Origin of the sequence: Sphingomonas trueperi, assembly GCF_011927635.1 — a bacterium.
In the GTDB taxonomy this organism is placed as follows: domain Bacteria; phylum Pseudomonadota; class Alphaproteobacteria; order Sphingomonadales; family Sphingomonadaceae; genus Sphingomonas; species Sphingomonas trueperi.
This window is the reverse complement of the sequence record NZ_JAATJB010000007.1, coordinates 57,672-112,290: the sequence shown is the minus strand read 5'-3', so window position 1 is coordinate 112,290 and position 54,619 is coordinate 57,672. Positions and strand designations below refer to the sequence as shown.

General features: G+C 68.1%; 55 protein-coding genes, 1 tRNA gene and 1 pseudogene (2 of these 57 only partly in view). 31 read left to right on the top strand and 26 right to left on the bottom strand.

Translation table 11 applies throughout. The features are described from left to right. Positions 1–910, top strand: partial view of a LysR family transcriptional regulator gene (locus GGR89_RS12835; RefSeq protein WP_125977188.1) — the 3' portion only. 74 nt of this gene lie to the left of the window's left edge; only the last 910 of its 984 coding nucleotides appear in the window; its start codon lies beyond the left edge, outside the window; the stop codon is at positions 908–910. Between the two features lie 314 nt (positions 911–1,224). On the opposite strand, the gene GGR89_RS12830 is transcribed toward GGR89_RS12835, so the two are convergent. The 4 genes from GGR89_RS12830 to GGR89_RS12815 form a co-directional block, all read right to left on the bottom strand. Next, on the bottom strand, positions 1,225–1,452 hold the full coding sequence (locus GGR89_RS12830) for a hypothetical protein (RefSeq protein WP_125977187.1): 228 nt from the start codon (positions 1,450–1,452) through the stop codon (positions 1,225–1,227). Positions 1,453–1,512: 60 nt separating this feature from the next. Further along, a complete protein-coding gene (locus GGR89_RS12825) occupies positions 1,513–1,944 on the bottom strand; it encodes a globin domain-containing protein (protein WP_125977186.1) in 432 nt (143 codons plus the stop codon). A 91-nt stretch (positions 1,945–2,035) separates the two neighbouring features. Further along, positions 2,036–2,671: an outer membrane protein gene (locus GGR89_RS12820; RefSeq protein WP_125977185.1), complete on the bottom strand. Its 636-nt coding sequence runs from the start codon at positions 2,669–2,671 to the stop codon at positions 2,036–2,038. Between the two features lie 198 nt (positions 2,672–2,869). Continuing rightward, positions 2,870–3,520: a DUF4893 domain-containing protein gene (locus GGR89_RS12815; RefSeq protein WP_241213127.1), complete on the bottom strand. Its 651-nt coding sequence runs from the start codon at positions 3,518–3,520 to the stop codon at positions 2,870–2,872. A gap of 272 nt (positions 3,521–3,792) precedes the next feature. On the opposite strand from GGR89_RS12815, the gene GGR89_RS12810 reads away from it, so the two are divergent. Continuing rightward, positions 3,793–4,329 (top strand): superoxide dismutase family protein, encoded by a 537-nt coding sequence (locus GGR89_RS12810; protein WP_125977183.1) that lies wholly within the window; start codon positions 3,793–3,795, stop codon positions 4,327–4,329. Positions 4,330–4,333: 4 nt separating this feature from the next. On the opposite strand, the gene GGR89_RS12805 is transcribed toward GGR89_RS12810, so the two are convergent. Further along, complete coding sequence (locus GGR89_RS12805; RefSeq protein ID WP_125977182.1) at positions 4,334–5,902, bottom strand: MFS transporter; 1,569 nt, start codon at positions 5,900–5,902, stop codon at positions 4,334–4,336. An 81-nt stretch (positions 5,903–5,983) separates the two neighbouring features. On the opposite strand from GGR89_RS12805, the gene GGR89_RS12800 reads away from it, so the two are divergent. The 3 genes from GGR89_RS12800 to GGR89_RS12790 all read left to right on the top strand — a co-directional run bounded on the left by GGR89_RS12800 (position 5,984) and on the right by GGR89_RS12790 (position 9,133). Then, the gene (locus tag GGR89_RS12800) at positions 5,984–6,454 is read left to right on the top strand and encodes a low molecular weight protein-tyrosine-phosphatase (RefSeq protein WP_125977181.1); all 471 of its coding nucleotides are present in this window, start codon (positions 5,984–5,986) and stop codon (positions 6,452–6,454) included. Positions 6,455–6,476: 22 nt separating this feature from the next. Next, positions 6,477–7,592, top strand: coding sequence for a zinc-binding dehydrogenase (locus tag GGR89_RS12795; RefSeq protein WP_125977180.1), 1,116 nt, complete (start codon positions 6,477–6,479; stop codon positions 7,590–7,592). 161 nt (positions 7,593–7,753) lie between these two features. Continuing rightward, on the top strand, positions 7,754–9,133 hold the full coding sequence (locus GGR89_RS12790) for a methyl-accepting chemotaxis protein (RefSeq protein ID WP_125977179.1): 1,380 nt from the start codon (positions 7,754–7,756) through the stop codon (positions 9,131–9,133). Positions 9,134–9,148: 15 nt separating this feature from the next. Here GGR89_RS12790 and GGR89_RS12785 read toward each other — a convergent pair whose 3' ends face one another. Then, the gene (locus GGR89_RS12785) at positions 9,149–9,619 is read right to left on the bottom strand and encodes a monooxygenase family protein (protein WP_125977178.1); all 471 of its coding nucleotides are present in this window, start codon (positions 9,617–9,619) and stop codon (positions 9,149–9,151) included. Between the two features lie 56 nt (positions 9,620–9,675). On the opposite strand from GGR89_RS12785, the gene GGR89_RS12780 reads away from it, so the two are divergent. Continuing rightward, complete coding sequence (locus GGR89_RS12780; protein ID WP_245201655.1) at positions 9,676–10,233, top strand: TetR/AcrR family transcriptional regulator; 558 nt, start codon at positions 9,676–9,678, stop codon at positions 10,231–10,233. Here GGR89_RS12780 and thpR read toward each other — a convergent pair. Continuing rightward, on the bottom strand, positions 10,215–10,751 hold the full coding sequence (thpR, locus tag GGR89_RS12775; RefSeq protein ID WP_125977177.1) for an RNA 2',3'-cyclic phosphodiesterase: 537 nt from the start codon (positions 10,749–10,751) through the stop codon (positions 10,215–10,217). The two genes, GGR89_RS12780 and thpR, sit on opposite strands and share 19 nt — an antisense overlap. A 161-nt stretch (positions 10,752–10,912) precedes the next feature. Between thpR and GGR89_RS12770 the strand changes: the two genes are divergently transcribed. From GGR89_RS12770 to GGR89_RS12760, 3 genes are all read left to right on the top strand, one after another. Then, the gene (locus tag GGR89_RS12770; RefSeq protein WP_125977176.1) at positions 10,913–11,680 is read left to right on the top strand and encodes a Bax inhibitor-1/YccA family protein; all 768 of its coding nucleotides are present in this window, start codon (positions 10,913–10,915) and stop codon (positions 11,678–11,680) included. 134 nt (positions 11,681–11,814) lie between these two features. Next, positions 11,815–12,159: a hypothetical protein gene (locus GGR89_RS12765; protein ID WP_125977175.1), complete on the top strand. Its 345-nt coding sequence runs from the start codon at positions 11,815–11,817 to the stop codon at positions 12,157–12,159. 11 nt (positions 12,160–12,170) lie between these two features. Further along, positions 12,171–13,112, top strand: coding sequence for a cation diffusion facilitator family transporter (locus GGR89_RS12760; RefSeq protein ID WP_125977174.1), 942 nt, complete (start codon positions 12,171–12,173; stop codon positions 13,110–13,112). 39 nt (positions 13,113–13,151) lie between these two features. Here GGR89_RS12760 and GGR89_RS12755 read toward each other — a convergent pair whose 3' ends face one another. Next, positions 13,152–13,523 carry a response regulator gene (locus GGR89_RS12755; protein ID WP_164521671.1) on the bottom strand — a complete coding sequence of 124 codons (372 nt, stop codon included), beginning with the start codon at positions 13,521–13,523 and terminating at the stop codon, positions 13,152–13,154. A 146-nt stretch (positions 13,524–13,669) separates the two neighbouring features. On the opposite strand from GGR89_RS12755, the gene GGR89_RS12750 reads away from it, so the two are divergent. Continuing rightward, entirely contained in the window at positions 13,670–13,855 is a 186-nt protein-coding gene (locus GGR89_RS12750) for a hypothetical protein (protein ID WP_125977173.1), read from the top strand. A 142-nt stretch (positions 13,856–13,997) separates the two neighbouring features. Here GGR89_RS12750 and GGR89_RS12745 read toward each other — a convergent pair whose 3' ends face one another. Together GGR89_RS12745 and GGR89_RS12740 are read right to left on the bottom strand one after the other, a co-directional pair. Next, positions 13,998–14,708, bottom strand: a complete 711-nt coding sequence (locus tag GGR89_RS12745) for an HAD family hydrolase (protein ID WP_125977172.1) — start codon at positions 14,706–14,708, stop codon at positions 13,998–14,000. A 6-nt stretch (positions 14,709–14,714) separates the two neighbouring features. After that, a complete protein-coding gene (locus GGR89_RS12740) occupies positions 14,715–15,920 on the bottom strand; it encodes a toxic anion resistance protein (protein WP_125977171.1) in 1,206 nt (401 codons plus the stop codon). Positions 15,921–16,070: 150 nt separating this feature from the next. On the opposite strand from GGR89_RS12740, the gene GGR89_RS12735 reads away from it, so the two are divergent. From GGR89_RS12735 to GGR89_RS12715, 5 genes are all read left to right on the top strand, one after another. Beyond that, a complete protein-coding gene (locus tag GGR89_RS12735; protein WP_125977170.1) occupies positions 16,071–16,580 on the top strand; it encodes a DUF3237 domain-containing protein in 510 nt (169 codons plus the stop codon). 86 nt (positions 16,581–16,666) lie between these two features. Further along, positions 16,667–18,508: a translational GTPase TypA gene (gene typA / locus GGR89_RS12730; protein WP_125977169.1), complete on the top strand. Its 1,842-nt coding sequence runs from the start codon at positions 16,667–16,669 to the stop codon at positions 18,506–18,508. Positions 18,509–18,783: 275 nt separating this feature from the next. Next, positions 18,784–19,599 carry a hypothetical protein gene (locus GGR89_RS12725; RefSeq protein WP_241218042.1) on the top strand — a complete coding sequence of 272 codons (816 nt, stop codon included), beginning with the start codon at positions 18,784–18,786 and terminating at the stop codon, positions 19,597–19,599. A 233-nt stretch (positions 19,600–19,832) separates the two neighbouring features. Then, a complete protein-coding gene (locus GGR89_RS12720) occupies positions 19,833–20,069 on the top strand; it encodes a hypothetical protein (protein WP_125977167.1) in 237 nt (78 codons plus the stop codon). Between the two features lie 82 nt (positions 20,070–20,151). Further along, complete coding sequence (locus GGR89_RS12715) at positions 20,152–20,769, top strand: hypothetical protein (RefSeq protein ID WP_125977166.1); 618 nt, start codon at positions 20,152–20,154, stop codon at positions 20,767–20,769. Here the strand turns inward: GGR89_RS12715 and GGR89_RS12710 are convergent. Then, complete coding sequence (locus GGR89_RS12710; protein WP_121073583.1) at positions 20,663–21,076, bottom strand: EVE domain-containing protein; 414 nt, start codon at positions 21,074–21,076, stop codon at positions 20,663–20,665. The two genes, GGR89_RS12715 and GGR89_RS12710, sit on opposite strands and share 107 nt — an antisense overlap. 126 nt (positions 21,077–21,202) lie before the next feature. Here GGR89_RS12710 and GGR89_RS12705 point away from each other — a divergent pair, with 126 nt between their 5' ends. From GGR89_RS12705 to GGR89_RS12695, 3 genes are all read left to right on the top strand, one after another. Then, positions 21,203–21,568, top strand: a complete 366-nt coding sequence (locus GGR89_RS12705) for a hypothetical protein (protein WP_125977165.1) — start codon at positions 21,203–21,205, stop codon at positions 21,566–21,568. 67 nt (positions 21,569–21,635) lie between these two features. Next, complete coding sequence (locus GGR89_RS12700) at positions 21,636–23,276, top strand: FAD-dependent oxidoreductase (RefSeq protein WP_125977164.1); 1,641 nt, start codon at positions 21,636–21,638, stop codon at positions 23,274–23,276. A 15-nt stretch (positions 23,277–23,291) separates the two neighbouring features. Further along, on the top strand, positions 23,292–23,585 hold the full coding sequence (locus tag GGR89_RS12695) for a DUF3297 family protein (RefSeq protein ID WP_125977163.1): 294 nt from the start codon (positions 23,292–23,294) through the stop codon (positions 23,583–23,585). 312 nt (positions 23,586–23,897) lie between these two features. Here GGR89_RS12695 and GGR89_RS12690 read toward each other — a convergent pair whose 3' ends face one another. Then, positions 23,898–24,521 (bottom strand): DNA-3-methyladenine glycosylase family protein, encoded by a 624-nt coding sequence (locus tag GGR89_RS12690; protein WP_125977162.1) that lies wholly within the window; start codon positions 24,519–24,521, stop codon positions 23,898–23,900. 63 nt (positions 24,522–24,584) lie between these two features. Here GGR89_RS12690 and GGR89_RS12685 point away from each other — a divergent pair, with 63 nt between their 5' ends. Further along, complete coding sequence (locus tag GGR89_RS12685) at positions 24,585–24,902, top strand: 2Fe-2S iron-sulfur cluster-binding protein (protein WP_064311720.1); 318 nt, start codon at positions 24,585–24,587, stop codon at positions 24,900–24,902. A 154-nt stretch (positions 24,903–25,056) separates the two neighbouring features. Here GGR89_RS12685 and GGR89_RS12680 read toward each other — a convergent pair whose 3' ends face one another. Both GGR89_RS12680 and infC read right to left on the bottom strand, forming a co-directional pair. Continuing rightward, on the bottom strand, positions 25,057–25,935 hold the full coding sequence (locus GGR89_RS12680; RefSeq protein WP_125977161.1) for a glycoside hydrolase family 16 protein: 879 nt from the start codon (positions 25,933–25,935) through the stop codon (positions 25,057–25,059). Continuing rightward, positions 25,935–26,471: a translation initiation factor IF-3 gene (gene infC / locus GGR89_RS12675; RefSeq protein WP_125977160.1), complete on the bottom strand. Its 537-nt coding sequence runs from the start codon at positions 26,469–26,471 to the stop codon at positions 25,935–25,937. Before infC ends, GGR89_RS12680 begins: the two co-directional genes overlap by 1 nt. 214 nt (positions 26,472–26,685) lie before the next feature. Here infC and GGR89_RS12670 point away from each other — a divergent pair, with 214 nt between their 5' ends. Then, entirely contained in the window at positions 26,686–27,375 is a 690-nt protein-coding gene (locus tag GGR89_RS12670) for a hypothetical protein (RefSeq protein ID WP_125977159.1), read from the top strand. A gap of 35 nt (positions 27,376–27,410) precedes the next feature. On the opposite strand, the gene GGR89_RS12665 is transcribed toward GGR89_RS12670, so the two are convergent. Next, a complete protein-coding gene (locus tag GGR89_RS12665) occupies positions 27,411–27,980 on the bottom strand; it encodes a Uma2 family endonuclease (protein ID WP_125977158.1) in 570 nt (189 codons plus the stop codon). 99 nt (positions 27,981–28,079) lie between these two features. Continuing rightward, a complete protein-coding gene (thrS, locus tag GGR89_RS12660; protein ID WP_206434325.1) occupies positions 28,080–30,071 on the bottom strand; it encodes a threonine--tRNA ligase in 1,992 nt (663 codons plus the stop codon). A gap of 149 nt (positions 30,072–30,220) precedes the next feature. Here thrS and GGR89_RS12655 point away from each other — a divergent pair, with 149 nt between their 5' ends. The 3 genes from GGR89_RS12655 (at position 30,221) to GGR89_RS22790 (ending at position 32,841) form a co-directional block, all read left to right on the top strand. Continuing rightward, positions 30,221–30,577, top strand: coding sequence for a VOC family protein (locus GGR89_RS12655; RefSeq protein ID WP_125978300.1), 357 nt, complete (start codon positions 30,221–30,223; stop codon positions 30,575–30,577). 206 nt (positions 30,578–30,783) lie between these two features. Further along, a complete protein-coding gene (locus tag GGR89_RS12650) occupies positions 30,784–31,491 on the top strand; it encodes a response regulator transcription factor (protein ID WP_125978298.1) in 708 nt (235 codons plus the stop codon). 3 nt (positions 31,492–31,494) lie between these two features. Then, positions 31,495–32,841 (top strand): sensor histidine kinase, encoded by a 1,347-nt coding sequence (locus tag GGR89_RS22790; protein WP_125978296.1) that lies wholly within the window; start codon positions 31,495–31,497, stop codon positions 32,839–32,841. Positions 32,842–32,873: 32 nt separating this feature from the next. On the opposite strand, the gene GGR89_RS12640 is transcribed toward GGR89_RS22790, so the two are convergent. Next, positions 32,874–32,949, bottom strand: a tRNA-Ala gene (locus GGR89_RS12640). Between the two features lie 222 nt (positions 32,950–33,171). Here GGR89_RS12640 and GGR89_RS12635 point away from each other — a divergent pair. Further along, positions 33,172–34,326, top strand: coding sequence for a DUF2171 domain-containing protein (locus tag GGR89_RS12635; protein WP_125978294.1), 1,155 nt, complete (start codon positions 33,172–33,174; stop codon positions 34,324–34,326). Positions 34,327–34,386: 60 nt separating this feature from the next. Here the strand turns inward: GGR89_RS12635 and katG are convergent, their stop codons facing one another. Next, positions 34,387–36,594: a catalase/peroxidase HPI gene (gene katG / locus GGR89_RS12630; RefSeq protein ID WP_125978292.1), complete on the bottom strand. Its 2,208-nt coding sequence runs from the start codon at positions 36,592–36,594 to the stop codon at positions 34,387–34,389. 255 nt (positions 36,595–36,849) lie between these two features. Between katG and GGR89_RS12625 the strand changes: the two genes are divergently transcribed. After that, positions 36,850–38,166 carry a cystathionine gamma-synthase family protein gene (locus tag GGR89_RS12625; protein ID WP_125978290.1) on the top strand — a complete coding sequence of 439 codons (1,317 nt, stop codon included), beginning with the start codon at positions 36,850–36,852 and terminating at the stop codon, positions 38,164–38,166. 42 nt (positions 38,167–38,208) lie between these two features. Here the strand turns inward: GGR89_RS12625 and GGR89_RS12620 are convergent, their stop codons facing one another. The 4 genes from GGR89_RS12620 to GGR89_RS12605 form a co-directional block, all read right to left on the bottom strand. After that, positions 38,209–39,159 (bottom strand): alpha/beta fold hydrolase, encoded by a 951-nt coding sequence (locus GGR89_RS12620; protein WP_241218084.1) that lies wholly within the window; start codon positions 39,157–39,159, stop codon positions 38,209–38,211. Continuing rightward, a complete protein-coding gene (locus tag GGR89_RS12615; RefSeq protein ID WP_125978288.1) occupies positions 39,156–39,365 on the bottom strand; it encodes a helix-turn-helix transcriptional regulator in 210 nt (69 codons plus the stop codon). The genes GGR89_RS12620 and GGR89_RS12615 overlap by 4 nt, the downstream gene beginning before the upstream one ends. Continuing rightward, positions 39,362–39,775: a hypothetical protein gene (locus GGR89_RS12610; protein WP_125978286.1), complete on the bottom strand. Its 414-nt coding sequence runs from the start codon at positions 39,773–39,775 to the stop codon at positions 39,362–39,364. Before GGR89_RS12610 ends, GGR89_RS12615 begins: the two co-directional genes overlap by 4 nt. A gap of 100 nt (positions 39,776–39,875) precedes the next feature. Next, positions 39,876–41,270 carry a glutamate ligase domain-containing protein gene (locus GGR89_RS12605; protein ID WP_125978284.1) on the bottom strand — a complete coding sequence of 465 codons (1,395 nt, stop codon included), beginning with the start codon at positions 41,268–41,270 and terminating at the stop codon, positions 39,876–39,878. A gap of 39 nt (positions 41,271–41,309) precedes the next feature. On the opposite strand from GGR89_RS12605, the gene GGR89_RS12600 reads away from it, so the two are divergent. Further along, positions 41,310–42,128: an LD-carboxypeptidase gene (locus tag GGR89_RS12600; protein ID WP_125978282.1), complete on the top strand. Its 819-nt coding sequence runs from the start codon at positions 41,310–41,312 to the stop codon at positions 42,126–42,128. A gap of 251 nt (positions 42,129–42,379) precedes the next feature. Here GGR89_RS12600 and GGR89_RS12595 read toward each other — a convergent pair. The 3 genes and pseudogenes from GGR89_RS12595 to GGR89_RS12585 all read right to left on the bottom strand — a co-directional run. Next, positions 42,380–43,196, bottom strand: a pseudogene (locus GGR89_RS12595) (IS5 family transposase); the annotation flags it as partial. Positions 43,197–43,250: 54 nt separating this feature from the next. After that, entirely contained in the window at positions 43,251–44,696 is a 1,446-nt protein-coding gene (locus GGR89_RS12590; protein WP_167712966.1) for a S41 family peptidase, read from the bottom strand. A gap of 70 nt (positions 44,697–44,766) precedes the next feature. Beyond that, entirely contained in the window at positions 44,767–46,293 is a 1,527-nt protein-coding gene (locus GGR89_RS12585; RefSeq protein ID WP_206431214.1) for a DHA2 family efflux MFS transporter permease subunit, read from the bottom strand. 329 nt (positions 46,294–46,622) lie between these two features. On the opposite strand from GGR89_RS12585, the gene GGR89_RS12580 reads away from it, so the two are divergent. Genes GGR89_RS12580 through GGR89_RS12565 form a run of 4 tightly spaced genes read left to right on the top strand, consistent with a single transcriptional unit; the run spans position 46,623 to position 52,841 of the window. Next, positions 46,623–47,264, top strand: a complete 642-nt coding sequence (locus GGR89_RS12580) for an acyl-homoserine-lactone synthase (protein WP_167712962.1) — start codon at positions 46,623–46,625, stop codon at positions 47,262–47,264. A gap of 2 nt (positions 47,265–47,266) precedes the next feature. Continuing rightward, positions 47,267–47,461 carry a hypothetical protein gene (locus GGR89_RS12575; protein WP_125976722.1) on the top strand — a complete coding sequence of 65 codons (195 nt, stop codon included), beginning with the start codon at positions 47,267–47,269 and terminating at the stop codon, positions 47,459–47,461. Between the two features lie 43 nt (positions 47,462–47,504). Next, on the top strand, positions 47,505–51,512 hold the full coding sequence (locus tag GGR89_RS12570) for a non-ribosomal peptide synthetase (protein WP_164542676.1): 4,008 nt from the start codon (positions 47,505–47,507) through the stop codon (positions 51,510–51,512). A gap of 33 nt (positions 51,513–51,545) precedes the next feature. Then, positions 51,546–52,841: a glycosyltransferase gene (locus GGR89_RS12565; protein ID WP_125976724.1), complete on the top strand. Its 1,296-nt coding sequence runs from the start codon at positions 51,546–51,548 to the stop codon at positions 52,839–52,841. A 42-nt stretch (positions 52,842–52,883) separates the two neighbouring features. On the opposite strand, the gene GGR89_RS12560 is transcribed toward GGR89_RS12565, so the two are convergent. Next, the gene (locus GGR89_RS12560) at positions 52,884–53,594 is read right to left on the bottom strand and encodes a helix-turn-helix transcriptional regulator (protein ID WP_164542677.1); all 711 of its coding nucleotides are present in this window, start codon (positions 53,592–53,594) and stop codon (positions 52,884–52,886) included. 847 nt (positions 53,595–54,441) lie between these two features. On the opposite strand from GGR89_RS12560, the gene GGR89_RS12555 reads away from it, so the two are divergent. After that, positions 54,442–54,619, top strand: the start of a protein-coding gene (locus tag GGR89_RS12555) for a D-arabinono-1,4-lactone oxidase (protein WP_164542678.1). The gene runs 1,406 nt beyond the window's last position; the window shows 178 of its 1,584 coding nt (coding positions 1–178); its start codon is at positions 54,442–54,444; its stop codon lies off the right edge, out of view.

Below are 54,619 nucleotides of genomic sequence, written 5' to 3'. Positions count from 1 at the left end.
GCTCGGTCTTTCCGCCTCGATGGCGGGAAAGCATGTCGCGGCGATCGAAGCCGATCTCGGCGTGCGGCTCATGCAGCGAACGACGCGCAGCCTGGTGCTGACGGAGGCCGGACGCGCCTATTACCTCCGCAGCAAGCGGATATTGGAAGACTATGCGGATGCGCGGCGGGAAGCCGCGGATGCGCGCGAAACGGTCCGCGGCGTGCTGCGCGTCGCTGCGCCCTTCACCTTTGGCGAGATGCACCTGAGCGGCGCGATCGGCCGCTTCATGGCGCGCCATCCCGAGGTCTCGGTCGAGGTGCTGCTGGACGATCGCTATGTCGACCTGCCGGCGCAGGGGATCGACGTTGCAATCCGGATCGGCCAGCTCCGCGACTCCGATCTCGTCGCGCGGCGTCTCGCGTCCTGCAAGATGCTGTTCTGTGCTGCCCCGGACTTCATCGGGCGGCACGGCCTTCTCCAGACGATCGAGGCGTTGCGCGAGGCGCCGCGTTTGGTGTTCAGCGATGCAGTGTCGCCGGGCGACTGGAGCATCGGTATCGCGGACGGTGGGCGACAGGGGATCGACGGGCCCGTTCGGCTGCGGGCGAACAACATGAAGATGCTGCTCGCCGCCGCACGGGACGGCCTGGGGATCGCCTATGGCCCCAGCTTCGTGTTCGACGACGATCTTGCAGCCGGCAGGCTCGTCGCGCTGATGCCCGAAGGCGAGACCGCCGATCTCGCGATCCAGGCCGTGTATCCCGCGACGCGCTACCTTCCCCTGAAAGTGCGAAGCTTCGTCGATCACCTCGTCGAGACTTTCCGCGGTGGCTTTCGAAACACGCAGGCATCAGGCGCCGGCGGGCGTCCGATGCAGCAGCTCGAACCGCCCGGGGCAGATGGCGAGCAGCCGATCTCGGCCGATTGACCCCGTGCGGTGGCGGGCAGCGGTCGGATGCAGGGGCGCGCGCGCCCGGTGCCCAGCAGCGAGGCGCAAGCCTTACCGCAGCGCCGTGCGTTCGCCGCCAATGGGCCCGGCTGCTGCTGCTGCTGCGGGGCGGCGGCGGGGGCGGCGGTGTCGGTGCCGGGCAGCGCCCGGCGCAGGCCCGCCGCAGCGCCCGTTGTGCCGGTTGCCCCACCCCCGGAGTTGCGGGCCTGCCGGGGTTCAACGCCCGGCAGACCCGTCCCCCGCGCTTGCGCGCTGCGGGTAGCACGAGAGGGGGTTAACCCGCGCCGCCCGTTTCAAACCGCTCCCTTCGCCGCCGGGTCCGTGTCGCTGACCGGTCGTTCGACCGGCCGCGTCGGCCGATGGCAGTGGTGGCAGAAGGCGAAATCGAACAGGTGGCTGAGCACCCATGCCTGCTCGGCCACGCTCCATTCCGCCCACGCCTCGCGGGTCACCCCCAGGCGGCCGCAATGTTCACAGGCGACTTCCAGCGGCGTATCGACGGGGGTGATCCGCGCGTTCATCACGCGGCCCCTTGTAGCGCATCCGATGAGGGTGGCGGCGGAGACCTGCTCCGAAGCGGATCAACCCGCGGCGGCGGCAGTAGCGGCGGCCTCGGCGGCGGTGCGCGCCTGCACCGCCATGGCGCGGCACATGCGGTGGAGCGCCTCGCTCATCTGGCGGGCGGTTTCGGGTTCTATGCCCGGATCGGCGGCAATCGCACGGTCCATCGCGTGCGCCCATTGCGCCGCGGTCTGCGCGGTGACGGCAAGCTGGCGGTGGAAGCCCATGATGCACATGCCCGGCCGTGCTTCGAACCAGTCGCGCGGGCCGCCGAGCCAGGCGACCAGGAAGCGGGTGAGCGAGTGGCGGAGCGCGGTCAGGTCCGGCTGGTGCATCGCGTGGAGTGCCGCATAGGCGGGGTCCTGCTCGACCAGGTCGTAGAATCGGTCGACGATGGCGCGGACGGATTCCTCGCCGCCGACGCGGTCGAAGGGGAGGGACGATTCGTACATGGCAACGCGCCCTAGCCGAAAATGGCGGGTGCGGCTTGACGGGAATCAAGGGGATGCCGCCCTCCCCATGAAGGGAGGGCGGTGGACCCGATCAGAAGTGCGCGATCACACCCGCCATCGGGCGGAAGCTCTTCGCATCGCTGAACGTGTTCATCTCGAGGCGCAGGCGCAGGCCGCTGTTGCCGGTGATGCCGCCCAGGCCGATGTCCTTCGGGCCGACTTCGACGCCGACGCCGTAGGTCATCGCGTGATAGTCACGGTTGGTGTTGGCGTTCTTGTCGAAATTGACCCACTGATAGCCGACCTTGCCGTAGATCAGGCCGCTGTCGCCAGCACGCAGGCCGAAGCGGCCGGCGGCGCCATATTCCCAGTCGATATCGCCGCTGACGCCCTTGGCGACGTTACCTTCGGCGCCGACGAAGACCGGGCCGAGCGGCACGTTCACGCCGGCGACGCCCTGGACCATCGCGCCGTCGAGGCGATAGCGGTTCGGCTGGATCGGGATGCCGGCGTTCGGCTGACGGTCGAACTGCTCCCAGCCGCCGAGCACGCCGACATAGGGCTCGATGCCGAAGGCCTTGGAGCCGTCCGGCGAGGTCGGGGTGCCGCTGTCCTGCGCGGCGGTCGTCTCCATCGTGCCGGAACCGGTGGTGGTGTCCTGCGCGAAGGCGGGGACGGCGAAGGGGAGCGCGGCAGCTGCTGCCGCGACGGCAATGATCTTACGCATGGGGGGATAACCTCTACGCTGGTGAAACACACATCTTCCGGCCCGGGCCCGCCACAACAGGCGGAGCGGCCGGAGATGGGCGCACAATGCCCGGGCTGCGTCCAAGGTTGCATCGCCGCGCAGCATTTGCGGCAAAGGTGTTGCACTGCGGCAACGGTTTCTGTCGCCCCGATGAACAAACGTTTCGATCGGCCCCAGTCAGGATCGACCCTTGGGCTGGACGTCCGCCGGCACGGGCGTCAACTCATAGACGTCGACGCTGCCCGGCACCGCGCCGTGTACCGCGAGACGCCAGCGGAAGGTGCCGAACCGTTCGACCATGCCCACCACGTCGCGCGCGCCGGAATTGCCATAGCCGATGTCGTTGGCGCCGGGCTTGGCCTGGCGCGCGCCGAGGAACACGTAGCGCTTGCCGTCCGGAAACACATAGCCGGCGACGATGTCGGTGCCGGTCTGCTTGGCGAGGCCGAGCGGGGCATCGTCCTTCAGCTCATTCGTTGCGGAGATATAGCAGAAGCCGGCGGGGCTCGGCTGCACCAGCGCGCGGCCGGCGGGTCCGGGCTTCAGGTGCAGGGTGCGGCAGCGATAGGAGCCGGGGGGCAGCGCCGGGTGCGGCTGGCCGGCATCGGGATCCAGCACCGCGCCCTGCAGCTTGCGCACCGGCGCGCGCACATTCTCGTACAGCTGGCGCCAGCTGGCCGGCAGGTTTTCCAGCCGCGGCATGTCGGCCTCGGCGATGCGGGTGCGCCACAGGGGGGGCGGCGGCGGCATCTCGACGACCGCGATCGGGCGAAGATCCGTCTTGGTCGTGGCCGCCTGGCAAGCGGCGAGCATGGGCAGAGCGAGCATCGCAAAGGCGAGCCGGTGCATGATACTTCCCCTGTGAAACTTTTGGCCCTGTGAACCTGCGGGAGGCGCTTTGCCGCGACAGTCCCACGAAGCAAAGTCGTAAATGAAGGTTAACGAAAAGTAAAAGCTGCGGTGGGCGTGTGATCTGGTGCGGCGAACCGAAGCAATCGGTCGTACGCGACTGGCGGATGGACCGAACCACCCCGCGAGGCCCTTGGAACCGCGGGCAAGAAGGCCCATTACGCACCAAGGACATCGCCGGGAGATTGAAGATGAAGGCTTGGGGAATCGGCGCAGGCGCGGCAGCGATCGGGATGCTGCTGGGCGGCTGCGCGACGACGCAGCAGAACGAACGCTACATGGCCGGCCATTTCCGCGCCCAGGCGGAACTGCACGATGCGGGCGGCAAGGTGGTGGGCACCGCGGTGGCCGAGCAGGTCGAGGGATCGATTCGCGTGCTGGTCGACGTGAACGGCATCTCGCCCGGGCCGCACGGCGTGCATGTCCACACCACCGGCGTCTGCACGCCGCCCGATTTCGCCAGTGCCGGCGGGCACTGGAACCCGGGCGCCACCAAGCATGGCAAGGAGAATCCGATGGGTCCGCATGCCGGCGACCTGCCCAACATGAAGGTGGACGAGAAGGGCCAGGGCCATCTGCGCTTCACGCTCGCCGGCGGCAGCTTCGAGCAGCTGATGGACCAGGACGGCGCGGCGCTGGTCGTCCATGCCGGCGAGGATGACTACAAGAGCGATCCGGCCGGCAACAGCGGCGGCCGCATCGCCTGCGGCGTGTTCCAGACGGTCTGAGCGGTCACACGGCCTCCCCGGCGGCGCGGGCGCGGGCGAGCTTGCTCGCCTCCGCCGCCGGCAGCAGCCGATAGGCGGCTCCGATCGCAGCGAGCGCGAGGGGCACGCTGGCGAGCAGCGCCAGCACCCCCGTCGCAAGATCGCCGGTGAGCGTCGCGATCCGCCCGGCGCAATAGGGGCCCAGCGCAAGGCCAATCAGCGTCGTGCCGATGAAGAAGGCGGCGGTCGCGGTGCCGCGCATGCGGGGCAGCACCAGGTCCTGCGTCGTCGCTGCGGCGGCACCGAGCCCGCCACAGATCAGGAACTGCGCGAGCGGCAGCATCACATAGGCGGTGCTGAGGTCGCGCGCGGTGAACAGCAGCATGATCGGCAGGATCGGCGCCAGGCAGGCGAAGAGCAGTATGTGGATCCGCCCCACCGGGCTGCGCGCGCGCAGCGCATCGGCGAGGCGGCCGGCGATCGTCACGCCGAGGAACCCCGCCAGCGCCACCGGCGCACCGATCCAGAAGCCGAGCGACCCCAGCTGCTCGGGCGGGATATCGAAGGCGCGGCGGAGGAAGCTCGGCGCGAACCCGGCCATCGCATAGGCGAGGAAGGTGTTGAGGCCGTACGCCAGTACCACGCACAGAAAGGCGGGCGTGCCGACGATCAGCGCATAGGTCGGCGGGTCGCGCCGCTTGAGCGCGGTCGCCCAGCTGAACACCGCATAGACGCCGATCCCCACCGCGATCCATTGCGCGGGCGGCTCGCCGAGATGGACGAGCAGCGCGACCAGCCCGGCGACCAGTGCGAGCACGGCCAGGTTGCGCGCCAGTGCCGCCGGACCCAGCCGCGCGGCGCCGATCAGCGTGAAGGGCGGAATGATGGTCAGCAGCTCCTGGAAGAAGGCGCGAAACGGGGCCGGGTGGGGCGGGGTCTCCATGCCCTCGGAAAGCCCGCGCGGCGGCTCGCGCAGCGTGACGATCCACGCCGCGACGAGCAGCCCCGGCACGCCGACCGCGAGGAACGCCGCCTGCCAGCCGACCAACCCCAGCGGTCCGCCGCCCGGATAGGCCTGGTCCCAGCGCTGGACGATCAGCGCGCCGAGGAACAGCGACAGGCCGCCGCCGAGATAGACGCCCGAGGAATAGAGCGCGAGCGCGGTGGCGCGCAGCCGTTTCGGGAACCAGTCGGAGATCAGCGAATAGGCGGCGGGCCCGGCGGTCGCCTCGCCGATGCCGACCCCCATCCGCGCCAGCCCCAGCACCAATCCGGTGCGCGCGAAGCCGGACAGCGCGGTCATGCTCGACCAGAGCGCCAGGCCCGCCGTCATCAGCCGCACCCGGTGCCAATTGTCCGCTAGCCGCCCCAGCGGAATGCCGAACAGCGCGTAGAACACCCCGAATGCGGTGCCGTACAGAAAGCCGATATCCTGGTCGCGCAGCCCCAGGTCGCGCTTGATGTCGTCGGCGAGGATCGCAACAATCTGCCGATCGATGAAGTTGAGGATGTAGACGAGCAGCAGCAGCGACAGCACATACCACGCATAGGGGGTCGCCTTCGCCCCGTCGGGCGGTGGGGGCATGCTGACCATATCCTCTCCTTCGGCGTTGTGCGTGCCGTTGCCAGTCAGGCTAGCAGAGCGTACCCGTTTTACGAAAGGATGATTTTCACGATGGCCGAACCGGCGTTCCTGTTCGTCTGCTTGGGCAATATCTGCCGCTCGCCGCTGGCTGAGGCGGCGTTTCGCGCGGCGGCGGAAGATGCGGGTGTGGCGGTGATCGCCGACTCGGCGGGGACGGGCGGCTGGCATGCCGGCGAGCAGCCCGATCGCCGCTCGATCGCAGCCGCGGCCAAGCACGGCATCGACATCACCGGCCAGCGCGCACGCCAGGTGACGCGCGAGGATTTCGACCGGTTTGACCATATCCTCGCGCTCGATCCGCAGAACCTCGCCGACCTGCGCCGGATCGCGCCCGACGGCGCTCGCGCCCGGCTGCGGCTGCTGCTCGATGCGGTACCCGGCTGGGAAGGCCGCGCCGTCGACGATCCCTATTATGGCGGGCCGGAGGGCTTCGACCGCACCTGGGCCGAGGTGCGTACGGCGGCCGACCGGCTGGTAGAAGAACTCGTACAAACGCGTTGAACAAACCGAAGGAGAGGAATCCATGGCATTCACCGGACGCGAACTGCGCTCGACGCTGGGCGAGGACGGCACGCTGCGGCTGTCGTTGGAGCAGGTGACCTATGACGACCCGGCCGCGGACGAAGTGATCGTCCGCATCGAGGCGGCACCGATCAATCCGAGTGACCTCGGCCTGCTGCTCGGCCCCGCGCAGGTCGATACGCTGCGTACAGACGGCGATGCGCTCGTGTTCGAAGTGCCGAAGGGCCGGCTCGGCAGCATGAAGGCGCGGCTCGGCCAGTCGATGCCGGTGGGCAATGAAGGCGCGGGTACCGTGGTCGCCGCCGGGGCCGATGCCGCTGCGCTGATGGGCAAGCGCGTTTCGGCGGTAGGCGGCGCGATGTTCGCCGACTATCGCGTGCTCAAGGCCCGCGACGTTGTCGAACTGCCCGAAGGGACGGCGGCGGCGGACGGCGCGGCGATCTTCGTCAATCCGCTGACCGCGCTCGGCTTCGTCGAGACGATGCGGCGCGACGGGCACAGTGCGATCGTCCACACCGCCGCGGCCTCGAACCTGGGGCAGATGCTGCAGAAGATCTGCCTCGCCGACGGGGTGCCGCTGGTCAACATCGTCCGTTCCGAGGAACAGGCGGCGATCCTGCGCGACATCGGCGCCACCCATGTGGTGAACAGCCGCGACGAGGATTTCCGCGCCAAGCTGACCGATGCGGTGGCCGAGACCGGCGCCACCGTGGCCTTCGATGCGATCGGCGGCGGCTCGCTGGGCAGCGACATCCTCCAGGCGATGGAAGCGGCTGCGGTGCGCAAGATGACCGAATATAGCCGCTATGGATCCGAACAGTTCAAGCAGCTCTATATCTACGGCGCGCTCGACATGGCACCGACCACGCTCAACCGGCTGGCCTTCGGTTTCCAGTGGAGCGTCTCGGGCTGGCTGCTGACGCCGTTCCTGCGCCGCGCGGGCATGGAGGCGCTGGGGGCGATGCGGCAGCGCATCCTGGCCGAGCTCACCACCACCTTCGCCAGCCGCTACACCCGCACCATCGGGCTCGCGGAGGCACTGCAGCCGGACGTGCTGCGCGCCTATGAGCGCAAGGCGACCGGCGAGAAGTTCCTGATCGATCCCGGGCGGGGTTGACCCGGGCCACCCTCTCATTTCGGGTTGAGGGTTTCAGACAAATTGTTTCCGACACATGTCAGAATGAACTTTATCAACCTCTACTCCTCTACAATGCAGCTGGGTGGGCGCAACGCGGGGCCGGCGGAGCAAGTCCGGCACCCGACGGGTTAGGGACGAACATGCTGCACTGGTTGGAAGTAAAGGCTCCCATTCGGGAGAAGCTGAAGGTCACCTTCGGCGCGATGATCGGGATCATGGTGGTCCTGGCCGTTTTGAACCTGGTGCTGCCGCACTGGGTGATGCTGGGGCTCAACGTGGTGGTAATCGCCACCGCCTTCGTGCTCACCCGCATGTTCGCCCGCGTGATTGCCGATCCCTATGTCGCGACCGTCGTGCGGATGGAGGGCCTCGCCGCCGGCGACCTCGCCGCGCCCATCGCGCATACCGAATATGAGGATTGCGTCGGCCGCATCTCGCGCGGGATGCTCGTCTTCCGCGATGCCGCCGTCGCGCAGCGCGAGGCCGCCGAGCAGCAGGCCGAGGTCGTGCGGGTGCTCGGCCAGTCGCTCGAGCGGCTCGCCAAGGGCGACCTGACCGCCGACGTCACCGCCGATTTCCCCGGCACCAATGCGGTGCTCAAGACCAATTTCAACGAAGCGCTGGCCGCACTGCGCGAACTGGTACGCTCGGTCGCGACGTCGGCGGAGACGATCAGCACCGGCTCCGCCCAGATCGCGGTTGCCTCCGAGGATCTCTCGCGCCGCACTGAAAGTGCCGCTGCGAGCCTCCAGGAAACCGTCCACTCGATCGCCGAGATGGATCAGCGGCTGCGCAGCACCGCCGGCAGCGCCAGCCAGACGGTGGCGCGCGCAGACGGCGCGATCGCGTCGGTCCAGGCCGGCCGCGACGTCGCCGACGAGGCGGTGTCGGCGATGAGCCGGGTGTCGGAAAGCGCCAAGGGCATCGACGACGTGATCGAGGGTCTCGACAAGATCGCCTTTCAGACGCGCGTTCTCGCGATGAACGCCGCCGTCGAGGCCGGTCGCGCCGGTGAGGCCGGGCGCGGCTTCGCGGTGGTCGCCGACCTCGTCTCCGCCCTGGCGATGCGCGCCGAGGAGGAGGCTGGCCGCGCCCGGGATCAGCTGACCACCACCCAGGCCGACGTTACCGCGGCGGTGGGCATGGTCCAGCGCGTTGACGATGCCTTCGCCGCGATCGCCACCGACGTGCGCGAAGTGCACGGCCTGCTCGGCAGCATGGCGACTGCCAACCAGGCCCAGGCCTCGTCGATCGGCGAGATCAGCACTGCCATCACGGTGATGGACCAGGCGACCCAGCAGAACGCCGCGATGGTCGAGCAAACCTCTGCCGCCGCCCGCAACCTGAGCGGTGAAGTCGAGGCGCTGAAGCGTTCGGCCCAGGCCTTCAACGTGGGCGAGGGACACAATCCGCGGATGAGCCTGCCGCTGCAGCGCCCGAATCTGTCGAAGCGCGGCGGCGCGGGTGGTCGGCCAGCCCCGGCTCCCGCGATGGCGGACGGCGACTGGGCGTCGTTCTGACGACGCCCGCCCGGCTTAGCCCTCCATCCCCATATGGGCGTGGAGGCGCTGCCGAGAGGACATCAGCGTGCCCACCGGCTTGGCAATCGGCGCGAACATGCCGAGCCCGAGCCGCTGGCCGGGCAGGTTGACGTACACCGCCTCGATGCCGCGCGCGCTATAGGCCTCGTGCCAGAAGCCGGCCCCCTGCGGGTCCTTGAGGAACTCGCGCCACCAGATGCTGTGCGGCGCGCTGCGGGTGAAGGCCTCCAGGCTCGGCAGGTCGCGCCAATATTGGCGGAAGCCGACATGGTTCCAGCCGAACAGCATCCCGTCCTCGGCGAGCAGCCCGTCGGGCGGGTTCTTCTTGATCTCGGCCAGCCCGCGGCCGATCCGCAGCATCGCGGGAAGTGCGCGCCAGCGGCGCAGCTTGAATCCCAGGATCACGACAATCAGTTCCGGATAGGCCGCGAGATCGACCGTCTCGCGGAGCGTGTTGGCTTGCATGGCGAGTCTCCTTGTTTACACTGTACACGATACGGGCAGTTTACGGTGTAAACAAGATGGAAACTGCGGACGGACTGCGCGCGCGTCTGATCGACGCCGCGACCACATTGCTGGACGAGCAGGGCGAGGCCGGGGTGACGCTGCGCGCGCTGGCCAAGGTGACCGGCGTATCGGCGATGGCGCCTTATCGGCACTTCGCGGACAAGGCGGCCCTCCTTGGCGCGGTGGCGGAGGCGGGGTTCGCCGAACTCGCGGCGGTGCTGGCCGAAGCAGACCGCGCCGAGCCGGCCAAGGCGGCACTGGTCTCGCAAGGCATCGCCTATTTCCGGTTCGCGCAGGCCCACCCGGCGATGTTCCGGCTGATGTTCGGCGGCAATCCCGGCTGCGCGGTGCAACCCAAGCACTATGGCGAGGCCTTCGCGATCCTGTCGCGCCGCGTGGCGAGCCTGACGGGCGGCGATCCCGGCCCGGCGACGCTCGCCGCCTGGGGGGTGGTGCATGGCCTGTCGACGCTGGCGCTCGACGGCAAGGTGCCCGCCGAGGACGGCATGGTCCGCGCCGCGATGGCGCTGGTGGCGGACGGCGTTGCGGGCGCTCAGCCCCGCAGCTTGTAGCGTTCGATCGCCTCGTAGCTCGCGCCCTCGCGGCCGAGATGGCTTTCGTAGAGCAGGAAGCTGTCGACGGTGAAGAGCGCGCTGGCGAGCCCGGCATGCGCCTCGAGGAAGCGCTCGTTGGCGCCTGCCTGTGCGTTCATCCGGGCCAGCGTGATGTGCGGCAGATAGGCGCGGCGTTCGGGCGCCAGGCCGGCGCGGACCAGCGCCTGGTCGATCTTGTGGTGGAGCTGCGTTACCGTCTCGTGCGGCCGCAGCCCGGCCCAGAGCGCGTTGGGCCGCCCGCGCGAGTCGAACTCCCCGACGCCGGCGACCGCCAGCTCGAACGGCGCGAAGCGGACCGCGCCAAGCGCGAGCGCGATGTCCTCCGCCACCGGCCGCTCGACCTCGCCGATATAGCGCAGCGTGCAGTGGAGTTGCTCGTCGCTCTGCCAGCGCGCGCCGGGCGCGCCGCCCGCAAGGCCGAGCAATTGCGCGCGAATCGCAGACGGAGGGCGGAAGCCGACGAACAGACGATGCATCACCAATATTCTAGCCGACCCGCTAGCTTGTTCAAAGCGAACGAGAAGTCTTCGCCGCCTCTGTTTCGAAACGTTGCTGGGCCCGGTTTCGCTTGAAAACCCCTGTGGCGAGGCCGATATTCCAGCCATCCGGCACTGCGCCGGGCAAAGGAGTTTTTCGAATGGCTAACTGGTCCGATCCCCGCACGAGCGAGTCGCCCTTCGCGACCGCGAGTGCACGCGCCGCGGCGCATGACGCGGGGCTCCGGTCGTACATGCTGTCGGTCTACAACTACATGCTGTCCGGCGTGCTGCTGACCGGCATCGTCGCGCTGGCGTTCGGCAAGGTCGCCTCGCTGCAGGCGCTGCTGTTCCAGGTGGTGGAAACCAGCCGCGGCCTGTCGCTGCAGCCGACGCTGCTCGGCTGGGTGGCGATGCTCTCGCCACTGGCGATCGTGTTCGCGATGAGCTTCGGCCAGAGCCGCATGTCGGAGGGCACGCTCAAGGTGCTGTTCTTCGCCTATGCCGGCCTGCTGGGTGCGTCGCTCTCGACGATCTTCACCACCTATACCGACATGTCGATCGCCCAGGTGTTCTTCGGCACCGCCGCCGGCTTCGGCGCGCTGAGCCTCTATGGCTACACCACCAAGAAGGATCTGTCGGGCTTCGGCACCTTCCTGATCATCGGCTTGGTGGGGCTGCTCGTCGCGTCGATCGTCAACATCTTCCTGCAGTCGGGCGTGATGAGCCTGGTGATCAGCGTCGTCGGCGTGCTGATCTTCGCCGGCCTCACCGCCTATGACACGCAGAAGATCAAGAGCATCTACAGCTATGTCGCCGGCACGCCGGAGCAGGGCAAGGTCGCGATCATGGGGGCGCTGAACCTCTATCTCGACTTCATCAACATGTTCCTGTTCCTGCTGCGCCTGTTCGGCAGCTCGCGCGACTGATCCCGCGCGGAACGGAAGACAAAGGGGCCCGGCGGAGCGATCCGCCGGGCCTTTTGTTTTGCGTGGCCGGGCAGGCACGGAACGCGACTCCCGGCATGTCCGTTTAATCCGGGTAACGCTCAGGAGAGTGCAGCATGACCAACAATCCCCTCGACCCTGCGATGGACCGGATGTCGGTCGCTCCCGACCCCCGCGCCGATGACGACGCCAAGGGCGCGGCGCATTCCGCCGATGCCGGCACCGATTCCTCGATCGAGGAGCGGCTCGCCCGCGATCCGGCGAGCAAGGAAGCCCGTCTCGATCGCGCGCTCGACGAGTCGATGGACGCCTCCGATCCGCCCGCCTCGACCCAGCCGGTGCACAACAACGACATTCCGGAAAGCTCGGGTTATGACGCTAAGGCGGAAGCCGATCGCGCCGAGGGCAAGGAGGACAAGGGCCTGATCGACAAGGCCCTGCACAAGCTCGGCCTCGACTGAGGCCGGCGCGTATGGCCGCGTCTCCCGCGTCGGGCTGGCGCGCCAATATCGTTCTCTATGCGGCGCTCGCCGCCAATGTCGGGATCGCCGTCGCGAAGTTCGTCGCGGCGGCGATCACCGGCTCGTCCTCGATGCTCACCGAGGGCGTGCACAGCCTGGTCGACAGTTTCAACCAGATCCTGCTGCTCTACGGCCAGCGCCGCGCCAAGCGCCCTCCTGATGCCGAACATCCCTTCGGCTATGGCCGCGAACTCTATTTCTGGGCCTTCGTCGTCGCGATCCTGATCTTCGGGCTGGGCGCGGGCGTATCGGTCTATGAGGGCTGGCTCCACATCCTCGACCCGGAGCCGCTGCGCGACCCGCTGGTCAATTACATCGTGCTCGGCATCGCCACCGCGATGGAGGGCACCAGCTGGGTCATCGCGATCCGCGAGTTTCGCGCAGGCAAGGGCGATTGCGGCTGGTGGAACGCGATTCGGGAATCGAAGGACCCCGCCGGCTTCATCGTGCTGTTCGAGGATTCGGCGGCGCTTGCCGGGCTGGTCGTCGCGGGCGTGGGCGTCTGGGCCAGCCATGCCTGGGGTGACCCGCGGATCGATGGTGCGGCCTCGATCGTGATCGGGCTGATCCTCGCCGCGGTCGCGACGCTGCTGGCGCGCGAGGCCAAGGGCCTGCTGATCGGCGAGCGCGCCAACCCGGAGCTGATCGCCCAGGTTCGCACGATGCTGGAGGCCGAGCCGCGCATCACCGCCGTCAACCATGTCCGCACCATCCACACCGCCCCCGATCGCGTGTTCGTGGCGATCAGCGCCGATTTCGACGACGGCCTGGCGATGGGCGAGGCCGAGACGCTGATCGAGCGGATCGAGGCCAAGCTCAAGGCGGCGCTGCCCCAGCTCAGCTCGATCTATATCCGCCCGGAAAAGCGCGAGGATGCCGAGGTGGTGGCCTAGCGATGGATCCTCCCCCTGGCGGGGGAGCATCCATCGGATTCAGTCGCCCAGCGCGCCGAGAAGTTCGTGCATACGCAGCGGCTTTTCGAGCAGTGTGGCATAGCCGGTCGCTTCCGCCTCGGCGGTCAGCCCGGGGCTGGGATAGCCGGTCATCAGCACCGCGCGGCCGGTCCAGCCCCGCGCGTGCAGCGCCCGCAGCAGGGCGATGCCGTCGCTGTCGGGCAGGCAGTAATCGGCGACCAGATAGTCGGCGCTGAGGGACGCGGGATCGGCGAGCGAGGCCCCGGCGACGCTGTGCGCCCGCACCTGATAGCCCTGCCCGTGCAGCAGCAGCTGGGTCGACCGGCGCACGCCGTCATCGTCTTCGACGAGCAACACGCTGGGGCGTTGGATGGGGGAGGGAGTGGTCATGGAGCGCGCCTGATCGCATCGCCTGCCACGGCGCGGCGGCGGGGTCTCTACGCAAAGCTCCTAGGGGGTCGGCCGGTCCGATGATGCGCTCCGCTGGCCCAAGGGGCGGTTGCGGGCTTTGGCGGGATACGGCACCTTGGCCAGCGATGTTCTTCGACGAGAATCGCGTCTGGCCCCGGCCGGAACCGCCGCGGCCCGTGCCTTTGCCGCCGGGCCGGCGCGAGCGATTCCTGACGCGGATGTTCCTCGTCTACGCGCTGGTCCTGCTGCTGCTGCCGGTCAGCGCGAGCGGGATCGCCGACCTGATCCGGTATCTGCTCGCCTTGCTCTGATGGTGCATGTTCCCCTCCCGCTTGCGGGAGGGGCAAGGAGAGGGGACGTTGCAGCTTGGGCCGCGCCATCTCCTCGTCAGTCCCTCCCCCGAGCCCTCCCGCAAGCGGGAGGGGAGCGCGGGTGGAGAGGGGCGCGCCTCGCTTAGCCCAGTTCGTCGTCCTTGTACTTGATCTGCAGGAAGTTGCCGCGGGTCGCGAACGCGTCGAGATCGCCTTGGGCGAGCTGCGCGGTCATCTCGGCGATTTCCTCGTCGATCACCTGCAGCCCCTGCGCCAGCTGCTGGTCGGGCGTCATGCCGTTGCGCGGCACGGTGCGCAGCGGCTCGGGCACGCGGCCATAGCCCTTGACCAGCTCCGGCAGCTGCTCGCCGATCAGCTTGCGGACCTCGTTCGCCGCCGGCGAGGCCTCGTCCAGCCGCGCGAGCTGCGGCGCCAGCGTTTCCAGCTTCACCCCGATCGAGTCGACCAGCGTGCGGGCAGGCGCGGGCAGGGCCAGCCGCTGCGTCTCCAGCCAGCGTTCGGTGGTGGACGGCAGCGCCTTGAGCGGCACCTGCACCAGCTGCTCGACGCGCGGCGCGCTGGTCACCGGCAGCGACGCGAAGACCAGCGTCGCCAGGATCAGCAGCGCCATCACCGCGAGTGCGCCGAACATGCCGAGCGGCACGAACATGCCGATCGTGATCGCGGCGATGAGAATCACCGCATCCGCCGCCGCGATCCGCCCGAGGCGTGCGAGGATCTCCGCCTCGCGCCGCTTGCGGGTGCGGGTGGCGAGCGCGCCTTCGGTGCGGGCGCGCGAACGCTCGATCAGTTCCTCGCCACGGGCGAGCAGGCGGTCCACGTCACTCGGCATCGCGGCTTACATCGCCTCCAGCTTGAAGCCGTCGGTCGGGCCGCCCAGCCGGTTCTGCTCGGCACCCTCGGCGCGGGCGATATAGCCCTTCGACTTCTCGACCTCGCTCGACAGCGTGTTGACCGTCACCTTCATGCTGTCGAGCGCCTTGAGCTTGAAGGTGTCGATCGCGTCCATCGTGTCGTAGATGTTCTGGAACGCGCGCTGCAGCGTCTCCACGGGAATCGTCGCGCTCGCCGCCTGTTCGTGGATCGCTGCGGTCTGGCTCTTGAGCAGCTGGCCGGTCGATTCGATCAGGTTGGCGGTGGTGGTGTTGAGCGCGGTGATCTGGTCGAGCACCAGCTTCTGGTTGTTCAGCGCCTGGGCGACGGTCACCGCGGTGCGCAGCGCCGAGACGGTGGTGGTCGAGGCGCGGTCGACGCCCTTGATCAGCTCGACATTGTTCTTCTTGACCAGATCGAGCGCGAGATAGCCCTGCACCGTCACCGCCATCTGGGTGAGCAGGTCCTGGGTGCGCTGGCGGACGTAGAAGAGCGCGGTCTCGCGGATCGCCTTGGCCTTGGCGGGATCGGTGTGGTCCAGCTCGTTGGCCTTGTCCTCGAGCTTTTCGTCCATCGCCTTGGACAGATAGATCATCTGCTCCAGCCGCCCCATCGCGTTCCACAGATTGGCGCGCTCGGTGGCGATCGCGGCATTGTCCTGCAGCAGCTCGTCCTTGCCGTTGGCCAGGCTCTTGAGCACCGCGTTGATGTGGCTCTGCGACGACTGGTATTTGCGGAAATAGTTGGTCAGCCCGCCGCCGCCGAAGATCTTCGACAGGAAGCCGTCCTTGCCGCCGATCAGCTTGCCGTTGCGCGAGGGATCGAGGTCTTCCACCGTCTTGCGCAGTGCCAGCAGGTCTGCGCCGACGCCGCCTTCGCTGCCCATCGCGCGGACCGGCCGATCGAGGAAGCGGTTCGACTGCCCGGCGGCGTCGCGGATTTCCTTCTGGCCCATCGCCGCGATCGCATCGACGCGCTTGCCGAACTCGGGCGAGTTCACGTCCTGCGCGATCAGATCGTCGATGAAGCCGTCGACGCGCTTGTCGAGCTCGGACTTCTTGGCGTCTTCGACCGGCACCAGCCCGGCAGCCTTTTCGGGCGCCACGACAGGCACGGGATCGGGGGGCGTGAGCACCAGACCCTGTTCTGCGGTATCCGTCACAGTCGCCATCGTCGCTTCTCTCTCCAACTCCGAGGGGATAACCATGCAGGCGAAGCACGTATCCCGCAAGTGTGTCATGTAGCTAGGGCACCCGCGATTGCAACTTGACCGGCCGAGACCCCGCGCATTGTATTGGCGCATAGCAAAGGGGAGGGGCGGATGCAGCGACGCGACATGCTGGGGGCGATGGGACTCGCAGGGCTGGCGGGCGGTATTGCCCCCGATGCGGAGGCGCCGCCGGAGGCAAGCTTGGCGCTGGAGTTCGCCTATGACGCCATCGTCACCCTCGGCGCGGCGACCCCCGTGGGCCGCACGCCGTACGGCGTTCGCAACCGCATCCCGATCACCGGCGGCAGCTTCGAGGGGCCGCGCATTCGCGGCACCGTGCTGGCGGGCGGCATGGACTGGCAGCTGGAGCGCCCCGACGGGATGCTCGACATTCATGCCGACTATATGATGCAGGTCGAGGACGGCACGCTGATCCATGTGATCAACAAGGGGCTGATCAGCCGCGATCCCAAGCGCCCTTATGTGCGCACGACTCCCTGGTTCGAGGTGCCGGATGGTCCCCATGGCTGGCTCAACCAGTCGATCTTCACCGGCACGATCGGCACCCCGCCAGAGGGCAAGGGGCCGGCGGTGCGGATCACGATACATCGAATCCTCTAACGGGAAATACGGGGGCCTTCCCGCGACGCACCATTTCCGCTATGGGCCCGCCCGTACGCGCGCTTCCGCGCCAATCAGGAAATCGCATGAACCTCCGTAACGTGGCGATCATCGCACACGTCGACCATGGCAAGACCACCCTCGTCGACCAGCTCTTCCGCCAGTCCGGCACCTTCCGCGACAACCAGCGCGTCGAAGAGCGTGCGATGGACTCGAACGACCTCGAGAAGGAGCGCGGGATCACGATTCTCGCCAAGCCGACCTCGGTCGACTGGTCGCCCGACGGCACCGAAGAGAACAGCATCCGCATCAACATCGTCGACACGCCCGGCCACGCCGATTTCGGCGGCGAGGTGGAGCGCATCCTGAGCATGGTCGACGGCGTGATCCTGCTGGTGGATTCGTCCGAAGGCGCGATGCCGCAGACCAAGTTCGTGACCGGCAAGGCGCTGAAGCTGGGCCTGCGTCCGATCGTGGTCGTCAACAAGATCGACCGCGCCGATTCGCGCGTGCAGGAAGTGCTCGACGAAGTGTTCGACCTGTTCGTGACGCTGGAGGCGACCGACGAGCAGCTCGACTTCCCGGTGCTCTACGCCTCGGGCCGCAACGGCTATGCCTCGGACGATCCCGAAGCGCGCGAGGGCACGCTGACCCCGCTGTTCCAGAAGATCGTCGACCATGTGCCGCCGCCGCAGGTGGACCCGGACGCGGAGTTCAAGTTCCTCGTCACGCTGCTCGACCGCGACAACTTCCTCGGCCGCATCCTCACCGGCCGCGTCGAGAGCGGCACGGTGCGCATGAACCAGCCGATCCACGCGCTGGATAACGAAGGCAACATCATCGAGACCGGTCGCGCCTCGAAGATCATGTCGTTCCGCGGCCTCGACCGCGTGCCGGTGGAAGAAGCCAAGGCGGGCGACATCATCAGCCTCGCCGGCCTCGCCGTCGCCACCGTGTCGAACACCATCGCCGACACCTCGGTCAGCGTGCCGCTCCAGGCGCAGCCGATCGATCCGCCGACGCTGTCGATGCGCTTCGCCGTCAACGACTCGCCGATGGCGGGCCGCGAGGGCAGCAAGGTGACCAGCCGCATGATCCGCGACCGCCTGTTCCGCGAGGCGGAATCGAACGTCGCGATCAAGATCACCGAGAGCGACGAGAAGGACAGCTTCGAAGTCGCCGGCCGCGGCGAACTCCAGCTCGGCGTGCTGATCGAGACGATGCGCCGCGAGGGCTTCGAGCTCGGCATCAGCCGTCCGCGCGTGCTGTTCCGCGACGGCGAGAACGGCCGTGAAGAGCCGTACGAGACGGTCGTGATCGATGTGGACGAGGAATTCTCGGGCACGGTCGTCGACAAGATGAACCAGCGCAAGGCCGAGATGACCGACATGCGTCCGTCGGGTGGCGGCAAGACCCGCATCACCTTCTCGGCGCCGTCGCGCGGCCTGATCGGCTATCACGGCGAGTTCCTGTCGGACACCCGCGGCACCGGCATCATGAACCGCCTGTTCGAGAAGTACGGGCCGTACAAGGGCAAGATCGAAGGCCGCAAGAACGGCGTGCTGATCTCCAACGGCGCCGGTGAAGCACAGGGCTATGCGCTGGGTCCGCTCGAAGAGCGCGGCATCCTGTTCGTCGGCCATGGCGAGGCGCTGTATGAAGGCATGATCATCGGCGAGAACGCCAAGACGGAAGACCTCGAGGTCAACCCGATGAAGGCGAAGCAGCTGACCAACTTCCGCGCTAGCGGAGGCAAGGACGACGCGATCCGCCTGACCCCGCCGAAGAAGATGACGCTGGAACAGGCCATCGCGTACATCGACGACGACGAGATGGTGGAAGTGACCCCGAAGAACATCCGTCTGCGCAAGCGCTTCCTCGATCCGAACGAGCGCAAGCGCCAGAGCCGGGCGAAGTCGGCCGCGTAAGCACTTCCGATACGGTGAAGAAAGGGCCCCTGCCGGCGACGGCGGGGGCTTTTTCTTTTGGGAGTTTGGGCGTCCTCCACCAGAGCGTTTCCATGGGCGGCGGCCCGGCGCTGATGTACGCGGCGGATGCGCTGCGGGTCTATGACCCGTTCGCGGACGGCAACGGCGGAGACGCAAGTGCCGCAGATGGAACCTAACGGGAACAAAATTCTGTCCTACAGCAGGTAAAATCGGTACAGGCTTTCCGGTTTCCCATCTTCAGGGAGTCGGAAGCAATGCAGAACCGAGTGCCCGTCCCGCGCGCGGCGCGCGACCTGCCGGACTTCGATCCGGTGCCGCGCCAGCGCAATCGCCATGATGGCTGGACGCCCGAGCGGCAAAAGGCGTTCATCGAAGCGCTCGCCGATACCGGATCGGTGCGGCGCGCAGCCAACATGGTCAACATGGCGCAGGCCAATGCCTATGCGCTGCGCCGCGCGGCAGGCGCGGAGGGCTTTCGCCGCGCCTGGGACGCGGCGCTCGACTTCGGTCTCGCCCGTCTGAAGGACGAGGCGTTCACCCGCGCGATCGAAGGCGAGCTGATCCCGGTGTTCGACCGCGGCAAGCTGATGGGCTTTCGCCGCAAGCGCAACGACGCGCTGCTGATGTTCTGCCTGCGCCATTACGGCCAGGATGCGAACGGCAAGCGCACCACCATCAACTATTTCTCCGCCCGCGCGGCGGCGGGAACGGGCGAAGGCGGGGCGGGCGCGGCGGCGAGCACGACGACGGTGCGCACGGTGATCACCGGCGATGGGGCAGGCGACAGCATGGCGGCGCGCGACGACCGGACGGCGGCTGCGCTGGAGTCCTTTGCCGGGGTGACGCTCGATGCCGAGGCGCAGGCGGCGATCAACGCGGCGCTGGAGGCCTGTGCCGCGCGCCGGGCGGCGGCGGACGCGCAGATCGCGCTGGGCGGCGAGGACGCGATCGACGCGCTGGAAGCCGATCCGGAGGAGCATTTCATCCGGCTGGGCGAGGATTCGCTGCCCTATCGCGGCGTCATCGAGTTTCCGGGACAGTCGGAGGATGAGGGGGGGTGGGATGGCTAAGCGCGCCGGAATGGTTGGACGCGCCGAGGGAGATATGGGCAACTGACTGGGGAGCTTCGCGGCGATGTCATTCTTCCCCGCCGCCGCTGCAACGTTTCTGGTCACCGTTGTCGTGATCGGGCTTATCGCGGCGTTTTACGGACATGTAACTACCGTACCGGCAGAAGCTGGAGCGGACGCTTCGGCATGCTCGCTGTTGCTTCCTATATTTGCGTCATGGCTAAGGAGGTCGCATGCCTTATTACTCTTTAAGAATTACTACGGGCAACGATGCTGATATGGTAGAATTGAAGGAGATGTATCCCGACTGGCATGCTCCTGATTATACGGATGGTTCGGCCGTGTATATTAAGCGCTCATTGGATTTGGCTAGCCTTCAGCGTAATGTGGCAGCTATTGGCGGGGGCGGTGGGGCCGTGGAAGTGAAGAAGATCAGTAAACGCGAGTTTGAATGGAAAAAATATCAGTAGGCGCTGGCCTCGCTCGCCGAACGCGCTTCCGCTAGGCCCCCCCGGCATGGTCTAAGGAGCGCGTACTGCCGGAGGGTGTATCATGTTGCTGGCCGCGTTGTTGATGGGCCTCTCGCCCCAGGACCAGGCGGCCGCGCCCGCCACCGCCGCGACGGTGGACGCCCCGCAGCAGGCGGCGGACGGGTCGCAGCGCTGGTCGGTGCTGGCGGACCCCTGTGCCTCCGCCCAGACCGGCGCCGATCAGATCGTGGTGTGCGGCAAGGGCGTCGATGCACCGCGGCTGCCGCTGCCGGCCGAGCGCGGGCCGCCCGACCGGCCGATGCCGAGCAATCCCGATCGCACCGGCATCGGCGCGCTCAACGTCGTCGAGACGCCCTGCGCCGCGCGGGTGGGCGGGTGCCAGGTCGGGGTCGACATCTTCGGCGCGGCGACCACGCTGGTCCGCGGCGTTGGCAAGGTGATCAGCCCGGACAGCTGCTGCGAGGAGCCGGGCGAATCGCGGAACTTCTTCAAGCTGATCGGCGATGCCGGCAAGGGCGTCGGGCGCGCGTTCAAGAAGAAGCCCGACAAGTCGAAGCGCGTGCCGATCGACCTCAGCGATCCGGTGCCGTTCCGCTCATCTCCAGCAGCACCGCCCACTCCTCCGGCCGCACCGGCGTCACCGACAGGCGTGACTGGCGGACCATCTCGAGGTCCTTGAGCCGCGGCTCGGCCTTGATCTCGGGCAGCGGCACCGGCTTGGCCAGCGGGCGCAGCGCCTTCACTTCCACGCTCGCCCACTTCCCGTCGTCGCCGTCGGGCTGCCAGGCGCGGGTGATCTCCATGATGCCCACCGCGGCCTTCTGGATGTTCGAATGGTAGAAGATCGCCTGGTCGCCGGGGACCATGTCCTTGAGGAAGTTGCGCGCGGTATAGTTGCGCACGCCGTTCCATTCGGTGCTGCCGTCGCGCACCAGGTCATCCCAGCCATAGACATCGGGTTCGGAGCGAAGGATCCAGTAGGCCATGCCGCCCGTTACCCAGCTAAACCGCGGCTGAACAGCCGGTTCCGTACCGATTAAGCCGCGATTGCGTATCGGAGGGCCATCGGCGCCGAGCGACTCGCCGGCGCCCCGAGGTGAGGAGCAAACAGCATGAACCAACTGGCGAAGAAGCTGGTGCTGGGCATCGCCACGGGCGCGAGCCTGCTGGCGGCGGTGGCGCCCGCGCAGGCGCAGGACTGGCGCTATCGTCGGCATTATTACCGCGATCGCGGCGGCGACGTCGCCGGTGCGGCGCTGGTGGCGGGTATCGCGGGCCTGGCGATCGGCGCGGCGATCTCGAACGACCGGCGCTATGACTACGACCGGCGCTTCTATCGCGAGCGCGGCTATTACCCGACCGACGGCTATTGGTACCGGGACAATTATCCCCGCTATCGCTACTATGAATATTGCAGCGTACGGCGCGTATGGGATCCGTATCTCGGTCGCCCGGTGCTGGTGCGCTACTGCGACTGAGCGTGCAGGCGCGCGACTATCTCTAGAGATGGGTCGCGCGCCGCGTAAGGCCCGTTAGGGTGGGCACATGGCACCCTCCGAATCGCTCGACCCCGCCGATCCCTATGCGCGATCGGCCCAGACCTTCCCGGTCCTGACCGCGGAGATGATCGCGCGGGTGGCCGCCTTCGGCACCGAGGAAGCGGTGGAAGAAGGCGCGATGCTGTATCGCCGCGGCGACCACAGCGTCGATTTCTTCCTGTGCCTGTCCGGCGGCATTTCGATTGTCGATACCGACAGCGAGGGCGCCGAGCATGTCTTTCACGTCCATGAGGCGGGCCAGTTCACCGGCGAGCTGGACCTGTTCAACGACCGCAAGATCCTGGTGAGCGCGCGCGCGCTGCCCGGCACGCGGGTGGTGCGGATCGAGCGCGGCGCCTTCCGCCGGATGATGGCGGCCGAGCCCGATATCGGCGAGATCGTGATGCGCGCCTTCATCCTGCGCCGCGTCGGGCTGCTCCGCCACAGCGATGCCGGCGTGGCGCTGGCCGGGCCGGGCCACGGCGCGGACATGGGGCGGATCGAGACCTTCCTCACCCGCAACGCGATGCCGCACCGGCGGATCGATACCGATACCGATCCCGATGCGGCGGGCTTTCTCGAATGCCTGGCGCTGATGCAAGCGGACCTGCCGGTGGTGGTGCTGGAGGGGCGGGTCCTGCGCAACCCGACCAATGCTGCGCTGGCGGACGCGCTGGGCCTCGCGACCGCGCTCGACCCGGACCATGTCCATGACGTCGCGGTGGTCGGCGCCGGGCCCGCGGGACTGGCGGCGGCGGTCTACGCCGCGTCCGAGGGGCTGGAGACGATCGTGATCGAGGCGGTGGCGCCCGGCGGCCAGGCGGGCACCAGCTCGAAGATCGAGAATTATCTCGGTTTCCCCACCGGCATCTCTGGTCAGGCGCTGGCGGGGCGCGCGCAGGTCCAGGCGCAGAAGTTCGGCGCGCGGCTGCTCGTCTCGCGCGCGGTGGTGCGGATCGAATGCGAGGAGCGGCCGCTGCGCCTGCACCTCGACGACGGCGCGACGCTGCAGGCGCGCGCGGTGGTGGTCGCGACCGGCGCGCGCTACCGCAAGCTCGACCTGCCGCGCTATGCCGAGCTCGAGGGCAACGGCATCTATTACGCCGCCACCGCGATGGAGGCCGGGCTGTGCGCCGGCTCCGAGGTGGTGGTGGTCGGCGGCGGCAATTCGGCGGGGCAGGCGGCGGTGTTCCTCGCCCGCCATGCCGCCCATGTCCATGTGCTGGTCCGCGGACCCGGGCTGGCGGCGACGATGTCGCGCTACCTGATCGACCGGATCGAGGCCTCGGACCGGATCACCCTCCATCCCTTCACCGAAGTGACCGCACTCGAGGGCGAGCGCGCGCTGACCGGGCTCGCATGGACCGACCGCCAGACCGGCGCCGTCGAACATCGCACGGTCGGCGCGCTGTTCGTGATGATCGGCGCGGTACCCAACACGACCTGGCTGGAAGGCTGTGTCGATCTCGACGGTCGCGGTTTCGTGCGCACGGGGAGCGGCGAGACCTTCTTCTGTTCGACGGCGCCCGGCGTGTTCGCGGTGGGCGACGTGCGGGCGGGATCGGTGAAGCGCGTCGCCTCGGGCGTGGGCGAGGGTTCGGTGGTGGTCTCGGCCATCCACCGCTATCTTGAACCCGCGACCGAATGACGGCATGAGCCGGGCATGAGCGATACCCCTCCCGATCGTCTGTCGGTCAACCCGAGCAGCCCCTATTTCACCCGCGAACTGCTGGAGCGCGGCGTCGGCATCAAGTTCAAGGGCGTCGAGCGCCGCGATGTCGAAGAATATTGCATCTCCGAAGGCTGGGTGCGCGTGGCGCTCGGCAAGAAGATCGACCGCAAGGGCAACCCGCTGACGATCAAGCTGGTCGGCCCGGTCGAGGCCTGGTTCCAGAGCGGCGGCGAGGCGGCTGCGGCCGATGCCGCGACCAAGGACGAGGACAGCGCCGAGGGTTGATCCACGGCTGCCCGGCCCCGCACCCCGATGTGGGGCCGCATGTTTTTCAGGCGTTCAGGCGCGGCGGGCGGTCACCGCTTGCGCAGTCCGGCGGCCTCCATCCCTGCTCCGACCCGTGGGTCTGCTGCATCTGCTCGCCATGGGGCGAGAGTTGGTCGCAGCTCCCGTTCGCTGCAGGTCCCCGCAACGAGGGCGACCGCAGGGTGGAGGTGCTGACCCCGCCGATACGGGCCGAGGATCGCGCGACGATGCCGATCGCCGGCTGGCGGGGCATGCGGGAAGCGATGGGGCTGGGGCAACCCGCTGAGCGCTTCAGATCGCGCTTTTGATCATCCCATAATGGTGCCAGGCGAAGATCGCCGCCGCGCCCCGGTGCGGGCGCCAGGCCTCGGACCATTCGCGCGTCAGCTTCTCGCTCGGGCGCTCGGCATGGCCGAGGATGCGGCCGATCTCGATCTGCACCGCCAGGTCGCCCGCGGGCCAGATGTCGGGCCGCCCCTCGGCGAACAGCAGGTAGATCTCCGCCGACCAGCGGCCGATGCCCTTGATGCGGGTGAGCGCGGCGATCGCTTCCTCGTCGTCCTGGGGCAGCGCGGCGAGATCGAGCGCGCCGCTGGTCACCTGCTCGGACAGGCTGCGGGCATAGCCCATCTTCTGGCGTGACAGCCCGGCGCCGCGCAGCAGCTCGTCGCTGGCCGCCGCGAGCAGCGCGGGATCCTCGGCGTCGCCCAGCACCGCATCCAGCTTGTTCCAAACCGCGGTGGCAGCGGCGACGCTCACCTGCTGGCCCACGATCGTGCGCAGCAGCGTGGCATAGCCGGGCGCGCGGATGCGCGGCTCGGGATAGCCGGCGCGTTCCAATGCGGCGGCGAAGGCGGGTTCGAGTGCTGCCAATGCGTCGATCGACCCCTTCAGCTGGTCGGCGGTCAAGCCCATGGAATGGCTCCTTGAAACGGGCCCGGTTCACCGGCATGGACGCGGCGAACCAAGGAGATGCAGATGCCCCAGCTTACGGTCGTGACGCGTGACGGAACCGAACGCACGGTAACCGGCGAGGCCGGTCTCAGCGTGATGGAGGTGATTCGCGACAATGGTTTCGACGAGCTGCTGGCGCTGTGCGGCGGCTGCTGCAGCTGCGCCACCTGCCATGTCCATGTCGACCCGGAATTTGCGGACAAACTGCCGAAGATGAGCATGGACGAGGATGATCTGCTCGACAGCACGAGCGATCGCGACGCGACCTCGCGGCTGTCGTGCCAGCTGCCCTTCACCGATGCGCTGGACGGCCTGCGCGTGCGGATCGCCGCCGAGGATTGAGGACGGGCGGGGAGGGGGAACCTGTCACCCCCGCTGTCACCCCCGCTGTCATCCCCGCCAGGGCGGGGATCCATTCGCCTGTGCGCCGGGGGAAGGAACCGCGGCTTCAGCGCCAATGGCTTCCCGCCTTCGCGGGAATGACAAAAGGGTGCGGTCACCGCTTCGGCATTTGCCAGACGCGGACATAGTCGACCTCCATCCGAGACGGGAAAGCGGCGGGGTCGATGCCGTGGGTGCCGCCCCAGCCGCCCACCGCGACGTTGAGCAGCAGATATTGCGGCTTGTCGAACGGCCAGGTGGCGGGATCGCCCTGATGGTCGTTGTCGAAGCGCATATAGGCATGGCCGTCGACGCCGATCAGGATGCGGTCGCGGGTCCAGTCGAGCTGGTAGGTATGGAAGGCGGTGCAGGCGTCCGCCACCCGGGTGGTCGCACCCTTCTGGGTGTGCTGGGCGTGGTTATAGGCGCCGGTATGGATGGTGCCGTGGACCGTCTGCGGGTCCCAGCCGACCAGCTCCATCATGTCGATCTCGCCGAGCCGCGGCCAGCCGCCGCTGCCATCGGTGCCGAGCAGCCAGATCGCCGGCCATAGCCCCTTGCCGCAGGCGAGCTTGGCGCGCACCTCGATAAAGCCATAGGTCCAGCTGGCAAGGCCGCGGGTGAACAGGCGGGCCGAGCTATAGTCCTGGCCGCCATAGTCGGACTGGCCGGTCAGCCGCTCGCGGCGCGCCTCAATGACGAGATGGCCCTTCTCGACCCGCGCATTCTCGGGCCGATTCGCGGCGTAATATTGCAGTTCCTGGTTGTACCAGCCCTCGCGATTGCGGGCGGTATCATAGGCCCAGCGTTTCGCATCGGGCAGAGGCCTCGAGCCGAATTCGTCCGCCCAGACGAGTCGCGCGCCCTTGGGCACGGCGATCGATTCGCTGGTCGCGGCGGGGACGGGCGGCAGGGCGGCGGTCTGCGCGACCGCCGCTGCCGGCAGGAACCAGGCTGCGGCGGCGGCCGCGCGTGCGAACCGCCGCCGGCGCATCACTTGGGCGAGAGCACCATCAGCATCTGACGGCCTTCCATGCGCGGATAGCTCTCCACCTTGGCCACTTCCGCCGAGTCCTGCTGGACGCGCTGGAGCAGTTGCATGCCGAGCTGACCATGCGAAAGTTCGCGGCCGCGGAAGCGCAGGGTGATCTTCACCTTGTCGCCTTCGCCGATGAACTTCAGCACGTTGCGCATCTTCACGTCGTAATCGTGGTCGTCGATGTTGGGACGCATCTTGATCTCTTTGATCTCCTGCGTCTTCTGGGTCTTGCGTGCGAGGTTCGCCTTCTTCTGCGCCTCGTACTTGAACTTGCCCACATCGAGGAACTTGGCGACGGGCGGGTCGGCGTTGGGCGACACTTCGACGAGGTCGAGCCCGACCTCGGCAGCCTGCGCCATCGCCTCGCGCGTGTACATCACGCCAAGGTTTTCGCCGTCCTGGTCGATCACGCGAACCTTGGGCGACTGGATGAATTCGTTAAACCGCGGCCCGTTCAGCGGCATCGCGGGCGCCATCGGGCGCCGGGGCATGGGAGAACGTATAAGACTGGCTCCTGTAGTTGATCAGCGTCCTATATAGACATGAATCCGTCGCGAGAGAAGGTCTCCTCGAGCCCATTCTGCAGCGATATTGCGCGGCAGCGGCTTTGCCCGAAAAAGCCCAGCGGGCTGCTGGGTTACTCCATCCTTTTCCTATAATGCCGGGAGGCGCGCGTGCACGCGCGGCCAGCAACGGGGGTCGTCTATGCAGTGGATGGTGCGAACGGCGGCATGTGTCGCCGCGATGACGAGTGCGGGTACGGCGTTGGCGCAGTCCACGGCGGGCGAGGGTCGGGTGAGCTTGGGCGTGACCGCGGGGACGCTGGGTGTCGGTCCGGAAGTGGGCTATCGCTTCAACCAGCAGGTCGGGGTGCGCGCGAACGGCGGTTTTCTCGGCATCGATCACAGCTTCACGTCCGACGGGATCGACTATCGCGGCCATGCCAAGCTGAGCTCGGGCGGGGTGATCGTCGACGTCTATCCGTTCGGCGGCGGGTTCCGGCTGTCCGCCGGGGCGCGGTATAACGGCAACGAGGCGCGCGTCCGCGCGACACCGACCGGGGCGACCCAGATCGGCGACCGTGTCTACACGCCGACCGAGATCGGCACCATCACTGGCCGCGCAGATGTCCGCGAATTCGTGCCGCAACTGACGCTCGGCTATGGCGGCGGGCTGCGCAAGGGGTTGAGCTTTCACATCGAGGCCGGGGCGCTGTTCCAGGGCGCGGTACGCATTCGCGACTTCACCTCGAACGGCACGCTGGCGGCCGACCAGACCATTGCCGGCGACACCTATCGAACCGAGTTGGGCAAGCAGAGGCGCAAGCTGCAGGACCGCGCCGACGACTACCCCGTCTATCCGATTCTGCAGGTCGGGCTGAAATACCGGTTCTGAACGATCGGCGGGCGGTGCGCTTTCGTGCCGCCCGCTCAATCCAGCGTGTCGAGGCGGATGGTCACGTCCGGGAAGAGCAGCGGCGTGACCGGATCGTGCCCCTCATATTCCTCGACATCGATGTAGACGCCATGCTCGGCCGCGCGGTGGATGCGGATCGTCTGGCGGATCGCGTCGACCACCCAATAGTCGCGCACGCCGTATCTGGCATAGAGCGGCGCCTTGACGCGCAGGTCATAGGCCAGGGAGCTGTCGGCGACTTCGATCAGCAGCAGGATATCAGGGCCTCGCACGGCGCGGGGCCGTATGTCGCGTGTCCACACTGCCAGATCCGGCTGGACGAGCGTGTCTTCGGACAGGGTGACCGACGCCTCGACGAACAGGCGAGCATCGCCGGCCATCGCCGGCACAAGGGCGCGATTCAGCCGAGACTTCATGATCTCGTGCCAATCCGCCTTTGCTCCTGCCATCGGGATGATCTCCCCTTCGATCAGCTCGAAATCATCCTGCTCGGGCAATATCCCGGCTTCTGTGAGATCGTAGATCTCCTCGACCGTGAGGCGAGCGGGGAGGAGGCCCCGGCGCATGTTCTGGAACAGCGTCATGGGCGGAGGATAGCAGTTTTGCAGTGACGAGGCGAGGTAGCGTAGCGCTCGCCTCCAGCAATCCCCCTCCTGCTTGCGGGAGGGGGATTGCGGGGTCGGTCAGCGCAGGTCCGGCGCCAGCGCTTCGGCCTTGAGGCGTTCGATCGCCTCGTCCAGCGTCAGCATGGTCTGGCCCTGGCTGCCGAGCACGCGGAGCGCCACGGTGCTCTCCTCGGCCTCGCGCTTGCCGACGACCAGCAGGTTGGGCACCTTGGCGAGCGAGTGCTCGCGCACCTTGTAGTTGATCTTCTCGTTGCGCAGGTCGCTCTCCACGCGGATGCCCGCAGCCTGGAGCTTCGCCACCACCTCGCGGGCATAGTCGTCGGCGTCGGACACGATCGTCGCGACCACCGCCTGCACCGGCGCGAGCCAGGTCGGCAGCTTGCCGGCGAAATGCTCGATCAGGATGCCGATGAACCGCTCGTACGAGCCGAAGATCGCGCGGTGGAGCATCACCGGCCGGTGGCGCTCGCCATCCTCGCCGACATAGGATGCATCGAGCCGCTCGGGCAGCACCCGGTCCGACTGGATGGTGCCGACCTGCCAGGTGCGGCCGATCGCGTCGGTGAGGTGCCATTCCAGCTTCGGCGCGTAGAAGGCGCCCTCGCCGGGCAGCTCTTCCCAGCCATATTCGGGCGTGGCGAGGCCGGCGGCGACCACCGCGTCGCGGAGCTCGTTCTCGGCCTGGTCCCACATCTCCTCGGTGCCGAAGCGCTTCTCGGGCCGCAGCGCCAGCTTGATCGCATAGGTGAAGCCGAAATGCTTGTAGACCCGGTCGGCCAGCGCGCAGAACGCCTTCACCTCGTCGACGATCTGGTCCTCGCGGCAGAAGATGTGGCCGTCGTCCTGGGTGAACTGGCGGACGCGCATCAGCCCGTGCAGCGCGCCGTGCGGCTCGTTGCGGTGGCAGCAGCCATTCTCGACCAGCCGCATCGGCAGGTCGCGATACGACTTGATCCCCTGCTTGAAGATCAGCACGTGCGCCGGGCAGTTCATCGGCTTGAGCGCCATCCACTGGACGTCGTCCGACACCATCGGGCCTTCGTCCTCGATGTTCGGGGTCTCGTCGGGGATGACGAACATGTTCTGGCGATATTTGCCCCAGTGGCCGGACTGCTCCCACTGGCGCGCGTCCATCACCTGCGGGGTCTTCACTTCCTTGCTGCCCGCGCCGTTGACCGCGCGGCGCATATAATCCTCGAGCACGCGGTAGATGACATAGCCGTTGGGGTGCCAGAACACCGAGCCATGCGCCTCCTGCTGGAGGTGGAACAGGTCCATCTCCGCGCCGAGCTTGCGGTGGTCGCGCTTGGCGGCCTCTTCCAGGCGCGTCAGATGCTCCTGGAGCTGCTTCTTGTTCAGCCAGCCGGTGCCGTAGATGCGGCTGAGCATCGCGTTCTTCTGGTCGCCGCGCCAATAGGCGCCCGACACGCGGGTGAGCTTGAACGCATCCGCCGCGACCTTGCCGGTGGAGGCGAGGTGGGGGCCGCGGCACATGTCGAGCCAGGCGTCCTCGCCCTTGCCGGCGCGGTAGACGGTCAGCTCTTCGCCCTCGGGGAGCTCCTTGGCCCATTCGGCCTTGAAGCTTTCCCCTTGCGCCGTCCAGCGTGCGATCAGGTCGGCGCGCGACCAGACTTCGCGGATCAGCGGCTCGTCGCGCGCGATGATGCGGCGCATCTCCTCCTCGATCGCCGGCAGGTCCTCCTCGGTGAAGGGGCGGTCCTTGGGGGCGAAGTCATAGTAGAAGCCGTCGTCGGTCGACGGGCCGAAGGTGATCTGCGTGCCTGGGAACAGATGCTGCACCGCTTCGGCGAGGATATGCGCATAGTCGTGGCGCACGAGCTCGAGCGCGTCGGCCTCGTCCTTGGCGGTGACGAGCGCGAGTTGCGCATCGCCCTCGAACGGGCGGCCGATGTCGCGCAGTTCGCCATCGACGCGCGCGGCGAGCGCCGCCTTGGCGAGGCCGGGGCCGATCGCCGCGGCGATGTCCGCCGGGGTAGTCCCCGGGGCTACCTCGCGGACGGAACCGTCGGGCAGCGTAATGCGGAACATCTCGGACACGGGAAGAACCCTTCTCTTGGGTGTGAATGGAGCGCGGCTTATGCCCGCGCGGGTGCGATATAGGCAAGCGCTGGCGAAAAGGGCAGGGGCGGGGGGATTTCGGGGTAGTGCGGGGGGCAGCGCGGGCATAGCCTGCGGGCATGGACGCCAGCCACCACATCGTCGCCATCCTGCCCTGCCGCGACCTCGACGCGAGCACCGCTTTCTACCGCCGCCTGGGTCTGGAGGTGGCGAGCGACCATGGCCATTACCGCATCCTGGAAGACGGCCGCGGCTGGCACCTGCACCTGCGGGAGGAACCGAACACGCCCCAGGCGCCGGACAATCCCTTCGGGCTGTACCTCTATGTCGACGACGTTGACGCGGTGGCCGACCGCGTGCGCGAGGCGATCATCCAGCCCGGCACGCCGCATGCGATGCCGTGGGGGACGTACGAGTTCGCGGTGTCGGATCCCGATGGCGCGCTGGTGCGGGTGGGACGGGTGTTGGCGGAGTGACCGCCGCACTGCGAAGAACGCGAGCCGTCGCCCGTAGGCGCTTGCCGCCGCGGCGGTGCCAATCGTCCAGCGTCATATCGGCCTGCTCGCCCAGCGGCCCAAGGGCTGAGAGAGCGAATTTCGACGCGGCGCCGGCCCGCGCGCGGCGGGTCGACCTGCACGGACTGTAAGGTTAGGAACAGGCGTCCGCCCTAAGGATGCCGATCATGCAGTCCCCGTCCGACCCGTCCCCCGCCGCCCTTCGCATCCTCGTCGTCGAGGACGATGCCCAGCTCAGCGCCCTGCTCGTCCGGCAATTGGGCACACTCGGCTACACGGTGGAAGCGGTCGCCGACGGCCGCGCCGCGATCGCCACGCTGGGCCAGGCGCAGTTCGACTCGATCCTGCTCGATCGCCTGCTGCCCGCGATCGAGGGCGTCGAGGTGCTCCGCCGCATCCGCGCCGAGGGCGTGGAGACGCCGGTGATCCTGCTCACCGCGCTGGGGCTCACCCAGGAGCGGGTGGAAGGCCTGGAGGCCGGCGCCGACGACTATATCGTCAAGCCGTTCGAGATCGACGAGCTCAACGCCCGCATCCGCGCGGTGCTCCGCCGCCGCAGTGCTCCCGCCGCCGACAATGCCACGCTGGCCGCGGGCGACGTGACGGTGAGCGTGCTCCGCCACCGCGTCACCCGCGCCGGCAAGCCGATCGAGCTGCAGAAGACCGAACTCAGGCTGCTCGCCGAACTGGTCCGCGAGGCCGGCAGCGTGCTCTCGCGCAAGATGCTGATCGAACGCGTCTGGGGCTATGACTTCGTGCCGGCCACCAACATCGTCGACGTCCATATCCTCAAGCTGCGCCAGCGGCTGGAGATGCCGGGCCTGCCCGATCCCATCGCGACGGTACGCGGGGTCGGCTATATGTTCCGCGCCTGAGCGGTGCCGCGCCGACGCCTCCGTTCGCTCGGCCGGATCGCGATCGCCTTTGCGCTTGCGCTCTCGGCGACGACGGCGCTTGCCGGGCTGGGCGTCTATCTCGCGCTGCTCGATGCAATCGACCATCAGGTGGATCTCCGCCTGCAGGGCGAGGCGCGCGAGCTGCTGGAGGGCGGCGCGGGGGTGCCCGAGATCGTCCGCCGCATCGCCCGCGAACGCACCGAGCGCGAAAGCGCCGATATCGGCTTCCTGCTGCGCGACCCCCAGGGGCGGGTGATCGCCGGCAACATCACGCCGGCGCATTCGCTGCCCATCGGTGTCTCGACGGTAACGGGCGACGCTGCGATCCCGGGCCTCAGCCGGGGTCGCGCCTGGGTGAAGCGGCTGCCGGGCGGCGACACGCTCGCGCTGGTGGCGGAGAGCGAGCCGATCGACCAGCATGACCATAAGCGGGGACGCATTCTGGCGATCGGCTTCGGCGCCGTGATGACGCTCCTGCTGATCGGCACCTTCGCGCTGATCCGCGCGATCCGAGTCAACATCGCCGCGATCGGCGGCACGGCGGAGGCGATCATCGATGGCGATCTGCGCGCACGCGTGCCGGTGGAGCAGCCGGGCAGCGTGTTCGGCGGACTGGCGGTGACGTTCAACCGCATGCTCGATCGCATCGGCGAGCTGATGGCCGGCATGCGCAGCATCTCCAACGACATCGCCCATGACCTGCGCACACCGCTGGCCCGGCTGCACGGCCGGCTGGCGGCGCTGGCGGACGCCCCGGAGGCGGCACCGGTGCGCGAGGAACTGGGCGAGGCGGTAGCCGAGAGCGAGGAGATCCTCGCCATCTTCGCCGCGATCCTGCGCATCACCGAGATCGAGGGCGGCGAACGCCGGGCGGGATTCGAACGGCTGGATCTGGCGGCGCTCGCAGCCGAGGTGGGCGAGGGCCTGGAACTGCTGGTAACCGAGAACGGCCGAACCTTCGCGGCGCCTGCACCGGCGGCGGCCGTGCCGGTGGACGGCGACCCGCGCCTCCTTACCCAGCTGATCGTCAACCTGATCGAAAATGCCGTGACCCACACGCCCCCGGGCACGACGATCCGGCTGAACGTGCGCCGCGACGGCGACACGGCGCTGCTCTGCGTCGCGGACGACGGCCCGGGCATCCCGCTGGCGGAACGCGAGCGCGCCTTGCGCCGCTTCGGCCGGCTGGATGCGAGCCGGCACACGCGCGGACATGGCCTTGGCCTGCCGCTCGCGCTGGCGATCGCGCGGCTGCATCACGGCACGCTGGCGCTGGAAGATGCCGGGCCGGGGCTGCGCGTGGCGCTGCGACTGGCGCTCGCGGGCTGATCTTCAGGGGTCCGGGAGAAGGAAAAGGCGGCTGGTGGAGCTGAGGGGAATCGAACCCCTGACCTCTGCAGTGCGATTGCAGCGCTCTCCCATCTGAGCTACAGCCCCGCCGCCTTGGTCCCGGGCTGGCCCGGGAGGCGCTCCCCTTAGCGAGCCCAAACGGGCGATGCAACTGGCTTGTCGCATCTTCGCGCAGGATTCGTATCGCCGGCGACGAAGTGCCTGTGACGCAGGTTAAAATTCGGGGAACCCATCCGCCCCTCCGCTCGCTTGGACGATGCGTGACGGCAAGCATGCCGCAGCCGCCGAAATCTCAGCAGGAGAGATACGATGGACGACCGCAACAATCGCTACGGCCCCTATGGCCCCACCGGGTATAACGACAGCAGCAGCCAGGGCGACTATGGTCGCGATTACGGCGCGGGCCGCGATTACACCTATAGCAGCGCGCGCGACTATGCCGCCGCCGGTGAATATGGCCGCGGGCGCGACCGCAACCAGCGCGACGACTGGAACCGCGGGCGCAGCGAGCGCAGCAACCAGGATCGCTCGCGCTACGGGGCGCAGGGCTATGGCCAGCGCGACCAGGCGCGCAGCGGCTGGGACGGTGGTGACAACGACTGGAGCGACACCGGCTCGCGCAGCTACAGCAATTATGGCGGCAGCTATTCGGGCCAGGACCGCGACCGCGACTATGGCCAGCGCAACTATGGCAACAGCGACTGGGGCAGCCGCGACTCGTTCGCGCGCAGCTATGGCCAGCAGGACCAGGATCGGTCGCGCTACGGCCGCCAGGACCAGGGCCGCAGCGCTTATGGCTATGACCGCAATCGCGGCGAAGACCTGCGCGGCTATGACCGCGACCGCGGTTTCTTCGACCGCGCCGGCGACGAGGTCCGCTCGTGGTTCGGCGACGAGGAAGCTGAACGCCGCCGCCGCCAGGACCAGCGCAATGACGAGCAGCAGGCCCGCAACGAAGGCGCGTCGGACAGCCATTATGGCGAATGGCGCCGCAGCCGGATCCAGGAATTCGACCGCGACTATGACGAATATCGTCGGGAGAACGCGCAGCGCTTCCACAACGAGTTCGACAGCTTCCGCACCGAGCGGACCGGCCAGCGCGACGCGCTCCGCCGCGTGACCGAGCATATGGAAGTGCTGGGATCGGACGGCAGCCATGTCGGCACGGTCGACAAGGTGCGGGGTGACCGCATCATCCTGACCAAGAACGACACCGATGCCGACGGTCGCCACCACTCGATCCCGTCGCGCTGGATCCAGACCGTCGACGACAAGGTGACGCTGCGCAAGACCGCCGACGAAGCCAAGAACCATTGGCGCGACGAAGAACAGTCGGGCGCGATGTTCGGCGAGGACAAGTCCAAGTCGACGGCGACAACCACGGATCAGACCACCACGGACAGCCGGTCGCAGGACTGGAGCACGACGGGTAATCTGAATTCGAGCTTCAAGGGCACCTACTAAGGGCACCTGAAGCGAAAAGAGGGGCCGCCCGGCATTGCCAGGCGGCCCCTTTTGCTTGGATCAGAGATCGACGCGGTCGGCGTGCATCACCTTGGTCCACGCCTTGCCGAACGCCTCGACGAACGCCGCCTCGGCATCGTCGGTCGCATAGGCTTCGGCCAGCGCGCGCAGCTGCGAGTTGGAGCCGAAGACCAGGTCGACGCGGGTGCCGGTCCATTTGGCCGCGCCGGTCTTGCGATCGGTCGCGACGAAGCTGCCGTCGCCCTGTGCCGTCCACTTGGCAGTGAAGCTGGTGGTCAGCAGGTTGCGGAAGAAGTCGTTGGTCAGCGTTTCCGGGCGATCGGTGAACACACCGTGCTTCGAGTCGCCATGGTTGGCGCCGAGCACGCGCAGGCCGCCGACCAGCACGGTCATCTCCGGCGCGGTGAGCGTCAGCAACGCGGCGCGATCGACCAGCAGTTCCTCTTCGGACCAGCCCATCGTGTCGCCGGCATAGTTGCGGAAGCCGTCGGTCTTGGGCTCAAGGGCTTCGAAGCTGTGCGCGTCGGTCTGATCCTGCGTCGCATCGGTGCGGCCCGGCACGAAGGGCAGCGCCAGGGCGTGCCCCGCCTTCTTCGCCGCCGCTTCCACCGCCGCCGTGCCGCCGAGCACGATCAGGTCGGCGAGCGATACCTTCTTGCCGCCGGTGTGGGCGCCGTTGAACTTCGCCTGGATGCCCTCCAGCACGCCCAGTGCCCTGGCCAGCTCGGCCGGCTCGTTCACCGCCCAGTCCTTCTGCGGGGCAAGCCGGATCCGCGCGCCATTGGCGCCGCCGCGCTTGTCGGTGCCGCGATAGGTGCTGGCCGAGGCCCAGGCGGTCTTCACCAGTCGCGAAATCGACAGGCCCGAGCCGAGGATCTCGGCCTTGAGCGCCGCCACGTCCGCCGTGTCGATCAGCGGGTGGTCGACCACCGGCACCGGATCCTGCCAGAGGCGCGGCTCGGCGGGCACTTCCGGCCCGAGCAGCTTGGCATGCGGGCCGCTGTCGCGGTGGGTCAGCTTGTACCAGGCCTCGGCAAAGGCATGGGCGAACGCTTCCGGATTCTCGTAGAAGCGGCGCGAGATCGGGCCATAGGCGGGATCGAAGCGCAGCGCGAGATCGGTGGTCAGCATCGTCGGGCGATGCTTCTTCGACGGATCATGCGCATCGGGGATCACTTCGCCCGCGTCCTTCGCCACCCACTGGTGCGCGCCGGCCGGGCTCTTGGTCAGCTCATACTCATACTCAAACAGGTTCTTGAAGAACCCCATGCCCCATTGGGTCGGGGTCTCGGTCCAGGTGACTTCGAGGCCGCTGGTGATCGTGTCGCCGGCATTGCCCTTGCCGAAGCTGTTCGCCCAGCCGAGCGCCTGCATCTCCAGTCCCGCGCCTTCCGGCTCCGGGCCGATATACTGGCTGGGGTCCGCCGCGCCATGGGTCTTGCCGAAGGTGTGGCCGCCCGCGATCAGCGCGACAGTCTCCTCGTCGTTCATCGCCATGCGCGCGAAGGTCTCGCGGATGTCGTGCGCGGCGAGCAGCGGATCGGGGTTGCCGTCCGGGCCTTCCGGATTGACGTAGATGAGGCCCATCTGCACCGCCGCCAGCGGGTTCGACAGGTCCCGCTCGCCCGAATAGCGGCCGCCCGGCTTCTCGCTGGTCTGCAGCCATTCGCGCTCGGGGCCCCAGTTGATGTCGCGCTCCGGCTCCCACACATCGGCGCGGCCGCCGCCGAAGCCGGCGGTCTTGAAGCCCATCGATTCGAGCGCGCAATTACCGGTGAGGATCAGCAGATCGGCCCAGGACAGTGCCCGGCCGTATTTCTGCTTGATCGGCCAGAGCAGCATGCGCGCCTTGTCGAGATTGGCATTGTCCGGCCAGCTGTTGAGCGGTGCGAAGCGCTGCGTGCCCGAGCCCGCGCCGCCGCGCCCGTCGCCGACGCGATAGGTACCAGCGCTGTGCCACGCCATGCGGATGAACAGCGGGCCGTAATGTCCGAAGTCCGCCGGCCACCAATCCTGCGAATCGGTCATCAGCGCGAAGATGTCGGCCTTCACCGCGGCGAGATCGAGCTTCTGAAATTCGGCGGCATAGTCGAAGTCCGCGCCCATCGGATCGCCGGCGGGCGGGTTCTGGTGGAGCACGGTGAGGTCGAGCTGGTTGGGCCACCAGGTCCGGTTCGTCATCTCGAACAGGACGGCGTTACCCTCCATCTTGCCGCCATGCATCGGGCATTGGGATTCGGCGTTCATTCGGGCATCTCCTTGCGGTTCGGGCTATGATCTGCGCAAAGCCTCGCACGGCCAGAGCGATCGATGAAATGGATTAGTCCATCCACACTGATCGATCCCGCCGCTCATGTCAGTATATCCGAACGGATAGGGGTCTGCCATGTCGCGCAGACGAAACGATGTTGCGCGATGGCGGTTACCGACTTGGCTGGTTTGCCCGCCCGAAGTGGTTACACTCGTAACCAATCGTAGAACACAGCACCGGAGAGCTTGCACATGACCGACGCCACCGAAGCCGATCTGACCGGCGGCACCCCCCGCCCCCGCCCCGAGGGCGAGGTGGAGACGATCGGCGGCCGCAAGCTCAAGCCGGCGACGATGATGATGGGGCATGGCTATGATCCGATGCTCTCGGAAGGCGCGCTGAAGCCGCCGATCTTCCTCACCTCCACCTTCGTCTTCCCCAATGCCGCGGCGGGCAAGCGCCACTTCGAGGGCGTGACCGGCAAGCGCCCGGGCGGGGCCGAGGGCCTGGTCTATTCGCGCTTCAACGGCCCGAACCAGGAGATCCTGGAAGACCGGCTGGCGATCTGGGAAGAGGCCGAGGACGCGCTTGCCTTTTCCTCGGGCATGTCGGCGATCGCCACCTTGTTCCTGTCGATGGTCAAGCCCGGCGACACGATCGTCCATTCCGGCCCGCTCTATGCGGCGACCGAGACACTGATCGCGCGGATCCTCGGCCGCTTCGGTGTCAACTGGCTCGACTTCCCGGCGGGCGCCACCCGCGAGGAAATCGACGCGGTGCTGACCAAGGCGGCGACCGGAAACGTCGCGCTGATCTATCTGGAGAGCCCCGCCAACCCGACCAACGCGCTGGTCGACGTGGAGGCGGTCGCCGCCAGTCGCGACGCGATCTTCACGGGCGACACCAAGCCGCCGATCGCGATCGACAACACCTTCCTCGGCCCGCTCTGGGCGCAGCCGCTGCGCCAAGGCGCCGACATCGTCGTCTACTCGCTGACCAAGTACGCCGGCGGCCATTCGGACCTGGTCGCGGGCGGGGTGCTGGGCACCAAGGCGCACATCAACACCATCCGCCTGATGCGCAACACGATCGGCACGATCTGCGACCCCAACACCGCCTGGATGCTGCTCCGCTCGCTGGAGACGCTCGAGCTGCGGATGAGCCGCGCGGGCGAGAATGCCGCGAAGGTGTGCGAATTCCTCGCGGCACATCCCAAGGTGGAGAAGGTCGGCTATCTCGGCTTCCTCGAGCGCGGCGAGGACAAGCGCCAGGCCGACATCTATCGCCGCCACTGCACCGGCGCGGGATCGACCTTCTCGCTCTACCTCAAGGGCGGCGAGAAGGAGGCGTTCGCCTTTCTCGACGCGCTCAAGATCGCCAAGCTGGCGGTCAGCCTGGGCGGCACCGAGACGCTCGCCTCGCACCCGGCGGGGATGACCCACCTGTCGGTCGCCGAGGACCGCAAGCAGGCGCTGGGGATCACCGACAACCTCGTCCGCATCTCGATCGGCGTCGAGGATGCCGACGACCTGATCGCCGACTTCGAGAATGCATTGCGGGCGGTGTGAGGTCGTTGGCAGGAGCGCGGGCCTCGCCGCGCTCCTGCTTCGTCAGTTCAGGAAGGTCATCAGCGCCCGCTCGAACACCGCCGGCTGGTCGAGCATGAGGAAGTGCCCGCTGTCGCCCACGCCGCGGATCGTAGCGTTGGGCGCCCCGGCATATTGCGCGCGGTAGAGCCCGAGGACCTTCTCCTCGCCGCCGCGCGCCTCGGTCCAGGGCACGAGCACGGTAATCGGCGCGAGGATCTTGGGCAGCACCGGCCGCAGGTCGGTGGTCATGTCCTCGTAAAGCGCCTGTCCGCTCACCCGCATGTCGGCCCGGGCAGACCAGCCGGCGACCGTTTCCTGCGACGCGGGCTTCAGCGCATTCTGCCGCGCGATCATCCGGCCGACCTGTTCGGGAATGGGCTTGCCGTACAGGCTCGTCATCTGGGCACGCATCATCTCCGCCTGGGGCCTGATCGATTCCGGCGTGGCAGCGGGGGCGAAGAGGGTGCCGATGAACGGCAGCGCATCGACGACCAGCGCCTTCTGCACATCGCCCGGATGCGCGCGCGCCAGCATCAGCGTCACCAGCCCGCCCATCGAATGGCCGACCACCGGCACCGCGCCCAGCTTGCGGGTCGCGATCAGCGTGTGGAGATCCGCGACGATGCCGTCGAGGATGCCGGGCTGCAGATTGCCGCGCGGATCCTCGCCGCCGAAGCCGTTGACCTGCACCAGATAGACGCGGTGGCTCCTGATCAGCTCGGGCACCACCCCGTCCCAGGTCGCGCGCGGGCTGGACAGGCCCGGGATCAGCACCACCGGGCTGCCGCGGCCGAGCACCTGCACCGAGATATGGTCCATCTGCACCAGCGTGTCGGCGGGCGTGGCGATCGCCCGCACCGGCGCCGCATGCGCGTGCTTGAAGAAGGCGTTGGCCACCAGCAGCGCAAGGAGGATGGCGAACCAGGGAAGCCGGTTGTCCCGGCGGCACAGGCAGCGCAGATGGCGGTTCATTGGCCAGGCTCCTTGGCTGGATTGACGAAAATCTCTTCGATCGCGAGACCGAACAGGTCGGCGATCTTGAAGGCGAGCGGCAGCGAGGGATCGTAGCGGCCCGTCTCGATGGCGTTGACGCTCTGGCGCGAAACCTCCAGCAGGTCGGCGAGATGCTGCTGGCTCCACGCCCGCTCGGCGCGGAGCACGCGGAGGCAGTTGTTCATGCGTCGAATCCTACCCGGTCACGCCAAGCCATCAGGCATTGGGCGGCGCCCCAGCTCGCACACCAGATCGGGAACGCCCAGAACACGTCGATCTGGCCGATCGCATGGTAGATCTGGAGGAAGCCTAGCACCGCGGACACGGCGAGCACCACGCCGATGCCGAACAGCATCGCGGTGACGATCCGCTGGCGCAGATACTCGTCGGTTTCCTCGCGGACGTACAGCCCGATCACCACGAGCATGGCGATGATGGATATCGCCAGCAGGATCGAGAGCGCGATCAACGCAGCGCCGGTCGGCTGGAAACAGGCAACCAAAAGGCTCGTCGTCATCACCGTCACGACATAGCCGATCATCGTCGGAACGAAGCGCTTGAGATAGCGGCGGGCGGCGGGGGTTTTCAGCTGCATGGCAAGCTCCTGTCCGATGACAAGCAAGCTTTACGTCAACCACGCTTTACATGTCAAGCGTAGTTGACAATGCCAGGTCCTCCCCGTGCCGGGGAGGAATTTACGTGCCGAGCCGCGCCACCATGTCCTCGGCGAGCTGGCTGAGCGTATCGTCGCGCGCCCCCATCACCACGATGCGGTCGCCCGGGCGCGCCTGCGCCACCAGATGCGCCGCCGCCGCCTCGCGGCCGGGGATGTGCAGCGCCTGCGCGCCGGTCGCCGCGACATCGGTGACGATGTCGGCGCTGGTCACCTCCCGGCTTACGGTTCCGCCCTGATAGACCGGGTCCGGCAGCACCAGCAGGTCCTCGCGCCCGAGCTTCGTGGCGAACATCGCGACCAGTTCGCGCCGCATCACCTTGAGCGGGCCATAGCCGTGCGGCTGGAACAGCAGCAGCAACCTTCCCGGAAAGGCGTGGAGCGTATCGAGCGTCGCGGCGATCTTGTCCGGATTGTGCCCGAAATCGTCGATCACCGACACCCCGCCGGCCGTGCCGACCAGCTCGAAGCGCCGCCGCAGCCCGGTGAAGCCCTCGACCGCCGTGCACGCATCCGCCAGCGACACGCGGGCCGCCGTCGCCGCGCCGATCGCCGCCAGCGCATTGGCGACATTGTGCCGCCCAGGCACCTGCAGCCGCACCCGCCGCACCGTCTCGCCATGCACCAGGTCGAAGCCGATCGCAAAGGCCTCGGGCGCCAGGTTCCGCGCCATCAGATCTGCGTCCGCCTCCACCGCGAAGGTCAGCGTCCGCCCGCGATCGAGCCCCGCCGCCAGCGCGGCGCTTTCGGCATCGCCCACATTGACCACCGTCGTCGCCGCCTTGCCCGCAAAGGCGCCGAACAGCAGTCGCAATTCCTCCAGCGACTTGTGATCAAGGCTGACATTGTTGAGCACCGCGATCCGCGGCCAGTAATTGGCGATCGAGCCGTCGCTCTCGTCCACCTCGCTGACGAAGGCGTCTCCCGCGCCCACCAGCGCACTCGCGAACGGCGCATCGGGTCCTGCGAAATTCTTCATCACCGCGCCGTTCATCACGGTGGGGTCGCGCCCGCAGGCGTGGAGGATCCAGCCGATCATCCCCGTCACGGTCGACTTGCCGCTGGTCCCCGCCACGCCGATCGGCAACGACGAGGCGTTGAACAGGCTCGCCAGCAACTCGGCCCGCGACATCCGCGTACAGCCCAGTTCGGCGGCGCGCACCATGTCCGGCACGGTCGGCTCGATCGCGGCGGAGGCGACGACCACCTGCTCGGCCGACTGCACCCCGCTGCCGTCCTGCGGGAACAGGCCGACGCCGCGGCTGCGCAGCCAGTCGAACTTGGCCGCCAGCCGCCCGCCGTCGAGGCTGCGATCCGAACCCGAGACCCGGGCACCCCGGCCGGCGAGGATCATCGCCAGCGGCATCATCCCCGAACCGCCGATTCCTACGAAGAAGGTTGCTTTGCCATGCTGCATGGGCACGCTATCGGCGAAGCGAGGAGACCATACAAGCATATGCGGATCGGAGTCGTCGCGCCGGCGCGGCCAGTCACCCGGGAATCGTCTGCCCGCATGGCGGCATTCATGGCGCTCACCTACCCGGAGCACGAGATCGTGTTCCACCCGCAATGCTATCTCTCGGCGGGCCATTTCGCCGGCACCGATGCCGAGCGCGCGGCGGCCTTCCTGGAGTTCGCCAACGATCCCGTGATCGACGCGATCTGGTTCGCGCGCGGCGGCTATGGCTCGAACCGCATCCTCGACGCGGTGATGCCGCACCTCGGCGACGCGGCCCGGCGCAAGACGTACATGGGCTTCTCCGACATGGGCTTCCTGCTCGGCGCGCTCTACGCCCGCGGAATCGGCCATCCGGTCCATGCCTCGATGGCGAGCAGCATCGGCAAGAATGATGCCGGCGTCGATACCGGCTGGGCGCTCGGCTGGCTGATCGACCGCGACCGCCGCGGGCTCGACCCTGCGCTGGCCGACGGGCGCCCCGCCGCCGCCTTCAACCTCGCGATCCTGACCGCGCTGATCGGCAGCAAGTACCTGCCCGACCTCACCGACCATGTGCTGATGATCGAGGAAGTGGACGAGCCGCTCTACCGGATCGACCGGATGCTGTTCAATATGGCCCATGCCGAGCAGTTGAAGGGCATCGCCGGCATCCGCCTCGGCGCGGTGACCGCGATCGCCGAGAACGACCCGCCCTTCGGCGAGACGGTGGACGAGATGATCCTGCGCTGGTGCAAGGAGATGGGCGTCCCCTATCTCGGCCGCTGCGCGATCGGGCATGTCTCGACCAACCACGTCGTGCCGTTCGGCGTCGCATGAGCCCCGATTCCCAGGCGCTGCGGACATGCCACGGCGCGGTATCGCTGCTCGCCCACCCCGCGCCGATCGAGCGGCTGGAACGGCTGGAGGCGGCGCTTGGCACCGGGGTGCGGATTTATGAAGCGCGACGACGTCGCGGGAGTCGGCGGCGGAGAACCACTTTGGTTCGCTACAGCAGCACCCGACATTGTGTCGTTTTTGCAGCAAATCTTTCTGGCATTCGACTCTAAAAGTCGGTTTGAGAATATTCGGGGATGTACGATCCGGCGCAGCATGCGGCTGCTGAGAGCCACCTGGATCATGACATGGGAGACGTCGAGGCGCTGCTCGTACTCGCGGACGAGGCGCTTCCATCTGGTTATCCATCCGAAGGTGCGCTCGACGACCCAGCGCCTGGGCAGGACGTTGAAGCCGGGACCCTTGTCGGTGCGACGGACGATCTCCAGCACGAAGTGGCGATACGCGGCAGCATCCATGAGGCGGGTGCGATCGTAGGCGCCATCGGCGAACAGGTGCTTGCGCCACGGCCACCGCTTGCGGATGGCCGCCACGATCGCCTGGGCATCGGCACTGTCGGAAATGTCGGCGGTGGTGAGGTTGACCGTCAGCAGCCTGCCGTCTGTCTCGACGGCGTGTGGCGCTTGCGACCGACGACCTTCTTGCCGGCATCGAACCCACGCTTTCCCGCCGCTGGCGCCTTGATCGACTGGCTGTTGATAAGGGCGGCGCTCGAGCTCTGCTCGCGCCCTTCGCGCTCGCGATCGAGCATCAGCGTGACGTCGTGGATCGTGCGGAACAGCAACCGGCGCACGAAGCGGCGGAACCACCAATATGCCGTCTGCCAGGGCGGAAAGTCGTTTGGCAGCATCCGCCAGCCGCCACCCGTCCGGGCAAGGTACCCCAATGCGTCGAGCACCTCGCGAAGATCGGTCTTCGCCTTTCGCCTGCGTTTCGGAACCGATGACGGGAACGGCTGGATGAACCGCCGCGCCTCATCCGTCAAATCGGATAGCGTTTCGCTCGCCGCTCAAATCCAGCCATCCGGCCTCGGCTCTCTCGCGTCCACATCCCGAGCTTGAATCACGCCAGAGCCGACCCATCAACCCATTCTCAAACGGTCTCTCAGAACAGTCCAGGCACCTCGCGCTGCGCGGTGTTCGGCCGTTCGGGCGAGAGGAGTTCGTTGGGCACGGAGGCGGCGCGCGCCATCGCGAAGCCGCCGATCGCGCTGCAGCTGCGCCCCGCGACGAAATCGAGCGCCGCCTTCACCGAAGCCTCGCGCACGTCGCCCAGCGGCTGCGAGAGGTCGTCGCTGGCGGCGCAGCTCGCCTCGACGTTGCTGGCGAGGCCGTTGAAATAGCTGCCCTGGCGATTGGCGTTCTGCGTAGCAAAGGCGATCACGCGCAGCCGGTCGTCGCACTCGCTTTTGTCGATGGCCACCTGGCCCACCGGCTTGCCATAGGTGTTGGTGCCGATCAGCCCCAGATTGGCGCGGAAATAGGGGAGCATGCCGTTGATCACCAACTCGCTGGCCGAGGCGGTGCTGCGCGTGCCGATGAAGGCGATCCGGGTGGGGGCGAGCGACTGGGGCTGGGGCGCGAACCTGTCGACCTTGTCGTTCGCCGACTTTTCGGGCCGGAAGCTGGTATAGGCAAACACGTCGGTCGTGGCGCGTCCGCCGCCGAGCAGATTGCCGAAAAGGACCGCGATCGAGACCAGCCCGCCGCCATTGTAGCGCAGGTCGACGATCACCTTGTCGATGCCCTGCGCCTTGAAATTGGCAAAGGCGCTGCGCAGCGCGGGATCGGCCGTGTCGATGAAGGTCCGCAGATTGACATAGCCGACGCGGCCGCCGCCGTTCGGGTCGGTGAGGATCTGCGCGCCGTAGCGGCTCGACACCGGGGTGAGGGTGAAGTCCGACTTGGCGAGCGTGACGGTGCGGACAGCACCGTTCGGATCGCGCACGCGCAGCACGCGGGTGGTGCCGTTGGTGTCCGGACCCAGCGCCGCCTGCACGCCGGCCGTCCCTTGCGTGCTGAAGAGCGTGCTCACGTCGCGCAGGTCGCCGTTGCTGGTGCCGATGGCGAGGATCTGGGTGCCGCGATCGATGCCGGCCTGCAGCGCGTTGCCGCCCTCGAAGCTCTCGGCCACGGTCAGCGTGCTGCTGCCGTCGCTGGCCAGGCGGAAGCCGAAGCCGGCGCTGGAGCCGCTGGTGTAATAGGCGGTCTCCTCGGCGATCGAGGTGAGGTAGGTGAAGTAGCGGTCGCGCCCTTGCGCGCGGGCGGTGGCGGTGAGCGCGTCGAGATACTCGTCGGCGGTGCCGTAGCCGGAAGGGTTGAGGCTCGTCGGCAGCGTCTCCGGGAAGAGATACCATTCGCGCATCGTCGCCAGGATCCAGTCCTGTCGGGCGCGGAGCGTACAGGCGCTGGAGGTCGGGGCGGGGGTGGTGGTGCCGGTGCCGGTGCCGGGCTGGACGATGGTACCAGGCCCGCTGCTGCCGCCACCGCCGCAGCCGGCCAGCAATGCGGCCAACACCATCGCCGAAACGCCCGAACGCACACGCCGCATCTTCATGATCCCCCAATCTGGGGCAACGCTAGCCGCATGCCGGTTGTCGCGCCATAGGGTAGCGAGGCCGTCAGCCCTGTCCGGCGGTGCGGCCATTCGTCTCCGAATGCCTGCGATGGCCGCTCATCGCCGCGCCGGCGTCGTGCGCGAAGCGGCGGTTCCAGAACAGCGCCGAGGCCGAGATGCCGGCGACGATCACGAAGGCCAGCGAGAAGTCGCCGAGGTGGAGCGCCTCGCGGTGCGCCAGCCGCGGCCCCAGCTCCAGCGCGGTCGCGGCGGTGCAGATGCCGAGCGACAGGGTCAGCTGCTGGAAGGTCGCGTATAGGCTGGTCGCCGCGCTCATCTCCTGCTTCTCGACATCGGCATAGGCGATGGCGTTGTAGCCGGTGAACTGGAACGAGGTGAAGAAGCCCGACAGCGCCAGCACCGCTACCATCGCGGCGACCGGCCAGTCCGGCCGGAACAGCGCGCAGCTGGCATAGCCGAGGCTGCTCACCAGCCCAGAGACGATCAGGCTGTCGCGAAAGCCCCAGCGGCGCAGGACGCGCGGCGCCAGCGCCTTCATCGCCAGCGCGCCGATCGCGCCCACCATGGTGATGGTGCCGGTGGTCGCGGCGGAAAGGCCGAAGCCGAGCTGGAACAGCAGCGGCAGCAGGAAGGGCTGCGCACCCTGGGTGATGCGGGTGAGCGAACCGGCGATCACCGACAGCCGGAAGGTGTCGATCCGCATCAGCCGCGGATCGAGGATCGGGTCGCTGGTGCGCCGGGCGTGCCGGACATAGCCGAGGCCGAAGACCAGGCCGATGCCGAGCAGCGCCAGCGCCACGCGGCCGGTGCCGGGGCGGCTCGACAGTTCGAAGCCGAACAACAGGCAGCCCAGCGCCACGCCGGAGAGGAAGAAGCCGCTGGTATCGAACCGCGGCCGCGAGTCGCCGCGGATCTCGGGTACCAGCAACAGCGCGCCGACGATGCCGGCGATGCCGATCGGTAGGTTGAGGTAGAAGATCCAGCGCCAGTCGAGCCAGGTGACGATGAAGCCGCCCAGCGGCGGCCCCAGGATCGGCCCGATCAGCGCGGGCATCACCAGCCAGGACAGCGCCTGGACCATGTCTTCCTTGGCGACGCTGCGCAGCAGCACCAGCCGGCCGACGGGCACCATCATCGCGCCGCCGATCCCTTGCAGGAAGCGGGCGGCGACGAGCATCGGCAGCGTGCCGGCCTGCGCGCAGAGGATGGAACCGGCGAGGAAGATGGCGATCGCCACGCAGAAGATGGTGCGCGAGCCGAATCGGTCGGCCAGCGTGCCGCTCGCCGGAATGAACAGCGCGAGGGCCAGAAGGTAGCTGGTCAGCGCGAGGCTGAGGCTGGTGGCGGAGGTGCCGAGGTCGCGTGCCATCGTCGGCAGCGCTACGGTCAGCACCGTGCCGTCGAGCTGCTGCATGAACAGGGCGGCCGCGACGACGAGCGCGATCGCGCGGTAGCCGCTGCCGCCGCCAGGGGGCGCCTTGGTCGGCGTGGTGACCGCCTCCACCGCCGGTGCCAGCCCGTCGCCGACATCGGCGCTCATCGAGGCCAGGTTACGTCGTCTCCACCGCATGCCGGTCCTTTGCTCTTTTCCGTCCATTCCCGAAAGCTGATCTGCTCGTTCGATAAACCTGCTACGGCGATAGGCCGATGAAATCGTTTCCGCACCCCCTGCGCCATCGGCTGTGCGGATGTATGCGGACAGGCGCCACCGCGCCGATACAGGGTCCGATGCGCCCGCCTGCCGCAAACGCGGCGGCGCACCCGCACCTCCAAGGCCTTCCGCTCCCTGGGACTCCTCGGAAACGGGCGGCCGGGCGCCCGACCCTACCAGATCTGGGAGTAGGCGCGGCGCCCTCCAACACCGATTGTGCGCCGCAGCGAACACGACGAGGGGCGGTCATGATCGACTTGGTGACGTGGCAATCGGCGCATCTGCTCGGCGATGCGCTCGCCGATCAATATCGCTTCCGGCATGACCAGTTCGTCGTCCGGTCCGGGTGGAACGTCCCGCATTTCGACGGCATGGAATATGACCAGTTCGACACCCCCGCCGCGCGCTATCTGCTGTGGCGGGACCATGCCACGCGGGTCCGCGGGATGGTGCGGCTGCTCCCCACCACGCGCCCCTACATGACCGAGACCTTGTGGCCCGAACTCGCACCCGAAGAGGGGCCGCCGCGCACCGAGACGGTCTGGGAGAATACCCGTTTCGCGGTCGACCGCGCGCTGCCGGCGCCGCTGCGCCGGATGGTGACGAGCGAGCTCATCCTGGCCTCGCTGGAATTCGGAATCTGCCAAGGGATCGAGCGCTATCTGCTGATTTCGCCGCTCTGGGTGTTGCGCGGCGCGCTGGCTGCGGCCGGGTTGCCGCACCGCCTGCTGCAGCAGACCGACACGCTCGGTCGCTGGCCGGTGGCGAGCGCCTATGTGCGGGTGTCCGAACAGATCCTCATGGTCGCGCGGCAGCGGCTGGGCGTGCAGCATCGGGTGCTCGCCGATCGGCAGGGCGGCGTCTGCCACCCCGTCGTGCAGGCGGCGTGACCATGCACCTGCCGCAACGCCGCAAGATCGCCAGCCGGATGGCCGAAGCGCTGCGCTACCTGCAGCGCGAGGCCAAGGCCGCCGCGCTGGACGAGGTGGCCGCGGCACTCGCGCATGCGGAGCGCTCCGCCGGCGGCGCAGCCGTCGACCGGTCGAGCACGGCGCCGGCCGCCGATCGGGCGAAGCGGCCGACGTGACGCAGTTTCAGACAATTGGGGCATACAAGGGGGAGTCGACGCGATGCAGCATGGATCCGAGCAACTACTGCCACTGACCACCGCCCAGCGCGGCCTGTGGATCGGCAGCCAGATCGCGCCGCCGGGTTCCACCTTCAACATCGCCGAGGCGGTGGAGATCCTGGGGGATATCGACCCGCATCTGTTCGTGGCGGCGATCACCCAAGTGTCGGAGGAAGCGGAGACTACCCGCATCCAGATCGTCCAGACCCCCGAAGGCCCGATGCAGCGGGTGGTGCCGTCGATGCGCACCGAATTCCCGTTCGTCGATGTGAGCGGCGAACCCGATCCGGACGCGGCGGCGCTGGCCTGGATGCGCGCCCGTATCCTCGCGCAGCTCGATCTGGAGCGCGATGGCTTATGGGTCAGCGCGCTGCTGAAGCTCGGCCCGCAGCGCTTTATGTGGTTGCAATGCTGCCACCATATCGCGCTGGACGGCTTCACCGGGGGCATGCTCGCGGCGCGGCTTGCCGAGGTCTACACCGCGTTCGTCGAGAAGCGCGCGCCCGAGCCGCACGGCTTTCTGCCGATCGCCCTGCTCGTCGAGCAGGAGCAGGGCTATCGCGACTCCGATCGCCGCGAAACCGATCGCAAATACTGGGTGGAGCAACTGCGCGACGTGCCCGATGCGCCGACGCTGTCGATGCGGCTCGATCGCCGCAATACCGCCGCCTCGGGCGCCGATGGCGGCTTCATCCGACGGTCCTGGACGATCCCGGCCGAGATGGTGGAGCGCCTGCGCGTGCTGGTGCGCAGCCACGGCGCGACGCTGCCGCAGGGCCTCACCGCCATGCTCGCCGCCTATCTGTTCCGCATGACCGGCAAGGAGGATTTCGTCGTTGGCATGCCGATGACCGGGCGCGGCAGCCGTACCCTGCGCCAGGTGCCCGGCCTGGTCGCCAACGTGGTCGCGCTGCGCTTCCGGCCGGTGCGCGAGACCAGCTTCGTCGAGCTGCTCACCCAGTCCCGCCGGGTGCTGCAGAGCGCGTTGCGGCACCAGCAATTCCGCTACGAGGATCTGCGCCGCGAGCTGGGATTCAACGAGATCAACCAGCACCTCGCGCGGTTCAGCGTCAACATCGAGCCGTTCGATTATGCGCTGCGCTTCGGCGGCGCCACCGCCCGCAGCCACAATCTGAGCAACGGGGCGATGGAAGACCTGACCGTCTTCCTGTTCGACCGGCAGGACGGCGAAGGCATCCGGATGGATTTCGATGCCAATCCGGGGCTCTACACGCATGAAGAACTCGACGCGCATCTCGCACGGGTCGAACGGCTGATGTCCGCGGTGCTCGCCGATCCGGAGGTCGCGCTGGTCGCGCACGACCTGATCGGCGGCGATGAGCGCCAGCGCTGGGCGGCACAGGTCCGCGCGGCCGAGCGTGCCTGGCCCGCCGACGACGCACCTGCGCTGGTGCGCCGCAAGGCGGCGGATCGCCCCGATGCGCCTGCGGTGATCGATACAGCGGGAGCGCTCAGCTATCGCGTGCTCGGTGCGGATGTCGAAGCACTGCGGCGCCAACTGGCCGCAGCGGGGGTGGGGCCGGGCCACCTGGTCGCGGTCGTGCTGCCGCGCGACCGGCGGCTGGTCACCGCGCTGCTCGCCATCGCCGAGAGCGGCGCCGCCTGGCTGCCGCTCAACGGCCACGGCCCGGTCGACCGCCTGCACGCCATCCTGGAAGACGCGCGCCCGTCGCTGGTGCTGTGCGACGCCGACATGGACCTGCCGATCGCCGTTCCGCGTCTGGTGCTCGCACGCGCCGGCGCGGCAGGCGTGCTTCATGGCGGCGATGCTGATCCGGCCCCGCGGGTTCCGGCCGGCACCGCCTATGTCACCTATACCTCGGGCACCACCGGGCGGCCGAAGGGCGTGGTCGTCTCCCACGCCAACCTCCGCAACCTGCTGCTGTCGATGCGGGAAATCCTCTCGGTCGCGCCCGACGAGCGCCTGCTGGCGATCACCACGGTGACCTTCGACATTGCGGTGCTCGAGCTGCTGCTGCCGCTGGTCGCCGGTGGGACCGTCGTGGTCGCCACGCGCGAGGAGGCGGGCGATCCCAAGCGGCTGGCGGAGGCGATCGCGCGCCACGGCGTGACCGCGCTCCAGGCGACGCCCACCATGTGGCAGGCGATCCTCGGCGCCGGCCAGGGCGAGGCATTGCGCGGGCTGCTGCTGCTGACCGGCGGCGAAGTCCTGTCCGGCCAGCTCGCCGAGCGGTTGCTCGGCCTCGGGCGCGCGGTGTTCAACCTGTACGGCCCCACCGAGACGACGATCTGGTCGACGGCGCAGCAGATCGGCACGGCGGACCTGGTGCTCCCGGCGATCGGCCGTCCGCTCGCCAACACCCAGCTGCATGTCGTCGATACCTATGGCATACAGCTGCCCGACGGCACGATCGGCGAACTCGCGATCGGCGGCGACGGTGTCGCGACCGGTTATCTCGGCCAGCCGGCGCTGACCGCCGAACGCTTTCCGCCCGATCGCTTCACCGACGCGGCCGGCGCCAGGCTCTACCGCACCGGCGATCGCGCGGTGCGCGATGCCGACGGCGTGGTGCGGACGCTGGGGCGCAACGACGACCAAGTGAAGATCAAGGGCGTCCGTGCCGAGCCGGCGGAGATCGAATCCGCGCTGCTCCGGCTGAGCGGGATCGAACAGGCCGCAGTCGTGCTCGAACGCGGGGACGAGGGGGCGATGCTGGTCGCCTATCTCGTCGCCGGCGAGGGGCACCTGCCCGCCGAACCCGCGAAGCTGCGCCGGGCGCTTTCGACGATGCTGCTGCCGCAGGTGATCCCGTCGCGCTTCCACTATCTCGACGCGCTGCCGCGGACGCCGAACGGCAAGCTCGATCGCCGCGCGCTGCCGCGTCCGGGCAAGCAGGACGTCATCGAAAGCGCGGCTTCGGCGCAACCGCGCACGCCCACCGAGATCATGCTCGCGCAGATCTGGCGGTCGGTGCTGGGGGTCGAGGAGATCGGCATCCACGACAACTTCTTCGATCTCGGCGGCGACAGCCTGAGCGCGGTGCATCTGGTGACCGCGCTGGCCGACCTCGGCGCCGATCTCTCGATCGGCCATCTGTTCACCGAACCCACCATCGCGGGCCTCGCGCCGCTGTTCGACGGCAGCGCGCAAGGCTCCGGCTTTCTCGACCTGATGCTGCCACTTCGCAGCGAAGGCGATGCCGCGCCGCTGTTCTGCCTCCATCCGGTGCTGGGCGTGGGGTGGAGCTTCGCCACGCTGGCGCCGCATCTGCCCCAGCGTCACCCGGTCTATGCGCTCCAGGATATCGGGCTGCTCCAGGGCGAGGCCCGCCCTGCCTCGATCGAGGCCCTGGTCGAGATCTATCTCGAGCAGATCCGCGCGGTGCAGCCGGCCGGTCCCTATCACCTGATCGGCTGGTCGATGGGCGGATTGATCGCGCATGGCATCGCCTCTCGCCTGCGCAGCGCGGGCGAAGACGTGGCCCTGCTCGCGCTGCTCGATTCCTATCCCTTCCTCGGCACCGAGGCCGATCCCGAGGACATGGAAGAGATCGTCCTCATCCGCGCCGCGATGGATTTCCTGCAGCTGCAGCCCGCCCAGGGTGCGCCGATGCCCGAAACCGCGGACGCGCTGGTCGAACTGATCGCCGCGGCGATCGACATGGGCGCGCTGCCGGCGACGCTCGGGCAGGAAATCGGCGACGTGCCGGCGTTCATCGATCGTCTCCGCGCCGTGACCCTGTACAATCTCGGCCTGGCGCGGCGATACCGGCCCGGCCATGCAGACACCGATGCGCTGTTCCTCCGCGCGGCCCTGCGCGGCGGCGACGGCGCCGGTGCGGTGATCCGTGACAGCCCCACCGTGTGGGGCAGCCATCTGGCGGGCACGCTCGCCATCCATGAGGTCGACTGCCGGCATCAGGACATGATGCTGCCCGCCCATGCGGCGCGGATCGGCGGCATCCTGACCCGCCACCTCGATGCGCTGGCGCAGGACTCTGCGCTGGTCGCGGTCGAACGGCCCTAACGGGCGGTGGCGGCACGGCGACGGAGGCACGACATGCGCATCGCCATCTTCACCATCGGGACGCAGGGCGACGTACGGCCCTTCGCCGCCTTCGGCCGCCATCTCCAGGCGCTCGGCCATGCGGTGACGATCGCCACGAGCGACCGTCACCGCGCGCTGATCGACCAGGTGGGCCTGCGGCTGGCCCCGATCGAATCGGACTATGCGGCGTTGATGGCGCGCGAGCGGGCGCTGATCGATGGCGGGAACCAGTTGAGGATCGCCGGGTCGGTCGCCGCGACGATGATGGCCTGGGCGCCGCAATGGGCGCGGCAGGGGATGGAAGCGGCCCGGGGCGCCGATCTCGTCCTCGGCTCTGGCTCGGGCACGATCCTCGGCGCCGCGGTGGCGGAAAGGATCGGCGTGCCGTTCGTCCAGGCGCAGTTCATGCCGCTGACCCCGTCGCGGCACCTGGCGCCGATCTGGCCGCTACCCGGCCTGCGCCTGCCCGGTACCGCCAATCTCGCCCTCTCGCATGCGTTGCGAATCGCGATGTGGCGGCTGATGGCGCGGCCGTCCAATGCGTTGCGCGAGGCCTTGGGGCTGCGCGCCTTCCCGCTCCTCGGCCCGTGGTACGAACGCGAGCAACGGGTACGGCCGCAACCCGTCCTCTACGCGTTCAGCAGGCACCTGCAGCCGCAGCCGGCCGACTGGTCGCCGGGGCGGGCGGCGGTCGTCGGCTTCTGGTCGCTCGATCAGGGGCACGACTGGACGCCGCCACCGGCGCTGCGCGACTTCCTCGATGCCGGGCCGCCGCCCCTCTATGTCGGGTTCGGCAGCATGCTCAGCGGCGATCAGCAGCGCTTCACCCGTCTGGTTCTCGACGCGGTTCGGCGGACCGGTCGTCGCGCGATCGTTGCGACCGGTTGGGGCGCGCTGGAGTCGGCGCAGGCGCCGCCCAACGTGCTGTTCCTCCGGGATGCACCCCATGACTGGCTGTTCCCGAGGGTGTCGCTCGCCGTGCATCACGGCGGCGCCGGAACGACGGCAGCCGCCACGCGGGCAGGGCTACCGCAGGTCGTCGTGCCGTTTCTGGCCGATCAGTTCTACTGGGCGTGGCGGCTCGAGCGCTCCGGGGTCAATCCGGTCCTGCTCGATCGCCGGACGATGACGGCGCAGGACCTTGCCGATGCGATCTTCCTGGCGGAGCGTGAAGGCGTTCGCGCGGCGGCTGAACGGCTCGGCAGCCTGCTCCGGGCCGAGACGGGGATGGAGAATGCCACCCATGCCCTGGAGCGCTGGGGCGTGTTGCCGGCGGTGCAGACCGGTCGAGCCCGCCAGCTCGCATAGGCCCGGCCCAGCACGCTGCGGGCCCGGAGCGGCGCGACATGGTCAGGGCGAGATGACGCCCAGCATGATCGCGCTGACCACGGCCAGCATCCGCCCGTTGCTGCCTAGTTTCGCACAGGCATTCTTGACGTGGAAATTGACCGTGTTCTCGCTGATGCCGAGCAGGACGCCGATTTCCCACGCGCTCTTGCCGCGCGCGGTCCAGGTCATGCAGTCGCGTTCGCGCGGCGTCAGGCGGATCGGCGATTTGGGCGTGCCGGCCAGCGCCTTGTAGCGTTCGAGGAACTGCGCCGAGATCATGCTGAGGAACGGCCGGGCGCGATTCAGCGCATCGACGTCGCCCGCGCCGAAGCTCGCCACGAAGGTCGTCCCGTCGGTCATGTGGATCGGCACGGTGAACCCGGCCACCACGCCGAAGGCCCGCGCCTCTTCGAGCAACCGGCGCTGGGCGCCGTCGAGGCCGCCAAGTTCCGTCCAGCTATACGGTATGTCCTGATGCGCGATCGCGTTGATCGTGGGGTCGATCTTGATGTAGTCGTTGGCGTGGTAATGGCGCTGCCAGGCTTCGGGATAGTGCACGAAGATCACCTCTTCGGCGCGCTGCATGTTGGGCCCGAAGCGCCCCAGGGCGAAGTGGAAGTTTCCGACGCTGGCGACGGCGGCGGCGAATCGCACGCAAAGCTGATCGACGTCGACGGCTGCCCCGAAATCCGCCGCGATCGTCAGCAAGGCGTGCGAGACCGCGGCGGTCATAGGAGCGGCCATACCCAAGGCACGGCGCGCGGCCGATGCGAGAATGGCAGGCTATAGGCGATCATCGAGCATCAACCACATGACACCTCCGCGCCGCTTGCATCCTCGCCCCGCTCCGCACCGCGTCCCGTGCGGAGCGATCATGGCGGCGCCCGCGCAGGCGCCAGTTGATCGAACGTTTGCATAAATTGGTATCTGAAAAACGTTTAAACAATCAATTTTTGTGGCCGGTATAGCAATTGTAACCAGCCGAACCGAGCGATACCTGTGCCAGGCGGTAAATGTCGGGCCGGTCGGTGAAAAGCATAGGCTGGTACGGCCCCGCCTCGGCCTGTCGCCCTTCCCGGCATCTTTAGCCGGGCGATCGCGCGGCGCTCGGCATGGAGCCTCGCACGGTCTCCCGATGGCACGTGGACTCTATCTGGTCTGCAATCCCCGCGCAGCCGCTATCGCTACCATGATCGCGTCGCCGAAATCGGCGAAGGTGCGCGCCTCGATCGGCCGTTCCGGGGGCGGGCGATCGGAGCGGTTTGGGCCGCCAAGCCATAGCGAATGCACCAAATTGCCTTCCGCAACAAGGTGAAGCCTAGGTCGCGGTGCGTACGCCGCAGAGATTTAGCGCACCTGTTCGGCCTCTTAGGCTTCCCTTGGTGTGTGTGGAACATGATATCGCAGCTTCGGTGCAAGATAGGACGGGCGCGGTACTGCCAATATGGATGCATGGCCATGTAGTGGCGTTCCGATGAGTTCGTTCGGAGTTCGGTCATGTCTTCGGGGTGATTTTGCGACTCGCGATAATTCATGATAATGATCAATGTATCTGATGTTCGACTCGGAGGGGGGCTTTATGACGGGCACGCAGGTCGCGGCATCGTCTAGTACTGCCTGGAGCAACTGGACAAAAAATATCACCTACCAGCCGCCTGTAGGGGGTGGGGGATATTATTTCACACCGAAGAACTTGGGCGAGCTGAAGCAGGTCTTGAAAAAGGCCGTTTCCGACAATGCCGTCTTGCGCGTGTCCG

Bases quoted from the DNA above. Each gene is read 5' to 3' on its own strand.
- infC (WP_125977160.1), bottom strand. From the start codon at position 26,471: ATGCCCCGGCGCCCGATGGCGCCCGCGATGCCGCTGAACGGGCCGCGG.
- GGR89_RS12830 (WP_125977187.1), bottom strand. From the start codon at position 1,452: ATGAACGCGCGGATCACCCCCGTCGATACGCCGCTGGAAGTCGCCTGT.
- GGR89_RS12570 (WP_164542676.1), top strand. From the start codon at position 47,505: ATGCAGCATGGATCCGAGCAACTACTGCCACTGACCACCGCCCAGCGC.
- GGR89_RS12575 (WP_125976722.1), top strand. From the start codon at position 47,267: ATGCACCTGCCGCAACGCCGCAAGATCGCCAGCCGGATGGCCGAAGCG.
- GGR89_RS12565 (WP_125976724.1), top strand. From the start codon at position 51,546: ATGCGCATCGCCATCTTCACCATCGGGACGCAGGGCGACGTACGGCCC.
- GGR89_RS12590 (WP_167712966.1), bottom strand. From the start codon at position 44,696: ATGCGGCGTGTGCGTTCGGGCGTTTCGGCGATGGTGTTGGCCGCATTG.
- thpR (WP_125977177.1), bottom strand. From the start codon at position 10,751: ATGCATCGTCTGTTCGTCGGCTTCCGCCCTCCGTCTGCGATTCGCGCG.
- GGR89_RS12580 (WP_167712962.1), top strand. From the start codon at position 46,623: ATGATCGACTTGGTGACGTGGCAATCGGCGCATCTGCTCGGCGATGCG.
- GGR89_RS12625 (WP_125978290.1), top strand. From the start codon at position 36,850: ATGACCGACGCCACCGAAGCCGATCTGACCGGCGGCACCCCCCGCCCC.
- GGR89_RS12795 (WP_125977180.1), top strand. From the start codon at position 6,477: ATGGCATTCACCGGACGCGAACTGCGCTCGACGCTGGGCGAGGACGGC.
- GGR89_RS12600 (WP_125978282.1), top strand. From the start codon at position 41,310: ATGCGGATCGGAGTCGTCGCGCCGGCGCGGCCAGTCACCCGGGAATCG.
- GGR89_RS12770 (WP_125977176.1), top strand. From the start codon at position 10,913: ATGGCTAACTGGTCCGATCCCCGCACGAGCGAGTCGCCCTTCGCGACC.
- GGR89_RS12695 (WP_125977163.1), top strand. From the start codon at position 23,292: ATGAGCGATACCCCTCCCGATCGTCTGTCGGTCAACCCGAGCAGCCCC.
- GGR89_RS12780 (WP_245201655.1), top strand. From the start codon at position 9,676: ATGGAAACTGCGGACGGACTGCGCGCGCGTCTGATCGACGCCGCGACC.
- GGR89_RS12710 (WP_121073583.1), bottom strand. From the start codon at position 21,076: ATGGCCTACTGGATCCTTCGCTCCGAACCCGATGTCTATGGCTGGGAT.
- GGR89_RS12735 (WP_125977170.1), top strand. From the start codon at position 16,071: ATGCAGCGACGCGACATGCTGGGGGCGATGGGACTCGCAGGGCTGGCG.
- GGR89_RS12605 (WP_125978284.1), bottom strand. From the start codon at position 41,270: ATGCAGCATGGCAAAGCAACCTTCTTCGTAGGAATCGGCGGTTCGGGG.
- GGR89_RS12785 (WP_125977178.1), bottom strand. From the start codon at position 9,619: ATGCAAGCCAACACGCTCCGCGAGACGGTCGATCTCGCGGCCTATCCG.
- GGR89_RS12655 (WP_125978300.1), top strand. From the start codon at position 30,221: ATGGACGCCAGCCACCACATCGTCGCCATCCTGCCCTGCCGCGACCTC.
- GGR89_RS12815 (WP_241213127.1), bottom strand. From the start codon at position 3,520: ATGCTCGCTCTGCCCATGCTCGCCGCTTGCCAGGCGGCCACGACCAAG.
- GGR89_RS12620 (WP_241218084.1), bottom strand. From the start codon at position 39,159: ATGAACCGCCATCTGCGCTGCCTGTGCCGCCGGGACAACCGGCTTCCC.
- thrS (WP_206434325.1), bottom strand. From the start codon at position 30,071: ATGTTCCGCATTACGCTGCCCGACGGTTCCGTCCGCGAGGTAGCCCCG.
- GGR89_RS12560 (WP_164542677.1), bottom strand. From the start codon at position 53,594: ATGACCGCCGCGGTCTCGCACGCCTTGCTGACGATCGCGGCGGATTTC.
- GGR89_RS12760 (WP_125977174.1), top strand. From the start codon at position 12,171: ATGGCCGCGTCTCCCGCGTCGGGCTGGCGCGCCAATATCGTTCTCTAT.
- katG (WP_125978292.1), bottom strand. From the start codon at position 36,594: ATGAACGCCGAATCCCAATGCCCGATGCATGGCGGCAAGATGGAGGGT.
- GGR89_RS12715 (WP_125977166.1), top strand. From the start codon at position 20,152: ATGTTGCTGGCCGCGTTGTTGATGGGCCTCTCGCCCCAGGACCAGGCG.
- GGR89_RS12650 (WP_125978298.1), top strand. From the start codon at position 30,784: ATGCAGTCCCCGTCCGACCCGTCCCCCGCCGCCCTTCGCATCCTCGTC.
- GGR89_RS12610 (WP_125978286.1), bottom strand. From the start codon at position 39,775: ATGCAGCTGAAAACCCCCGCCGCCCGCCGCTATCTCAAGCGCTTCGTT.
- GGR89_RS12635 (WP_125978294.1), top strand. From the start codon at position 33,172: ATGGACGACCGCAACAATCGCTACGGCCCCTATGGCCCCACCGGGTAT.
- typA (WP_125977169.1), top strand. From the start codon at position 16,667: ATGAACCTCCGTAACGTGGCGATCATCGCACACGTCGACCATGGCAAG.
- GGR89_RS12755 (WP_164521671.1), bottom strand. From the start codon at position 13,523: ATGACCACTCCCTCCCCCATCCAACGCCCCAGCGTGTTGCTCGTCGAA.
- GGR89_RS12705 (WP_125977165.1), top strand. From the start codon at position 21,203: ATGAACCAACTGGCGAAGAAGCTGGTGCTGGGCATCGCCACGGGCGCG.
- GGR89_RS12820 (WP_125977185.1), bottom strand. From the start codon at position 2,671: ATGCGTAAGATCATTGCCGTCGCGGCAGCAGCTGCCGCGCTCCCCTTC.
- GGR89_RS12585 (WP_206431214.1), bottom strand. From the start codon at position 46,293: ATGCGGTGGAGACGACGTAACCTGGCCTCGATGAGCGCCGATGTCGGC.
- GGR89_RS12750 (WP_125977173.1), top strand. From the start codon at position 13,670: ATGTTCTTCGACGAGAATCGCGTCTGGCCCCGGCCGGAACCGCCGCGG.
- GGR89_RS12745 (WP_125977172.1), bottom strand. From the start codon at position 14,708: ATGCCGAGTGACGTGGACCGCCTGCTCGCCCGTGGCGAGGAACTGATC.
- GGR89_RS12690 (WP_125977162.1), bottom strand. From the start codon at position 24,521: ATGGGCTTGACCGCCGACCAGCTGAAGGGGTCGATCGACGCATTGGCA.
- GGR89_RS12670 (WP_125977159.1), top strand. From the start codon at position 26,686: ATGCAGTGGATGGTGCGAACGGCGGCATGTGTCGCCGCGATGACGAGT.
- GGR89_RS12805 (WP_125977182.1), bottom strand. From the start codon at position 5,902: ATGGTCAGCATGCCCCCACCGCCCGACGGGGCGAAGGCGACCCCCTAT.
- GGR89_RS12720 (WP_125977167.1), top strand. From the start codon at position 19,833: ATGCCTTATTACTCTTTAAGAATTACTACGGGCAACGATGCTGATATG.
- GGR89_RS12685 (WP_064311720.1), top strand. From the start codon at position 24,585: ATGCCCCAGCTTACGGTCGTGACGCGTGACGGAACCGAACGCACGGTA.
- GGR89_RS12740 (WP_125977171.1), bottom strand. From the start codon at position 15,920: ATGGCGACTGTGACGGATACCGCAGAACAGGGTCTGGTGCTCACGCCC.
- GGR89_RS12665 (WP_125977158.1), bottom strand. From the start codon at position 27,980: ATGACGCTGTTCCAGAACATGCGCCGGGGCCTCCTCCCCGCTCGCCTC.
- GGR89_RS12725 (WP_241218042.1), top strand. From the start codon at position 18,784: ATGCAGAACCGAGTGCCCGTCCCGCGCGCGGCGCGCGACCTGCCGGAC.
- GGR89_RS12810 (WP_125977183.1), top strand. From the start codon at position 3,793: ATGAAGGCTTGGGGAATCGGCGCAGGCGCGGCAGCGATCGGGATGCTG.
- GGR89_RS12790 (WP_125977179.1), top strand. From the start codon at position 7,754: ATGCTGCACTGGTTGGAAGTAAAGGCTCCCATTCGGGAGAAGCTGAAG.
- GGR89_RS12800 (WP_125977181.1), top strand. From the start codon at position 5,984: ATGGCCGAACCGGCGTTCCTGTTCGTCTGCTTGGGCAATATCTGCCGC.
- GGR89_RS12680 (WP_125977161.1), bottom strand. From the start codon at position 25,935: ATGCGCCGGCGGCGGTTCGCACGCGCGGCCGCCGCCGCAGCCTGGTTC.
- GGR89_RS12825 (WP_125977186.1), bottom strand. From the start codon at position 1,944: ATGTACGAATCGTCCCTCCCCTTCGACCGCGTCGGCGGCGAGGAATCC.
- GGR89_RS12615 (WP_125978288.1), bottom strand. From the start codon at position 39,365: ATGAACAACTGCCTCCGCGTGCTCCGCGCCGAGCGGGCGTGGAGCCAG.
- GGR89_RS12700 (WP_125977164.1), top strand. From the start codon at position 21,636: ATGGCACCCTCCGAATCGCTCGACCCCGCCGATCCCTATGCGCGATCG.
- GGR89_RS12765 (WP_125977175.1), top strand. From the start codon at position 11,815: ATGACCAACAATCCCCTCGACCCTGCGATGGACCGGATGTCGGTCGCT.